At 69.7% G+C, this 57671-nt stretch carries 50 protein-coding genes and 1 pseudogene (1 of these 51 running past the window's edge); 26 read left to right on the top strand and 25 right to left on the bottom strand.

Annotated features, from left to right (window positions below):
• Positions 1-565, top strand: partial view of a hypothetical protein gene (locus tag ACWCQM_RS33930; protein ID WP_450918913.1) — the 3' portion only. The gene continues 443 nt to the left of window position 1, outside the view; only the last 565 of its 1008 coding nucleotides appear in the window; its start codon lies off the left edge, out of view; the stop codon is at positions 563-565.
• A gap of 65 nt (positions 566-630) precedes the next feature.
• The gene (locus ACWCQM_RS33925) at positions 631-2160 is read left to right on the top strand and encodes an amino acid permease (RefSeq protein WP_267078639.1); all 1530 of its coding nucleotides are present in this window, start codon (positions 631-633) and stop codon (positions 2158-2160) included.
• Between the two features lie 83 nt (positions 2161-2243).
• Here the strand turns inward: ACWCQM_RS33925 and ACWCQM_RS33920 are convergent, their stop codons facing one another.
• The gene (locus ACWCQM_RS33920) at positions 2244-3011 is read right to left on the bottom strand and encodes a sulfite exporter TauE/SafE family protein (protein ID WP_450918912.1); all 768 of its coding nucleotides are present in this window, start codon (positions 3009-3011) and stop codon (positions 2244-2246) included.
• 145 nt (positions 3012-3156) lie between these two features.
• Here ACWCQM_RS33920 and ACWCQM_RS33915 point away from each other — a divergent pair, with 145 nt between their 5' ends.
• From ACWCQM_RS33915 to ACWCQM_RS33885, 7 genes are all read left to right on the top strand, one after another.
• Positions 3157-4302 (top strand): substrate-binding domain-containing protein, encoded by a 1146-nt coding sequence (locus tag ACWCQM_RS33915; protein ID WP_450918911.1) that lies wholly within the window; start codon positions 3157-3159, stop codon positions 4300-4302.
• A 101-nt stretch (positions 4303-4403) separates the two neighbouring features.
• Complete coding sequence (locus ACWCQM_RS33910; RefSeq protein ID WP_450918910.1) at positions 4404-5771, top strand: ABC transporter substrate-binding protein; 1368 nt, start codon at positions 4404-4406, stop codon at positions 5769-5771.
• Between the two features lie 46 nt (positions 5772-5817).
• Positions 5818-6819, top strand: coding sequence for a carbohydrate ABC transporter permease (locus ACWCQM_RS33905; protein ID WP_450918909.1), 1002 nt, complete (start codon positions 5818-5820; stop codon positions 6817-6819).
• Positions 6816-7691 (top strand): carbohydrate ABC transporter permease, encoded by an 876-nt coding sequence (locus ACWCQM_RS33900; protein WP_450918908.1) that lies wholly within the window; start codon positions 6816-6818, stop codon positions 7689-7691. Before ACWCQM_RS33905 ends, ACWCQM_RS33900 begins: the two co-directional genes overlap by 4 nt.
• A 37-nt stretch (positions 7692-7728) precedes the next feature.
• Positions 7729-8757, top strand: a complete 1029-nt coding sequence (locus ACWCQM_RS33895) for a hydroxyacid dehydrogenase (RefSeq protein ID WP_450918907.1) — start codon at positions 7729-7731, stop codon at positions 8755-8757.
• Positions 8754-10643 (top strand): DUF2264 domain-containing protein, encoded by a 1890-nt coding sequence (locus ACWCQM_RS33890; protein WP_450918906.1) that lies wholly within the window; start codon positions 8754-8756, stop codon positions 10641-10643. The genes ACWCQM_RS33895 and ACWCQM_RS33890 overlap by 4 nt, the downstream gene beginning before the upstream one ends.
• A 348-nt stretch (positions 10644-10991) precedes the next feature.
• Positions 10992-11645 carry a fascin domain-containing protein gene (locus ACWCQM_RS33885; RefSeq protein ID WP_450918964.1) on the top strand — a complete coding sequence of 218 codons (654 nt, stop codon included), beginning with the start codon at positions 10992-10994 and terminating at the stop codon, positions 11643-11645.
• 90 nt (positions 11646-11735) lie between these two features.
• Here ACWCQM_RS33885 and ACWCQM_RS33880 read toward each other — a convergent pair whose 3' ends face one another.
• The 8 genes from ACWCQM_RS33880 to ACWCQM_RS33845 form a co-directional block, all read right to left on the bottom strand.
• Complete coding sequence (locus tag ACWCQM_RS33880; RefSeq protein ID WP_450918905.1) at positions 11736-12092, bottom strand: hypothetical protein; 357 nt, start codon at positions 12090-12092, stop codon at positions 11736-11738.
• An 87-nt stretch (positions 12093-12179) separates the two neighbouring features.
• Positions 12180-12818 carry a LutC/YkgG family protein gene (locus ACWCQM_RS33875; RefSeq protein WP_450918904.1) on the bottom strand — a complete coding sequence of 213 codons (639 nt, stop codon included), beginning with the start codon at positions 12816-12818 and terminating at the stop codon, positions 12180-12182.
• Positions 12815-14359, bottom strand: coding sequence for a LutB/LldF family L-lactate oxidation iron-sulfur protein (locus ACWCQM_RS33870; protein ID WP_450918903.1), 1545 nt, complete (start codon positions 14357-14359; stop codon positions 12815-12817). Before ACWCQM_RS33870 ends, ACWCQM_RS33875 begins: the two co-directional genes overlap by 4 nt.
• On the bottom strand, positions 14356-15123 hold the full coding sequence (locus tag ACWCQM_RS33865) for a (Fe-S)-binding protein (RefSeq protein WP_450918902.1): 768 nt from the start codon (positions 15121-15123) through the stop codon (positions 14356-14358). The genes ACWCQM_RS33870 and ACWCQM_RS33865 overlap by 4 nt, the downstream gene beginning before the upstream one ends.
• 35 nt (positions 15124-15158) lie before the next feature.
• The gene (locus tag ACWCQM_RS33860; protein WP_450918901.1) at positions 15159-16145 is read right to left on the bottom strand and encodes a DMT family transporter; all 987 of its coding nucleotides are present in this window, start codon (positions 16143-16145) and stop codon (positions 15159-15161) included.
• Positions 16142-16738 (bottom strand): TetR/AcrR family transcriptional regulator, encoded by a 597-nt coding sequence (locus tag ACWCQM_RS33855; protein WP_450918900.1) that lies wholly within the window; start codon positions 16736-16738, stop codon positions 16142-16144. The genes ACWCQM_RS33860 and ACWCQM_RS33855 overlap by 4 nt, the downstream gene beginning before the upstream one ends.
• 137 nt (positions 16739-16875) lie before the next feature.
• The gene (locus tag ACWCQM_RS33850; protein ID WP_450918899.1) at positions 16876-17607 is read right to left on the bottom strand and encodes a FadR/GntR family transcriptional regulator; all 732 of its coding nucleotides are present in this window, start codon (positions 17605-17607) and stop codon (positions 16876-16878) included.
• A 111-nt stretch (positions 17608-17718) separates the two neighbouring features.
• Positions 17719-17985 (bottom strand): hypothetical protein, encoded by a 267-nt coding sequence (locus ACWCQM_RS33845; RefSeq protein ID WP_450918898.1) that lies wholly within the window; start codon positions 17983-17985, stop codon positions 17719-17721.
• 262 nt (positions 17986-18247) lie between these two features.
• Between ACWCQM_RS33845 and ACWCQM_RS33840 the strand changes: the two genes are divergently transcribed.
• Together ACWCQM_RS33840 and ACWCQM_RS33835 are read left to right on the top strand one after the other, a co-directional pair.
• Positions 18248-19201 (top strand): HAMP domain-containing sensor histidine kinase, encoded by a 954-nt coding sequence (locus tag ACWCQM_RS33840; RefSeq protein ID WP_450918897.1) that lies wholly within the window; start codon positions 18248-18250, stop codon positions 19199-19201.
• Between the two features lie 2 nt (positions 19202-19203).
• Positions 19204-19875 (top strand): response regulator, encoded by a 672-nt coding sequence (locus ACWCQM_RS33835; protein ID WP_073749115.1) that lies wholly within the window; start codon positions 19204-19206, stop codon positions 19873-19875.
• 10 nt (positions 19876-19885) lie between these two features.
• On the opposite strand, the gene ACWCQM_RS33830 is transcribed toward ACWCQM_RS33835, so the two are convergent.
• Positions 19886-20641, bottom strand: a complete 756-nt coding sequence (locus ACWCQM_RS33830) for an IclR family transcriptional regulator (protein ID WP_450918896.1) — start codon at positions 20639-20641, stop codon at positions 19886-19888.
• A gap of 87 nt (positions 20642-20728) precedes the next feature.
• On the opposite strand from ACWCQM_RS33830, the gene ACWCQM_RS33825 reads away from it, so the two are divergent.
• The 5 genes from ACWCQM_RS33825 to ACWCQM_RS33805 all read left to right on the top strand — a co-directional run bounded on the left by ACWCQM_RS33825 (position 20729) and on the right by ACWCQM_RS33805 (position 25757).
• Entirely contained in the window at positions 20729-21814 is a 1086-nt protein-coding gene (locus ACWCQM_RS33825; protein ID WP_450918895.1) for a cupin domain-containing protein, read from the top strand.
• Positions 21811-22647 carry a fumarylacetoacetate hydrolase family protein gene (locus tag ACWCQM_RS33820; protein WP_450918894.1) on the top strand — a complete coding sequence of 279 codons (837 nt, stop codon included), beginning with the start codon at positions 21811-21813 and terminating at the stop codon, positions 22645-22647. Before ACWCQM_RS33825 ends, ACWCQM_RS33820 begins: the two co-directional genes overlap by 4 nt.
• A complete protein-coding gene (locus ACWCQM_RS33815) occupies positions 22640-23368 on the top strand; it encodes a maleylpyruvate isomerase family mycothiol-dependent enzyme (RefSeq protein ID WP_450918893.1) in 729 nt (242 codons plus the stop codon). Before ACWCQM_RS33820 ends, ACWCQM_RS33815 begins: the two co-directional genes overlap by 8 nt.
• Positions 23369-23417: 49 nt before the next feature.
• Entirely contained in the window at positions 23418-24632 is a 1215-nt protein-coding gene (locus ACWCQM_RS33810) for an FAD-dependent oxidoreductase (RefSeq protein ID WP_450918892.1), read from the top strand.
• 213 nt (positions 24633-24845) lie between these two features.
• Entirely contained in the window at positions 24846-25757 is a 912-nt protein-coding gene (locus ACWCQM_RS33805; RefSeq protein ID WP_450918963.1) for a DUF2510 domain-containing protein, read from the top strand.
• Between the two features lie 179 nt (positions 25758-25936).
• On the opposite strand, the gene ACWCQM_RS33800 is transcribed toward ACWCQM_RS33805, so the two are convergent.
• A complete protein-coding gene (locus tag ACWCQM_RS33800) occupies positions 25937-26977 on the bottom strand; it encodes an aldo/keto reductase (RefSeq protein WP_450918891.1) in 1041 nt (346 codons plus the stop codon).
• 92 nt (positions 26978-27069) lie between these two features.
• Here ACWCQM_RS33800 and ACWCQM_RS33795 point away from each other — a divergent pair, with 92 nt between their 5' ends.
• Positions 27070-27975 carry a sulfurtransferase gene (locus ACWCQM_RS33795; RefSeq protein ID WP_450918890.1) on the top strand — a complete coding sequence of 302 codons (906 nt, stop codon included), beginning with the start codon at positions 27070-27072 and terminating at the stop codon, positions 27973-27975.
• A 52-nt stretch (positions 27976-28027) separates the two neighbouring features.
• Here the strand turns inward: ACWCQM_RS33795 and ACWCQM_RS33790 are convergent, their stop codons facing one another.
• The 7 genes from ACWCQM_RS33790 to ACWCQM_RS33760 are packed head-to-tail and all read right to left on the bottom strand — an operon-like array spanning position 28028 to position 37003.
• Positions 28028-29041, bottom strand: coding sequence for an aldo/keto reductase (locus tag ACWCQM_RS33790; protein ID WP_450918889.1), 1014 nt, complete (start codon positions 29039-29041; stop codon positions 28028-28030).
• An 8-nt stretch (positions 29042-29049) separates the two neighbouring features.
• Positions 29050-30417 carry an NtaA/DmoA family FMN-dependent monooxygenase gene (locus ACWCQM_RS33785; protein ID WP_450918888.1) on the bottom strand — a complete coding sequence of 456 codons (1368 nt, stop codon included), beginning with the start codon at positions 30415-30417 and terminating at the stop codon, positions 29050-29052.
• Positions 30414-31874, bottom strand: a complete 1461-nt coding sequence (locus tag ACWCQM_RS33780) for an NtaA/DmoA family FMN-dependent monooxygenase (RefSeq protein WP_450918887.1) — start codon at positions 31872-31874, stop codon at positions 30414-30416. Before ACWCQM_RS33780 ends, ACWCQM_RS33785 begins: the two co-directional genes overlap by 4 nt.
• A complete protein-coding gene (locus ACWCQM_RS33775; protein WP_450918886.1) occupies positions 31874-33574 on the bottom strand; it encodes a dipeptide ABC transporter ATP-binding protein in 1701 nt (566 codons plus the stop codon). The genes ACWCQM_RS33780 and ACWCQM_RS33775 overlap by 1 nt, the downstream gene beginning before the upstream one ends.
• Positions 33561-34445: an ABC transporter permease gene (locus ACWCQM_RS33770; RefSeq protein WP_450918885.1), complete on the bottom strand. Its 885-nt coding sequence runs from the start codon at positions 34443-34445 to the stop codon at positions 33561-33563. Before ACWCQM_RS33770 ends, ACWCQM_RS33775 begins: the two co-directional genes overlap by 14 nt.
• Before the next feature lies 1 nt (position 34446).
• A complete protein-coding gene (locus ACWCQM_RS33765; protein ID WP_450918884.1) occupies positions 34447-35376 on the bottom strand; it encodes an ABC transporter permease in 930 nt (309 codons plus the stop codon).
• 4 nt (positions 35377-35380) lie between these two features.
• Entirely contained in the window at positions 35381-37003 is a 1623-nt protein-coding gene (locus ACWCQM_RS33760) for an ABC transporter substrate-binding protein (protein ID WP_450918883.1), read from the bottom strand.
• A 355-nt stretch (positions 37004-37358) separates the two neighbouring features.
• Here ACWCQM_RS33760 and ACWCQM_RS33755 point away from each other — a divergent pair, with 355 nt between their 5' ends.
• From ACWCQM_RS33755 to ACWCQM_RS33745, 3 genes are read left to right on the top strand one after another with little or no spacing between them, the layout of a single operon-like run.
• Complete coding sequence (locus ACWCQM_RS33755; protein WP_450918882.1) at positions 37359-37784, top strand: transposase; 426 nt, start codon at positions 37359-37361, stop codon at positions 37782-37784.
• A 16-nt stretch (positions 37785-37800) separates the two neighbouring features.
• Positions 37801-38235 carry an OsmC family protein gene (locus ACWCQM_RS33750; protein ID WP_450918881.1) on the top strand — a complete coding sequence of 145 codons (435 nt, stop codon included), beginning with the start codon at positions 37801-37803 and terminating at the stop codon, positions 38233-38235.
• Entirely contained in the window at positions 38232-39134 is a 903-nt protein-coding gene (locus ACWCQM_RS33745; protein WP_450918880.1) for a sulfurtransferase, read from the top strand. Before ACWCQM_RS33750 ends, ACWCQM_RS33745 begins: the two co-directional genes overlap by 4 nt.
• Positions 39135-39254: 120 nt before the next feature.
• On the opposite strand, the gene aztD is transcribed toward ACWCQM_RS33745, so the two are convergent.
• The 4 genes from aztD to aztB form a co-directional block, all read right to left on the bottom strand.
• Positions 39255-40457, bottom strand: a complete 1203-nt coding sequence (aztD, locus tag ACWCQM_RS33740) for a zinc metallochaperone AztD (protein WP_450918879.1) — start codon at positions 40455-40457, stop codon at positions 39255-39257.
• 99 nt (positions 40458-40556) lie between these two features.
• On the bottom strand, positions 40557-41516 hold the full coding sequence (aztC, locus tag ACWCQM_RS33735) for a zinc ABC transporter substrate-binding protein AztC (RefSeq protein ID WP_450918878.1): 960 nt from the start codon (positions 41514-41516) through the stop codon (positions 40557-40559).
• Positions 41513-42751 (bottom strand): hypothetical protein, encoded by a 1239-nt coding sequence (locus tag ACWCQM_RS33730; RefSeq protein ID WP_450918877.1) that lies wholly within the window; start codon positions 42749-42751, stop codon positions 41513-41515. Before ACWCQM_RS33730 ends, aztC begins: the two co-directional genes overlap by 4 nt.
• Positions 42752-42761: 10 nt before the next feature.
• Complete coding sequence (gene aztB / locus ACWCQM_RS33725; RefSeq protein WP_450918876.1) at positions 42762-43652, bottom strand: zinc ABC transporter permease AztB; 891 nt, start codon at positions 43650-43652, stop codon at positions 42762-42764.
• A 14-nt stretch (positions 43653-43666) separates the two neighbouring features.
• On the opposite strand from aztB, the gene aztA reads away from it, so the two are divergent.
• The 3 genes and pseudogenes from aztA to ACWCQM_RS33710 form a co-directional block, all read left to right on the top strand.
• Positions 43667-44410 carry a zinc ABC transporter ATP-binding protein AztA gene (gene aztA / locus ACWCQM_RS33720; RefSeq protein ID WP_450918875.1) on the top strand — a complete coding sequence of 248 codons (744 nt, stop codon included), beginning with the start codon at positions 43667-43669 and terminating at the stop codon, positions 44408-44410.
• A 694-nt stretch (positions 44411-45104) separates the two neighbouring features.
• Entirely contained in the window at positions 45105-47216 is a 2112-nt protein-coding gene (locus ACWCQM_RS33715; RefSeq protein ID WP_450918874.1) for a serine/threonine protein kinase, read from the top strand.
• Between the two features lie 273 nt (positions 47217-47489).
• A pseudogene (locus tag ACWCQM_RS33710) lies at positions 47490-48124 on the top strand (transposase); the annotation flags it as partial.
• 56 nt (positions 48125-48180) lie between these two features.
• On the opposite strand, the gene ACWCQM_RS33705 reads toward ACWCQM_RS33710, so the two are convergent.
• Together ACWCQM_RS33705 and ACWCQM_RS33700 are read right to left on the bottom strand one after the other, a co-directional pair.
• A complete protein-coding gene (locus tag ACWCQM_RS33705) occupies positions 48181-49020 on the bottom strand; it encodes a hypothetical protein (protein WP_450918873.1) in 840 nt (279 codons plus the stop codon).
• Positions 49017-53720 (bottom strand): AAA domain-containing protein, encoded by a 4704-nt coding sequence (locus tag ACWCQM_RS33700; protein ID WP_450918872.1) that lies wholly within the window; start codon positions 53718-53720, stop codon positions 49017-49019. The genes ACWCQM_RS33705 and ACWCQM_RS33700 overlap by 4 nt, the downstream gene beginning before the upstream one ends.
• Before the next feature lie 575 nt (positions 53721-54295).
• Between ACWCQM_RS33700 and ACWCQM_RS33695 the strand changes: the two genes are divergently transcribed.
• The 3 genes from ACWCQM_RS33695 to ACWCQM_RS33685 all read left to right on the top strand — a co-directional run bounded on the left by ACWCQM_RS33695 (position 54296) and on the right by ACWCQM_RS33685 (position 56702).
• On the top strand, positions 54296-54475 hold the full coding sequence (locus ACWCQM_RS33695; protein ID WP_450918871.1) for a hypothetical protein: 180 nt from the start codon (positions 54296-54298) through the stop codon (positions 54473-54475).
• A 349-nt stretch (positions 54476-54824) separates the two neighbouring features.
• Positions 54825-55601, top strand: a complete 777-nt coding sequence (locus ACWCQM_RS33690) for a hypothetical protein (RefSeq protein ID WP_450918870.1) — start codon at positions 54825-54827, stop codon at positions 55599-55601.
• A gap of 312 nt (positions 55602-55913) precedes the next feature.
• On the top strand, positions 55914-56702 hold the full coding sequence (locus ACWCQM_RS33685; RefSeq protein WP_450918869.1) for a hypothetical protein: 789 nt from the start codon (positions 55914-55916) through the stop codon (positions 56700-56702).
• Between the two features lie 233 nt (positions 56703-56935).
• On the opposite strand, the gene ACWCQM_RS33680 is transcribed toward ACWCQM_RS33685, so the two are convergent.
• Entirely contained in the window at positions 56936-57259 is a 324-nt protein-coding gene (locus ACWCQM_RS33680) for a transposase family protein (RefSeq protein ID WP_450918868.1), read from the bottom strand.
• Positions 57260-57671: the final 412 nt, after the last annotated feature.

Raw genomic sequence — 57671 nt, 5'->3', positions numbered from 1 at the left:
CGGCCCGATGCTGTTCCCCGGGCCGTGGGGCCTGCTCGCGGAGGCGGACAAGCGCGACCCGTTCAACCGCGAGGCCTACCACCGGATGCTCCAGTTCGTCTACGCGAGGCAGACGGGCGGCACCCTCTCCGAGGCGGTCAACTTCGTCCAGTGGGCTGCCTCTTCGGCGCCGGGCGGCTCACCGCTGCATGTGCTCCCCCTGTACGTGAGGGTGGAGCGCTACCGGCGCGAGCACGGCAACGAGCGTGCGCTCGACCTGCACTGGGTCACCGAGGACGGGGAGCGCGACGCCCGGCGCGCCCTGCACATCTGGTTCGACGTGGCGGACCCGGCCACGCTGTCCCTGCTCGACCTCAACCATCTGGCGCACGCGCTGTGGGGTTCGCTCCGGTTCGCCGACGCGGCACCGGTGTTCCGGGCGATGGGCCCGTACTACACATCGGTCCCCTGGTCCCACCGCACGCGCACCCCGCAGGATCCGGCCGGGGCCGAGGACGTGTTCCTGCGGGCCCGCAGCCGCTGTCTGGGCTCGGAGCGCGAGCCCGGAACGGGCCCGCACGGCTGACCCGCCTGCGCCCGCCCGCCCCGCACTTCCTCCGTCATCCGTCCCCCCACCTGGAGGTCAACTCCGTGTCCATATCCGCCTCGACCCCGTCGAGCACAGAACCCGCGCCGCAGAAGGACGAGGAGCAGCGGCTGCGCGAACTCGGCTATCAGCCGGTGCTGGCCCGCCGCATGGGCGGCTTCGGGAACTTCGCGATCAGCTTCTCCGTCATCTCCATCCTCTCCGGCTGCATGACGCTGTACGGCTTCGGCATGTCGACGGGCGGCCCGTCCGTCATGCTCTGGGGCTGGGCGGGTGTCGGCCTGTTCGTGCTCTGCGTCGGCATGGCCCTGGCGGAGGTCACCAGCGCGTATCCGACGTCGGGCGCGCTGTACTACATGGCCGACCGGCTCGGCGGGCGCAAGTGGGGCTGGTACACCGGGTGGCTGAACCTGCTCGGGCTGCTGGGGGCGATCGCCGGGATCGACTACGGCGCCGCGTTGTTCACGGGCGCGCTGCTCAATCTGCAGTGGGGGTTCGATCCGACGCCCGGCTCCACCATGGTGATCTTCCTCTGCATCCTGCTGCTGCACGCCGTGCTGAACCTGTTCGGGGTGCGTCTGGTCAGTGTGCTCAACTCGATCAGCGTCTGGTGGCATCTGGCCGGTGTGGCCGTCATCGTGACGGTGCTGGCGGTCGTCCCCTCGAACCACCAGTCGCCGTCGTTCGTCTTCACCGAGTTCGTCAACGGCACCGGCTGGGAGAACCCGATCTATGTGGCGGCGATCGGGCTGCTGCTGGCGCAGTACACGTTCTGCGGTTACGACGCCTCCGCCCATCTGTCCGAGGAGACCTCCAACGCCTCGGTGACGGCGGCCAAGGGCATCGTCCGGGCGATCTGGGTCTCCTGGATCGCCGGTTTCGTCCTGCTGGCCGGGCTGACCTTCGCCATCCAGGACTACGCGGGCACCCAGGACAGCCCCACCGGGGTGCCGCCGGCGCAGATCCTGATCGACGCGCTGGGCACGTCGGGCGCCACCGCCATGCTGCTGATCGTCATCGCGGCGCAGCTGTTCTGCGGCAACGCCGAGGTCGCGGCGGCGAGCCGGATGGTCTTCGCGTTCAGCCGTGACAACGCGCTGCCGGGCTCCGCCCTGTGGCGCAGGGTGAGCGCGCGCACCCAGACGCCGGTGCCCGCCGTGTGGCTGTCGGTCTGTGTCGCCGCCCTGCTGGCCGTGCCCTCGCTGTACTCCGCGACCGCGTACGGGGCGGTGACCGCGATCAACGTCATCGGGATCACTCCGGCGTACGCCATTCCGATCTACCTCAAGCTGCGCGCCGGTGACCGCTTCCAGCGCGGCCCCTGGCATCTGGGCCGCTGGTCGAAGCCGATCGGCTGGATCGCGGTGGTGTGGGTCGCGATCGTGACCGTGATCTTCCTGCTCCCCCAGTCCTCCCCGGTGACCATCGACTCGATGAACTACGCGTCGATCGCCCTGGTCGTGGTACTGGCGCTGGCCACGGTCTGGTGGTTCGTCGCACGCCGCACGTACAGCACCCCGGCGGCGTACGGGAACGCCCGCGAGCAGGCCGAGATCGCCGAGGGCATCGTCTGAGGAAAGCCGAGGGCATCGTCTGAGGAAGGCCGAGGCGGAGAGGGGCCCGTCGGACGTGGGCGGGCCCCTCCCCCGGGCGGCCTTCAGATCACCAGCAGTTGGAGGCCGCCCAGCACGGTGGCACCGATCACGATCCGGTCGAAGACCTTCTGGTTGATCCGGCCGACGCAGGCACGGCCGATCCAGGCGCCCGGGACGACGAACAGCACCAGGGCGGCGTCCAGCAGCAGCGACTGCGCGTCGATGAGGCCGAGGCCCACGCTGAAGGGCACCTTCGAGGTGTTGACGATCAGGAAGAACCACGCCGAGGTCCCCAGGAAGCCCAGCTTCCGGAAGCCCGCCGACAGCAGGTAGAGCGACATCACGGGGCCGCCCGCGTTGGCGACCATGGTGGTGAATCCGCCGAGCACCCCGTACGAACGCGCCTTGATCCGCCCCCCGCGCGTGGACGTGTCGGTGCCGTCCTCCTCCGGCGGCGGCTGGGAGCCGGTGCGTCTGCGCCAGACTGTGACGCCCGCCATGAAGAGCAGGATCGCGCCGATCGAGGTGCGTACGGCGTCGTCGCCCGCCCACATCATGAAGAACGTGCCCGCCACCACCCCGGCCGCGACGGCGGGGAAGAGCCGCAGCAGGGTCGGCCAGTGTGCGTGGCGGCGGTAGACCAGCACGGCGAGGATGTCGCCCGCGATCAGGATCGGGAGCAGCACTCCGGTGGATTCGCGGGCCGGGAGGACGGCCGCGAAGACCGCGAGGCTGATCGTATTGGCACCGCTGACCGCCGTCTTGGAGAAGCCGACGAGGGTGGATGCCGCCGCGAGTGCGGCCAGTTGCCAGAGTGTGATGGTGTCCATGCCGGATCAGATGGTAGACACATCTTCCTTTCGGCGAATCATCGTTCCGTACGAGGACCGCCGGAAGGCGTTCCGCTGGCTATGCTGCGATCGCTCATGAAAACGTTCAAACGAACACGGCACAGCGGTAGGCAAGGGGGCCAGCATGCGGGAGCCGGTTGAGCTGAGGCGTAAGCGCATCCTTTCGGTGGTGCACGCGCGCGGCGCCGTGAAGGTGAGCTCGCTCGCCGATGAACTGGACGTGTCGGCGGTCACGCTCCGCCGGGACGTCGAGGAGCTGGCCAGGGCGGGGATGCTGCGGCGCGGCCACGGGGTGGTGCGTCCGATGGGCGGCGTCGAGCGCCCGGCAGCGGTGCCGGCGCCCCGGAGCGGTGGACCGGCCGCGGAGGGCGGGGCGATCGCCCTGGTGGTCCCGGAGCGCCATTCCTATCTGTACGAGACCCTGCACGGCGCCCGGACGGCCCTGGAGGAGGCGGGCGAGCGCATCACGCTGCGCATCGCGCCGCAGATGGCCGGCGCCGAACGGCCGCAGGTGGAACGGGCCCTGGCCGACGGGGTGCGCGGGCTGCTGATCGCACCCCGGTGGCGCAGCGCCGCCGGCGAGGAGGCGGACTACGGCTGGCTCTCCGAGCTGGGGGTGCCGACCGTGCTGATGGAGCGGCGGGCCCGGCGCGGCAGCGCGCTGCACGCCGTGGACTCGGTGTGCTCGGACCACTGGTACGGAATCCATCTGGCCGTGGACCACCTCGTCTCGCTGGGCCACCGGAGGATCGTGCTGGCCGCCAGGAACGACAGCCCGACCGCACGCGCCATCCGGGCGGCGTTCGCCGACATCGCGGCGGCGCGGCCCGAGGTGGAGGACTGGGCGGTGGTGCTCAGCTCGCCGACCGCGGGCCCCGGGGAGCCCGGCAGCCGGGAGGAGGCGCCGGACCTCGCGGCGCTGCTGCGCGAGCGGGGCTTCACGAGCGCGGTGCTGCACGGCGACGAGGACGCCCTGATGCTGGTCCAGAAGCTCGCGGAGAACGGGCTCCGGGTGCCCCGGGACTGCTCGGTGGTGGCCTACGACGACGTCGTCGCCGCCCTGGGCAGCACCTCGCTCACCGCGGTGGCCCCGCCGAGGGGCGAGATCGGCCGGGCGGCGGCCGAACTGCTGCTGCACCGGCTGGCGCATCCGGCGGACGCGACCGGTCCGGTGCGCCGGATCGAACTGCTGCCCGGCCTCGAAGTGCGGGGTTCGACACGCGCGTTGCCCGGCTCGGCGGACTCCGCGGGCGCCCCCTCGGCAATCTGATCGATTGAACACTTCGGTCTTCTTTTGATCGATCTATTGACCGCTATCGATCAGGCGATCAGTATTCCCGTGTCTCGAATCAGGAGCCGCGGGAGGCGCACATGCCTGGTCGACAGAGCCGTCGATCCGTGCTCGCCACGATCGCCGCACTTCCCCTGGCAGGCGCGCTCAGTGCCTGCAACGGAGGTGGCGGAGACACACGATCGGGCGGTACGAGCAGTACCGGCAAGACCGTAAGCAGCAGGACCGGCAGGAAGACGCGGATCACGTTCTGGTCCGCCCTGCGGGGCAGTCAGGAGGTCGTGGACGCGTTCAACCGCGGGCACGACACCCTTCAGGTCGATTTCCAGCAGGTCCCCTCGGGGGCCCAGGGCGGTTACGCCAAGCTCAGCAACGCGGCCCGGGCCGGCAACGCCCCGGACATCGCGACCATCGAATACCCGCAGGTCCCGGGCTTCGCGATCGACGGGGTCTGCCGGGACATCACGGACCTGGTGAGCGAAGGGCTGCGGGCCAAGCTGCTGCCGCAGGCGCTGGGGCTGACCACCTTCGAGAAGCGTGTGTTCAGCGTCCCGCTCGACATAGAGCCGATGGTCCTGCACTACCGCACCGACCTCTTCGAGCGGTACGGCCTCACCGTCCCGCGCACCTGGGAGGAGTTCGAGGAGGCGGCGAAGTCCGTGCACCGCAGGAGCGGTGAGCGCAGGATGGCGCTCTTCCCCACGGACGGCGACACCCATCTCGCCGCGTTCGCGTGGCAGGCGGGCGCGCAGTGGTTCGACACCTCGGGCGGCGCCTGGAACGTCTCGCTCGCCGACGCGCCGACCCGTCGTGTGTCCGCGTACTGGCAGCGGCTCACCGACCAGGACCTGGTCTTCATGAACGCGGTGGAGAGCCGGCACAGCGATGTCCAGATCGGCAACGGACTGGTGCTCAGCAGGCTCAGCGGTGCCTGGGACGCGGGTGCGCAGATGAAGGCACGGCCGGCCCAGAGGGGCCGGTGGGCGCTCGCGCCGCTCCCCCAGTGGGACACGGCAGATCCCGGTGTCGGGACCCACGGCGGCTCGACCTTCGCGGTCACCAAGGACAGCGCGAACCCCGAGGCCGCGATGGAGTTCATCGAGTGGCAGGTCTCGCACCCGGACGCGCTGCGGGCCCGGCTCTCCAGCGGGGCGAGCAGCCAGTACCCGGCCGCGCCCGGCCTGGTCGGGGTGGGCCGCGAGGCGTTCGACCGCGCCTACTACGGCGGGCAGGACATCTACACCCTCTTCGAGCAGGAGGCCCGGAAGATCCGTCCGGGCTGGGTCTGGGGCCCCCGGATGACGGCGACCGGAAAGATCATGAAGGACGGGCTGGCGCGGGCGAGCGGCGGCCAGGGCTCCATCCTCGGAGCCGTCAGAGCGGCCCAGGAGGGCACCATGCCCGACCTCAGGGCGCTCGGTCTCGCCACCACGCAGCGCTCCACATGACCGGCGTCCCGCATCCGTTCCCAGCAGCAGAGAGGCAGGTGACAGCATGACCAGCGCCACCCCCGTGTCCGTCGAGGCGGACGCCCCCGCGCGGCCGGCGACGAAGAGCCCGGCCGCCGCCACGCTCCCGTCCTCGGGCCGCAGATCCGCCCGACGGCGTGAACTGGGCCCCTGCGGCGTCCTGATGACGCCGTTCTTCGTCCTCCTGGTGACCGTCTTCCTGATCCCGGTCGCCACCGCCGTCTATCTGAGCTTCTTCAGCGACGACCAGCCCGGGCTCGGCTTCGGCCCCGAGCGCACGGTCTTCGCGGGAGTCCGCAACTACACCGCCGTACTGGCCGACCCGACCTTCCTCGCAGGTCTCGGGGTCGTCGCCCTGTACTGCCTGGTCTACATCCCGCTCATGGTGATCGGCGCCCTCGTGCTGGCCCTGCTGCTGGACTCCGGCGTGGTGCGCCTGAGGGGCACCGTCCAGCTCGCGCTGTTCCTGCCGCACGCCGTACCGGGCATCATCGCGGCCCTGATCTGGCTGTACCTGTACACCCCCGGCATCAGCCCGGTCATCGACCTGCTCGGCAAGGCCGACCTGACCATCGACTTCCTCGGGGTGCACATGGTGCTCCCGTCCATCGTGAACATCGCCCTGTGGAGCAACCTCGGCTACAACATGGTCGTGTTCTACGCCGCCCTCCAGGCGGTCCCCCGCGAGGTCATCGAGGCCTCGGTCGTCGACGGCGCGGGACCGGTCCGCACGGCGCTCCAGGTCAAGGCCCCGCTGGTCCGCTCGTCGATCGTGATGGTCGCGATGTTCACCCTCATCTTCGCGCTCCAGCTCTTCACCGAACCGATGCTGCTCAGCCAGTCGACCCCCATGATCAACTCGCGTTTCTCGCCCAGCATGTACATCTACGACGCCGCCTTCACCCGCAACAACTACGGTCTCGCGGCAGCCGCCTCGGTCATCCTGCTCATCTGCACGATCGCCCTCTCCTACGGCGTCACCCGCTGGACCAACCGCGCCAACGCTGCCGAGGAGGGCGCCCGATGAGCGCGTCAACCGTATCCCGCACCGCCTCGCCCCTGCGGCCCCGGCTCCTCGGACGCTCGGTCGTCAACCTCGTGGTGTTCGTGTCGGTGCTGTACACCCTGCTGCCGGTGCTGTGGCTGGTGCTCGCGTCGGCCAAGAACAGGGACGCCCTGTTCAGCAGCAACTTCCTGTCCCTGACCGACTTCTCCTTCGTGCAGAACATGAAGGACCTGTTCGCCATGGACGGCGGGCTGTACGGACGCTGGTACGGCAACAGCCTCCTGTACGCGGTCCTCGGCGCGGCACTCGGCGCGCTGGTGAGCATCGCGTGCGGCTACGCCTTCGACAAGTACCGCTTCGCGCACAAGGAGAAGCTGTTCGGCCTGGTGCTGGCCGCCGTGATGGTGCCTCAGACGGTGCTCGCCCTGCCCCTCTATCTGATGGCGTCGGGCGCCGGTCTGGTCAACACCTTCTGGGCGGTCTTCATCCCCGTCCTCTTCAACCCCTTCGGCGTGTACCTCGGCCGGATCTTCAGCCAGGGATACGTGCCCGACGAGGTGCTGGAGGCGGCACGGATGGACGGCGCGGGCGAACTCTCCGCCTACTTCCGGGTGGCGCTGCGGATGCTGGGGCCCGGACTGGTCACCGTCTTCCTCTTCCAGCTCACCGCCATCTGGAACAACTTCTTCCTGCCCATGGTCATGCTGTCCGACCAGGACCTCTACCCCGTCAGCCTCGGCCTCTACTCCTGGAACAGCGCCGCGTCCGTCTCTCCCGAGTACTACCCCGCCGTGATCATGGGCTCACTGCTCGCGGTGCTGCCTCTGATCCTCGCCTTCGCCATGCTCCAGCGATTCTGGCGGTCCGGACTGACGGCGGGCGCCGTCAAGTAGCCGTGCCGCCCCGCCCGGACCACCGCACAGGAGAACCATGCCCAGCACTCCCCCCGCCCACCGTCTGCCGCGCGCCGCGCTCGCCATGGGAGCCGACGCCGCGGCCGCGGTGCTCTCCCCTGACTCCCTGGCAGCGCTGGCCGAGGTGTGCACACTCGCACCGCTGCCTCCCATCGACGACTTCACGACTCCGGCCGCCCGTGCCGCGCTCGCGGACACGGAGATCCTGATCACCGGCTGGGGCTGCCCGCCGATCCACGCGGGTGTCCTGGCCGCCGCGCCCGCGCTGCGGGCCGTCGTGCACACGGCGGGCACCGTACGCGGCCATGTCACCGAGGCCTGCTGGGAGCGGGGCATCGAGGTGTCGTCGGCCGCCGCGGCCAACGCGCTCCCGGTCGCGGAGTACACCGTCGCGATGATCCTTCTGTCCGGCAAGCGGGTCCTGGAGCGGGCCCGCGACTTCCGCGCCACGCGCCTGCGCGACGCCTGGCTCGCCACACCGCCCGACGTGGGCAACTACCGCCGTACGGTGGGCATCCTGTCCGCCTCCCTGATCGGCCGGCGGGTGATCGAGCTGCTGCGCCCGTACGACCTGCGGGTGCTGCTCCACGACCCGTACGTCACGGAGGCCGAGGCCGCCGCGCTCGGGGTCACCCCCGTCACCCTCGCCGGGCTCTTCGCCGACAGCGACGTGGTCAGCGTCCACACACCGCTGCTCCCCGCCACGACGGGGCTGGTCAGCCGGGAACTGCTCACCTCGATGCGGCCCGACGCCGTCCTTCTCAACACCTCCCGGGGCCCGGTCATCGACCAGGACGCCCTCGTCGACGTACTGCGCTCGGAGCGCATCCGGGCGGTGCTCGACGTCACCGACCCCGATCCCCTGCCGGCGGACCACCCGCTCTGGGACTGCCGCAACGCGACCATCACCCCCCACCTCGCGGGGTCCCAGGGCAACGAACTGCGGCGGCTGGCCGATCTGGCCGTCGGCGAGGTCGGCCGCTGGGCCGAGGGCGGCAGCTTCGCCCATCCCGTACGACGCGAAAGGCTGGCATTCCTCGCATGACTTCCATCCCCTTCCGGCTCCCCGCCGACGACCGCGGGTCGAGCCCCTTCACCGGCTACACCCGGGACCACTGGGAAGCCGCGGCCGACGGACTGCTCCACGCCGCGTGGAAGTGGGCCACCCCCGGCCGGGCCCTGCTCGACCTGCCGGGGCGCCCGTCCCGGTCCGGCGTCCGCTCCGACGGTCTGGAGGGATACGCCCGGACCTTCCTCACCGCGGCGTTCCGCGTCGCCGGCGCGGAGGGCAAGGACCCCCACAACTGGCTGGAGCGGTACGCCGACGGGCTCGGCGCGGGAACCCGCTCGGCGGGGCTGGACGACGCCGAGTCCTGGCCGCTGATCCGTGACCACACGGTATTCGGCCAGCCGATGGTGGAGTCCGCCTCGGTGGCGATCGGACTGCGGCTGACCCGCCCCTGGCTGTGGGACCGGCTGGACGCGGGCACCCAGGACCGGGCGGAGGAGTGGCTGCGCGGCGCTCTGCGGCACTCCCCCGCGCCCAACAACTGGTACCTCTTCCCCTTCTCCGTCGCCGGTTTCCTGGAGTCGGTCGGCCGGGGCGACGCCGAGACGGCCCGGGCCAGGCAGCGGGCGCTCGACCTGCTGGAGGTCTGGTACCGCGGCGAGGGCTGGTACGCCGACGGGGACGGGCGCGCCTTCGACCACTACAACGGCTGGGCGCTGCACCTGTATCCCGTGCTCGACGCGTATCTGTCGGGCGACGCGGAGCTGTCCGCGCTCTACGGCGCGCGGCTGCGCGAGCATCTGGAGAGCTTCTCGCTGATGTTCGGGGCGGACGGCGCCCCGATGCACTTCGGGCGCTCCCTGACCTACCGGTTCGCGGCGGGCGCGGCGGTCGGGATGGGCGCGGTGTCCGGTCACACCCCGCTGGCGCCGGGCGTCTCGCGCCGGCTGGTCAGCGGCTCGCTGCGCTACTTCCTGGAGCGCGGTTCGGCCGGTGAGGACGGTCTGCTGAGCCTCGGCTGGCACGGTCCGCACGACGCGACGCTCCAGGTGTACTCCGGGCCGTCGTCGCCGTACTGGGCGTCGAAGGCCTTCGTCGCGCTGCTGGCCCCCGCGGAGCATCCGCTGTGGACGGCGACCGAGGAGCCCGCCCCGAGCGAGGGGCCCGACCGGGCGCTGGCCGTGCCGTCGCCGGGGCTGCTGGTCCAGTCGACCCGGGCGGACGGCATCGTGCGGCTGCACAACCACGGCAGCGACCATGTCCGGCCGCACGAGGGCGAGACGGCGGACGTGTCCGATCCGCTGTACGCGCGCCTCGCGTACTCGACGGCCACCGGCCCGACGGCCGCCGCGAACACCGCGGACAATCATCTCTCGGTACGGGTCGCGGGCTCCCGCAGCAGCCGGGTCCGCATCCACCCGCTGGGTGCGGGGCACGGCGACGGCTGGGGCTGGGCGGCGTCCTGGCACACCCCTGTCTTCCCCGCGGGCCCGCCGACCTGGCCGGGCCTGCGGGTGGAGAGCGTGACGGTCGTACGGGGCCGGTACGAGCTGCGGGTGCACCGCGTCCTGGGCGCCCCCGCCGGTGCCCGGGCCGAGGAGACGGGCTGGGCGACGGAGCCCGGGGGCACGGTGCGTTCCGCGCTGCACGGGCTGCACGGCTGGGCGGAGCAGGAGGAGGTACGGGCTCCGCAGGGCACGGCGTTCACACGGTGGGCGGTGCTGCCCCGGCTGGGCGCGGAGGTGGAGGGTACCGAGGTGCTGGTGGCGCTGGCGTCGCTCACCGGTGAGCCGGGAGCCGGGCCGCTCGCGGATGCCGTGAGCGGGGTGGACGTGGCCGGGGAGACGGTCGCGGTGCGCTGGGCGGACGACGGCTCGACGACCCGCGTCGGTTTCACGCCACTGGAGGTCACCCACGGCTGACGTCCGGCCGCCGTCGCGTCGTGCTCGCGCGTCGGCGGCCCTGCCGGAATTCGAACGGAGAGTATCGCTCGCCTTAACGGAGAACTGCGGAACCAATAATGCGGCACGACCGCCTTCGAATTGATCGGAAAAGCCGTCGAAATCGTCGTCGGAGATCACGAACCGCCGTTAATCTGAGGCTGCTTCGCCACGTGGCGCAGCAGCTCCCGGGGGGTGCACATGGGTCCGGAGACGGCTTCGCCATGCGCGGAGAACGTTCACCGGCGCACGGAGGAATTCCGTCGCGGCCCGGCGTGCCGCCGCCTCCGGAATTCTTCCGACGATTCGTGAGGATGACCCGTGCGACGCATCACGTCCGTATTCCTGTCCCTGAGCGCTCTGCTCGCCACCTCCGCGCTGGCCGCACCCATGGCCGGAGCGGCGCCGGCCGGTCCGGCCGCCGCCCCCAGTGGCTGGGAAGCGGTGGACGGCACCGAACTGGCCCGTATCGCGGGGCAGGACGGGACGCCGAAGGCCACCACGCGTGAGGGCGTCTCGGCCACCGCCGAGGAGCCCGAGCTCCTCGCCGTGCAGTCGGCCCGCAACGGCCGGTTCACCGCGACCGAGGTCAACTACGCGGCGCCGAACACCGGTGCGCTGCGAGCCCGTTCCACCGAGGTCGGCGGCTCCTGGGAGGGCTTCGCCTTCGAGTGGGACGAGGCCTCCGCGACGTACGCCCTGAGATCCCTCGCGAACAACCAGTACGTCGCGGTGGAGAAGAACTACACCGGCAGCGCGCAGAACCTGCTGCGTGCGCGTTCCGCGAGTGTCGGCGGCTGGGAGCGCTTCTACCTGTACTACAACGAGGAGCTGGACCGCTACGCGCTCCAGTCCACGCTGAACGGCCTCTTCGTCGCGATGGAGAACAGCTACACCGGGTCGCTCCAGTACGCACTGCGCGCCCGTTCGACCGCGATCACCGGTTCGTGGGAGGAGTTCACCCTCTACGGCATCGGCACCTGACCGGTTCCCCGGCCCGTCACCAGGCGCGCCGCCGAAGGCCAAGGGCTGTCCCCGTGTTCCCCGCGTCCGCCGGGGACTGCGGGACAGCCCTCAGTTCCGTGCGGCGAGCAGGTGCCGCCAGCGGGGCTGCTCGGCGATCAGGCTGGCCGCGGCCAGCAGCGTCGCGGCGACGGCCGCCCAGGCCGGCCACGCCATCCAGGAGAAGACGACGGCCGCGGCCAGATGCAGCAGCACCAGGCCGATGGTCACGGCTCCCGGGACGGGCACGAGGATCTTCTCCCTCTCCATCCCGTTGTCCCCCGGAGTGACGAAAAGGGTCAGCGCGGCGAGCATCAGGACCACCGACACCACGGCGAGCACCACGGAGTACGGGGCGAGAGCCCAGGGTGTGGCGACCCAGGCGACGAGCATGCTGAGGAAGCGCAGCGGATGCGCCAGACGTATCACGCGCCGACTGTCCCACAACGGACGTCTGTTCGGGGGCGATTCGGCACCAGAAGGTCCTTGATACCGCATGTGCCGCAACAGCGGCCCTCAGACGTCGGTGCGGATCACCACCGCGAGGGTCCGGGGGCCGTGTACGCCCTCCACCCGTTCCAGCTCGATGTCGGACGTGGCCGAGGGGCCGCTGATCAGCGTCGTCGGCCGTTCCGGTACCAGCCGGGCGACCGCTTCCGGGACCCCGGCCACGACCGAGGACAGGTCGACGACGCAGACATGCAGGTCGGGCACGAGGGACAGGGCGCGCCTGCCCTGGTCGGCCGATCCGTCCAGGAAGATCGTGCCGGTCTCGGCGCAGCTGACGGCGGAGGCGGTCACCACGCCGTCCAGGCTGTCGAGGCCGGCCGCGGGGATGTCCGCCGAGTCCCGCTGGACCTCGCCGTCGTAGGAGCCGAGCCACTGTTCGTCCAGCCCGGCGGGCACTCCGATCCGCCGGGCACCGTGCTCGCGCAGCACCTCGGCGACCACCTCGGCGGTGCGGTCCGCCGTGCAGGGGTGGACCTGTGCCTTGTAGTCGACGAGGCGGTCCGTCAGGAGCGTGAGACGTTCGTCGTCCGGGAGGGCGCGGCCGGTGCGGTAGGCGCGGGGGATCCCGGTGCCGGGGGTGGGCGCGAGGGCCAGGGCGTCCCTGATCCGGCCGAGCACCGTGTCGCGTGCGGTGGGGGTGGTCACTGGTCCTCCTCGGGGGCCTCGGGCGCCCGGCGTACGCCTTCGTCGGCCGCCGCTCGCATGATCTCGGCGCCCTCGGCCGATGCCAGCCAGGCGCGGAAGGACTGCTTGGGCGGCGCGGCGGTGTCCCGGCTGTCGCTCCAGCCGCTGAACGGGGCGGGCAGGTGCGAGATGGTGCCGTCGCGTCCGCCGACGACCCTGCCGAGGGACGCGGCCTTCTGCGCGGCGGTGAAGAGCCCGGGCTTCTTCATCACCGAGGCCGCGGCCTTCATGGCCAGCTTCTCGGCGGTGGTTCCGGACTGTTCGGTGTGCTGGTGGCGCAGTTCGACGAGCATCGAGGGGATGTCGATCTTGACGGGGCAGGCGTCGAAACACGCGCCGCAGAGGCTGGAGGCGTACGGCAGCGAGCTGTTGGGGTCGTTCTTCGCCGCGTGCATCCCGGCGAGCTGCGGGGTGAGCACCGCGCCGATCGGCCCGGGGTACGTCGATCCGTAGGCGTGTCCCCCCGCGCGCTCGTACACGGGGCAGACGTTGAGACAGGCCGAGCAGCGGATGCAGTTGAGGGCCTCGCGTCCGATCGTGTCGGCGAGCGCGGCGGTGCGGCCGTTGTCGAGGAGGACCAGGTGGAAGTCCTGGGGCCCGTCGCCGGGGGTGACGCCCGTCCACATCGAGGTGTACGGGTTCATCCGCTCGCCGGTCGAGGAGCGCGGCAGCAGCTGGAGGAAGACCTCGAGGTCCTGGAAGCGCGGCAGGACCTTCTCGATGCCCATGACGGTGATGAGGGTGTCGGGCAGCGTCAGGCACATGCGGCCGTTGCCCTCCGACTCGACCACGGCGAGGGTGCCGGTCTCGGCGATGCCGAAGTTGGCGCCGGAGACCGCCACCTTGGTCGTCATGAACTTCTCGCGCAGATAGGCGCGGGCGGCGGCGGCGAGGTGCGCGGGCACGTTGTCGAGGTCCGGGTCGATGCCGGGGATCTCGTCGAGGAAGATCTGCCGGATCTCGTCGCGGTTGCGGTGGATGGCGGGCACCAGGATGTGCGAGGGCTTGTCGTCGGCGAGCTGCACGATGAGCTCGGCGAGGTCGGTCTCGTACGGGGTGATGCCGGCCGCTTCGAGGTGTTCGTTGAGGCCGATCTCCTGGGTGGCCATCGACTTGACCTTGATGACGTCCCGGCTGCCGGTCGCCCTGATCAGCCGGGTGACGATCTCGTTGGCCTCGACGCCGTCGCGGGCCCAGTGCACGGTGCCACCGCGCTCGGTGACCTTCTGCTCCAGCTGCTCCAGGAGTTCGGGCAGCCGGTTCATGGTGTCGGTCTTGACGGCCGATCCGGCGTCGCGCAGCTGCTCCCAGTCGGGGAGCTCGCCGGTGACGTTGAGGCGCTTGGTGCGGATGGTGCGGGTGGCCCTGCCGAGGTTGCGGCGCAGCTGCTCGTTGCGGAGTTCGTCGTGGGCCGCCTCCGGGAACTTACGGTCGCCGCGCAGGTTTCCCGTGCCGTACGGGGAACGGGGCGGGGCTGCGGGCATGCCGAGGAACGTGCTCATCGGGCGGCCTCCATCGGGGCGTACGGCGCGGTACGGGTGGATCCGAGGATCTGGGCGAGGTGCAGCGTGCGCGTACCGGACCTGATGCGGGAGAGCCCGCCGCCGATGTGCATCAGACAGGAGGAGTCCCCCGCGGTGCACACATCGGCCTTGGTGTCGGCGATGTTGCGCATCTTGTCCTGGAGCATCGCGGTGGAGGTCTCGGCGTTCTTCACGGCGAAGGTGCCTCCGAAGCCGCAGCAGGAGTCGGCCTCGGGGAGCTCGACGAGGTCGATGTCCTCGACGGCGCGCAGCAGCTTCAGCGGCTTGTCGCCGACCCGGAGCATGCGCAGGGAGTGGCAGGTGGGGTGGTAGGTGACGCGATGCGGGAACCACGCGCCGACCCGGGTGACGCCGAGGACGTCGACGAGGAACTCGGAGAGCTCGTACGTCTTGGCCTTGACCGTGGCGACACCGGCGCGCAGCGAGGCGTCCCCGTACCGCTCGGCGACGATCTCGTGCTGGTGGCGGACGGAGCCCGCGCACGATCCGGACGGCATGACGACCGCGTCGATCGAGGAGTCCCCGAACTGCTCGGCGAAGTTCCGCACCAGCGGGACGGGCTCGCGCTGGTAGCCGGTGTTGACGTGCATCTGCCCGCAGCAGGTCTGACCCGGCGGGAACACCACGTCGTGGCCCAGGCGGGAGAGCAGCACCGCCGTGGATTTCACCGCCTCCGGAAAGAGCGTGTCTCCCAGACAGGTGGCGAAGAGTCCGATGCGCATGGGGCCTCCCCGGATCGATTTACGGTCCGACCATACTAGCCTCGGTCCGCTTGGGGAAGCATGTGCTCGTCAACGATTACCGGCGGAGCCGTGGTGGCCGCCCGTGCGGCCGATCGACGGCGCGCCGGCATGGTGAGCACGGCTAGGCAGCCGACGACCAGGACGATCCCGGCCCACCCGAGGAGCGGCAGGCGCTCACCGACGACCAGGACGGCGAGCACGGCCGCGACGGCGGGTTCCAGCAGCGAGAGGGTGGTGGCCGTGCTCGCGGGGACATGGGCCAGGCCCCAGCCGAACAGGACGTAGCCGGTGAACATCGGCACCAGGGCCATGTAGACGCCGACGGCCGCGTTGGACCAGGAGTGCAGGAGCGGCGCCCCGGTGGCCAGCAGCACGGGCAGGAGCAGCAGGCCGCCCAGCCCGAAGACGGCGCCCATGGCCGCGCCGGAGCTGACGCCCCGGCTGATCAGACGGTGCGCGGCCCAGGAGTACAGGGCGTAGGTGAGACCGGCGGCCAGCCCCAGCCCCACTCCCAGCACGGTCGCCCCGGCGCCGGTGTGCGCGTCGGCGGCCTCGGCGGCGCACAGCAGGACCGTCCCGGTCAGACCGAGCGCGGCGCCCGCCGTCCAGCGGGGCGTCAGGCGGCGCCCGTCGACGACGCGCTCGATCACCGCGGAGGCGAGCGGGGCCGAGCCGATCGAGACCACGGTGCCCACCGCGACCCCGGCCAGTCGCATCGAGGAGTAGAACGCCAGCGGATAGGCACCCACCGCCAGCGCGCCGAGCAGCACCACACCGCGCCGCGCGCGCAGCGCGGGCCGCTCCCCTGCGATACGGGGAGCCGCCACGAGGGCCTGGAGCAGTCCGCCCAGGCCCATGGCGGCGGCGCCGATGGCGAGGGGCCCGACGGCAGGGGCGAAGGTCGCGGCCGTACCCGTGGTCCCCCACAGCACCGAGGCCATGAGCACGCACAGCGAGCCCATACCCGCCGGGCCGGCGGCGCGTGCGGCGGGCCGCGTCACAGCCGGTCCAGCAGGCCGGCCGCCATGGTCCGTGCGCGCCGGAGACGCGTGTCGCCGCCCTCCAGTCCGGCGCGCGCCATGGCTCCTTCCAGCAGGAAGGCCAGATGCTCCGCCAGGGCGCGGGCCTCCTCGGGCCGGCCGGGGAGGAGCTCGCCGAGGTGCCCCGCGAGCAGGGACTCGACCTCCTCCTTGTGCCGGCGCACGACGGCCCGACCCTCATGACCGACGGGGAGTTCGGCGGCGGCGTTCAGGAGTCCGCACCCCCGGAATCCGTGCTCATAGGCGAAGCCGGCGTGGTCCTCGTACGCGTCGAAGACGGCCAGCACCCCGCCCCGGCCGTCCCGGGCCGCCGCCACCCGGCGCCGGTACAGATCCAGCCACTCCTCGTGCCGGGCATCGAGGTAGGCCAGCACGAGGTCGGCCTTGGAGTCGAAGTTGTTGTACAGGCTCATCTTCGCCACGCCCGCCTCGGCGGTGATCGCGTCGATCCCTGTCGCCGACACACCGTCCGCATAGAAGCGGCGCGCCGCGGCGGCGAGCAGCCGGGTGCGCGCGGTTCCCCGCCTCCCCGTGGGCGTGGGGGTCTCGGCCATCTGACACTCTCCCTCTACTAGGTAGGTCAGTCTACCTAGTAGAGGGAGCGGAGCTCTCCGGGGCCTGGACGCGCGAAGCGCCCCGCCTCCGGCCCAACAGGGCGGAGGCGGGGCGCTTCGCGGGTACTACCGCGCGGTCACGGCGCTTCCTTGTCGTCGACCAGTGCGCCATGGAGGCCCCTGATGTGCTCCTCGACCAGGTCCGCGGCCTCCGCCCCGCGCCCGTCGCGCACCAGTCGCAGGAGCTGTTCGTGCTGCGCGTTGAGGGCGCCGGATGTCGCCGGCCAGTCGTCCACCTCTTCGAGCGCCCGCAGGATCAGCGGGCGGACGGACTCGCGTACGGCCGAAGTGAGCGTGGAGGTCAGCGCGTTGCCCGAGCTGCCGGCGATCAGCACATGGAAGCGGGTGTCGAGGTCGTTGAACTCGGCCACGTCCACATCCGGCTCGCCCATCCGCCGGACGAGCTCCCCCGCCTCGTCGAGGTCCTCGGGGGACGCGTGCCGGGCCGCCGCCTCCCAGCTCGACCGCTCCAGGACGACACGCGCCTCCAGTACGTCGTGCAGGCTGTAGCTGCCGAGCGCGAAGTGCAGGCGCAGCAGCCGGCCGAGCGCGTCGTCCGGGTTGCGCACGATCCGCGCCCCGGAGTCCGGGCCCCTGCCGGGCTGGGCCACCAGGACCCCGATGGTCTCCAGCACCCGCAGCGCCTCACGCAGCGCGGAACGGCTCACGCCGAGCACCGGCGCGAGCTCCCGCTCGGGCGGGAGGCGGTCGCCCGCCTTGAGCTCTCCGGCGAAGACCTGTTCCTCGATGCTCTGGAGCACGAGCTCATGGGTCCTGGACTGCCGTACGGGTTGCCACTCGACGGGCATCCGCTACTCCCTGGTCCGGGCGATACGCATGGACCGACTATGTCACACAGGAGGTGTGGTCGGACCAAAGCCCGGAGGGGCTCAGCGCGGTGGGGCTCAGCGCGGAGGGGCTCAGCGCGGACGGGGCACCCTGCCGCGCGGCCTGGCGCGCTGCGGGTCGAAGAGCTGCCCGGCCATCCCCGCCACCACGAGGCCGGCGGCGATGAGCAGGCCGTGGCCGATGACGATCCCTGCCACCAGGGCGACGATACCGACGGTGAGCCAGAGCCGGACCAGGCCGCGGCGCGATCCGCGCGGGGCGCCCCGCTCCGGGGTGCCGGGGCGGTCGTGGCCGAGCCGGTCCTCGATGCCGCGCGGCCTCTCGTCGTAGTGGGGCATGGTGACTCCCTCCCGGATTCCGAGCCCGGCGGGCCGGACTCCCTCGCCTGCGGAATCCGTGTCGCCTTCGGAATCCGTCGGGCCGGGCTCCATCGTCGGCGAGGGCGGACCCCGGGGACCATCGGGGATGACACCCATCTTCCGGGGGGTCCGCCATGCAGACGCACCCGCACGGAGCGGGCGGGACCGTGCGTCGCCCCCGACCGGCGATAGTGGAGGCAGTCGCCCGTCCGCGTACCCGTCCGAAGGAGGCCGTGCGGTCTTGTCCCTGTTCTGGCGCATCTTCCTGCTCAACGCCGCCGTCCTCGTGGCGGCCGGGGCCCTGCTGCTGCTCGGCCCGATCACCGTGTCCGCGCCGGTGGTGCTGACCGAGGCCCTGATCCTGGTCGGCGGGATCACGCTGATGCTCGGCGCCAACGCGCTGCTCCTGCGGCTGGGCCTCGCCCCGCTCCAGCGGGTGACCCGGGCGATGACGACCATCGATCTGCTGAGCCCCGGGCCCCGCCCCGAGGTCGCCGGGGAGGGCGAGGTGGCGGCCCTGATCGAGACGTTCAACAGCATGCTCGACCGGCTGGAGGCGGAGCGCGCGACCAGCAGCGCCCGGGCGCTGTGGGCGCAGGAGGCCGAGCGGAAGCGGGTCGCGCAGGAGCTGCACGACGAGGTGGGCCAGACGCTGACGGCGGTGCTGCTCGAACTGAAGCGGGTCACCAACCACGCCCCGGAGCCGCTGCGCGAGGAGCTGGGCCAGGTCCAGGAGATCACCCGGGGCAGCCTGGACGAGATCCGGCGGATCGCCCGGCGGCTGCGCCCCGGGGTGCTGGAGGAGCTGGGGCTGGTCAGCGCGCTGACGGCCCTGACCACCGAGACGCCCACGCCCAAGGGGCTGACGGTCAGGCGGCACATGGAGAAGGACCTTCCCGAACTCGGCGAGGAGGCCGAGCTCGTCGTCTACCGCATCGCCCAGGAGGCCTTCACCAACACGGTCCGGCACTCCCGGGCCACCCTGCTCGAACTCTCCCTGCGCCGCGGCCCCGGCGTGGTCCGGCTGCGCGTCCGCGACGACGGCCGGGGCATCGGGGACGCCCCCGAGGGCGCGGGTCTGCGCGGCATGCGTGAACGCGCCCTGCTCATCGGCGCCGCACTCACCCTCGGCACGGGTGCGGCGGGCGGCACGGACGTCCGACTCGATGTGCCCGTACGGAACGGAAGCGCCTGACCATGTCCCACTCCCCCACCGGTCCCGCGAAGACCCGCATCCTGCTCGCCGACGATCACGCCCTGGTACGCAGGGGCGTACGGCTGATCCTGGACGGCGAGCCCGACCTCCAGGTGGTCGCCGAGGCGGGCGACGGCGCCGAGGCGATCGAGATGGCCCGCGCGGAGCGGCCCGACCTCGCCGTGCTCGACATCGCCATGCCACGCCTGACGGGCCTCCAGGCGGCCAGGGAGCTGTCCCGGGTCATGCCGGAGCTGCGCATCCTGATGCTCACGATGTACGACAACGAGCAGTACTTCTTCGAGGCGCTGAAGGCCGGCGCCTCGGGTTTCGTACTGAAGTCCGTGGCCGACCGGGACCTGGTCGAGGCGTGCAGGGCGGCCATGCGGGACGAGCCCTTCCTCTACCCGGGCGCGGTCACCGCGCTGATCCGGAACTACCTGGACCGGGTGAGGGACGGCGGCGACGTACCGGACCGGGCGATCACCGAGCGCGAGGAGGAGATCCTCAAGCTGGTCGCCGAGGGCCATTCGTCGAAGGAGATCGCGGGGCTGCTGGTCATCAGCGTCAAGACCGTGGAGCGGCACCGGGCGAACCTGCTGCAGAAGCTGGGGCTCCGTGACCGCCTGGAGCTCACCCGGTACGCGATCAGGGCGGGGCTGATCGAACCGTAGGACCGGTGTCCTACAGCGCCTCGCTCATGCTCCGGGTGACCGCCGTGAGCACCTCGGCGGCCGGCTCGACCTGGGACCGCGGCAGCCGGAGCGTCGGCGCGGACACCGTGAGGGCGGCGACGGCCCGCCCGCCCGGTTCGTGCACGGCGGCGCCGATCGCCGTGATCCCGCGCTCGGTGTCCTCGCGGTTGACCGCGTAACCGGCCCTCCGCACCCCCGCCAGGAAGCGGTGCAGGGCGGCGAGGTCCGCGTGCCCCTCGGGCGGGCCGGACGGGTAGACATCGGCGAGCTCCTGCGCGGAGAGGCCCGCCAGGAGCACCTTCCCGCCCGAGGCGAGGTGCGCGGGCAGCGAGGCACCGGCGCGGGTGCTCACGCGCAGCGCGTGGACGCCCTCGACGCTGTGCAGGAAGCGTGCCTGCGTGCCGCTGCGCACCACCAGATGGACGGTCTCGCCGAGCTCCTCGTTGAGCCGGAGCATGTACGGGCGTGCCGTCTCGATCAGCTCGTAGTCGGTGCGCTGGGACATCCCGAGGCGGTAGAGCGCGGGTCCCGGCCGGTACGCCTTGTCCGCGCCCTGGACGGCGAAACCCCGGTTGCGCAGCGTCGTGAGCAGCCGGTGCGCGGTGGAGCGGGCGACGCCCAGGGAGTTCGCGGCGTCGCTGAGCCGCAGCCTGCCCTCCTGGCGCAGGGCGAGCAGCAGGCTGAGCGCGTTGTCGACCGATTCGAGGCTTCCGGGGGCGGGGCTTCCGTGCGCTGAATTCTTCACAGCGGAATTCTAGAACATTGTTGCTTCACTCTGCGGAAACTCAACCGTAACGTCCCCAGCAGCAACGCATCGAGGAGGTGCCGGGAGATGACCGCAGAGATCGATCCTCAACTCGCCCAGCTCTACAAGGACTTCGACGCCTACGGGCTGCTGCCGCTGTGGACCCAGCGCGAGGATCTGATGCCGGCCGTGCCGCAGCCGGCCGCCGTGCCGTACCGCTGGCGCTGGAAGGAGATCCACGACCTGGCCGTGCGCGCCGGGGATCTGGTGCCGGTGGGGCGGGGCGGCGAGCGCCGGGCCATCTCCCTCGCCAACCCGGGCCTGCCGGGCCTGCCGCACGCCACGCCGACCCTCTGGGCCGCCGTGCAGTACCTCGGCCCGAACGAGGTCGCGCCCGTCCACCGGCACGCGCAGAACGCGTTCCGCTTCGTCCTGGAGGGCGACGGCGTCTGGACCGTGGTGAACGGCGACTCGGTCGCCATGCGCCGCGGCGACCTGCTGCTGACACCGGGCTGGGCCTGGCACGGCCACCACAACCCGACCGACCGGCCGATGGCCTGGCTGGACGGCCTGGACATCCCGCTGTCCTCCGCGCTCAACACCGAGTTCTTCCAGTTCGGCCCGGCCACCCTGGACGACCGCTCCACGCCCGAGCGTTCGCGCGCCGAGCGGCTGTGGGGGCAGCCCGGTCTGCGCCCGGTCTCCGCGCTCACGGATCTTCCCAAGTCCCCGCTGGCGGCGTACCGCTGGGAGCACACGGACGCCGCCCTGACCGCCCAGCTGGAGCTGGAGGACGAGGGTCACGAGGGGGTGGCCTCCCCCGGCCACGCCGCGATCCGCTTCACCAACCCGACGACCGGCGACGACGCACTGCCGACGATCCGTACCGAGATGCACCGCATCCGTGCCGGGGCCGTCGTGCCGGAGTCCCGCGAGTCCGCCAGCTCGGTCTGGCAGGTCTTCGAGGGCGACGGTGTGTTCCTGCTGAACGGCGAACGGCTGGAGGTCGGCCGCGGTGACGTGGTCACCGTCCCGTCCTGGACCGAGGTCCGCATCGAGGCACGCGGCGACCTGGACCTGTTCCGCTTCGGCGACCACCCGGTGATGGAACGCCTGCACCTGTATCTGACCGACCGCACCAACCCCGCCACCACCGAAGGACCTCTCCGATGAAGCTCGCCACCATCCGCACCGGTAACGGCACCGCGGCCGTCCGCATCGACGGCGACACCGCCACCGAGACCGGCCACCCGGACCTCGGCGCCCTGCTCGCCGACCCGGCCTGGCGCGAGACGGCGCGGAACGCCTCCGGCGCCACGCACCGCACGGCCGGGCTCGACTACGCGCCGGTCGTCCCCCGGCCCGGCAAGGTGGTCTGCGTGGGCCTCAACTACCGCAACCACATCCTGGAGATGGGCCGCGAGCTCCCCGAGTACCCGACCCTCTTCGCGAAGTACCCCGAGGCGCTGATCGGCGCCAACGACGACATCGTGCTCCCCGCGGCCTCCGACGCGATCGACTGGGAGGCCGAGCTCGCCGTCGTCATCGGCGCCACCGTGCGCCATGCCGACGAGGAGACGGCGAAGGCCGCCGTCGCCGGATACGCCGTGCTCAACGACGTGACCGCGCGCGACTGGCAGTACCGCACCACCCAGTGGCACCAGGGCAAGACCTTCGAGGCCACCACCCCCTTCGGCCCGTTCCTCGTCACCCCCGACGAGGCCGACGCGCTCGCCGGCCTCGACCTGGAGGGCGAGGTGGACGGCGAGAGCGTCCAGAAGGCCTCCACCGCCGACCTGGTCTTCGACCCGGTCGCGCTGATCGCGTACGTCTCCACCATGTTCACGCTGAACCCCGGCGACGTGATCGCCACCGGCACCCCCGGCGGAGTGGGCCACGCCCGCAAGCCTCAGCGCTATCTGACGGACGGCCAGGTGCTCACCACCCGCATCTCCGGTCTCGGCGAGAGCCGCAACGTGGCGCGTGAGGAGGAGTCCGTTGGCTGACGTCGGCTTCGCCCGCACCCTCACCTGGGTGCGGGACGGCTCGGATCTGCTGCACGGGGCGGTCGCCGCCCTGGGCTCGGCGGACGTCCACGGCCCGTCCCCGCTGCCCGGCTGGACCCGCGGCCATGTGCTGACGCACCTGGCGCGCAACGCCGACGCCCTGGTCAACCTGCTCACCTGGGCGCGTACGGGCATCGAGACCCCGATGTACGCGGACCCCTCGACCCGCCTCGACGACATCGAGCGGGGTGCGGAGCGCACCGCCGACGCGATCCTCGGCGATGTCCGGGACGCCGACGCCCGGCTCATGGCGGCGATCGACGCCCTGCCCGCCGGCGCCTGGCACGCCACGGTGCGCAGCGCTCTCGGGCGTACGGTCCCGGCCTCCGAGATCCCCTGGATGCGCACCCGCGAGCTGTGGATCCACACCGTCGACCTCGGCACGGACGCGGTCCCGGACTTCGACCGCTTCCCCGCGGACCTGGTGGACGCCCTGATCGAGGACGCGTCGGCGACCGTAGGCCGCAAGGAGGGATGCCCCTCGGTCCGGCTGGCGCCCGGGGACCGCGACCGCACCTGGTCCTTCGGCCCGCCGGACGGCACGGCGACCGAGGTGAGCGCACCCGCGTCGGCACTGTGCGCGTGGCTCCTGGGCCGCACCACACCCTCCGCACGAGCGGTCACCGCGTCCACCCCGGCCGTGCTTCCCGCCTGGCTCTGAACCACACCGTCCCACCGCGCCCACCCGCGCAGTACAGAGGAGTACGCACATGAGTACGGCCGAGGAGTCCCTTCTGGTCATCGGCGGCGGTATCGGCGGCCTCGCCACCGCACTCGCCGCCGCCCGTTCGGGGCGCACCGTCAGGGTCCTGGAGAAGGCCCCCGCCTTCACCGAGATCGGCGCCGGCCTCCAGATGGCCCCGAACGCCACGCGTCTGCTGGACCGGCTCGGCGTCCTCGACAAGGTCATCGCCGCCGGGGTGCTCCCGGAGCACCTGGTGTTCCGCAACGCGGTCACCGGTGCGGAGCTGACCCGGGTGCGGCTGGACAGCGAGGAGTTCCGCCGCCGGATGGGCGGTCCGTACGTCGTCGTCCACCGCAGCGATCTCCTGGACATCCTGCTGGAGGCCGCCCGCGAGGCCGGCGTCGAGCTGGTGAACAACGCCTGCGCCCAGGAGATCGAGGAACTCCCGTCCTCGGTACGGGTGGTGTGCCAGGACGGCACGGTCCACACCGGCTCCGCCGTCGTCGCCTGCGACGGCCTGCACTCGCGCACCCGGGCGCTGTTCGCGGACGACGAGCCGGTCCAGTCCGGCTATGTCGCCTACCGCGGCACCCTCCCCATCGAGGAGGTCGAGGGCGGCGAGTCGCTGCGCGACGTCGTGGTCTGGATGGGCCCGGGTCTGCACCTGGTGCAGTACCCGCTGCGCTCGGGGCGCCTCTACAACCAGGTGGCGGTCTTCCGCAGCCCCGGCTTCGCCACGGGCGAGGAGGGCTGGGGCGGTCCGCACGAGCTGGACGGCGTCTTCACCGCGGCCTGCGAGCAGGTCCGCCGCGCGCTGCCCGGCCTCGGCCGCGAGCGCTGGTGGCCGATGGCCGACCGCGCGCCGATCGGCACCTGGACGAAGGGCCGGCTCGCGCTGCTCGGCGATGCCGCGCACCCGATGCTCCAGTACCTCGCTCAGGGGGCCTGTCAGGCACTGGAGGACGCGGTGACCCTGGCCGACGCGCTCGACGAGCAGGCTCCGGCCGGTGCGGCCCCGGCCGACTGGGCCGCCGCGCTGGAGACGTACGCCGGACGCCGGACGGAGCGCACGGCCCGTGTGCAGAGCACCGCGCGGGTGTGGGGCGAGATGTGGCACGTCGACGGCGTGGCCGCGATCCTCCGCGACGAGGTGTTCCGCAAGCGCGCCCCGGAGGACCTGAGTCCTGCCGAGTGGCTGTGGGACGGAGCTTCGGAGACACCCTCCGCCTCGGCGCTCTGAGGCTCCCGTCCGTGCCCGTGTCCCCTGACGAGGGGGCACGGGCACATGCCGTTTCCGGGGCGGAGCGGACACGCCCGCGTGCGTCACGACGTGCCGGTGTGCGCGTGCCGGTGTGCGGCGGGTCGGGCACATCCGCCTGGGACGTGACTACGACCACGCTGTGCGTTTCATACGTTTCTCACCCAGTGCGCCTACGGTGCTCCTGTGACCCAGATGACCCCGCCCGGCTGGCATCCAGACCCCGGGCACTCAGGAATCGGCCCCGCCCAGGAACGCTGGTGGGACGGGAGCCACTGGACCGACCAGCTCCGGATATCTCCCGCGACGGTCAGGCGTCGTCGCATACGCGTCGGCGCGGGCATCGCCGCCGGTGTCGTCCTGCTCGCGGCCGTCGGCGGCGGCGCGTACACGCTGGGCGCCAGTTCCGACGACCACCCCGGCACCTCCGCCGACGCCCCCTCCGGCCGTTCCGGCCCCTCCGACGGCCCCCGCCTCCCGGACGGCGGGAACGGTGGACAGGACGGAGACCGGAACGGCGGGCAGGACGGCGGCGGGCAGGGGCAGACCCCCGACCAGCAACTGCCGCAGGCCGAGGACGGTTACGCCACCGACGCGGCCAGCGGGATCAGCATCCCCGTGCCCGACGGCTGGACCGGGCAGTCGCAGCCGATCGGCGCCGGGCTGACGACCGGCGAGTACGCCTGCCCCGGCGACGAGAGCCAGACGTGCGTGCGCGGCGGAGTGTTCTCCGCGCCGGCGCAGGCCCTGGAGATCGAGGCCACCACGGCGAAGGCCGCGGCCGAGGCCGACATCAAGACCAACGCCGAGGATTCGTACGGCGAGAAGGTCTACGGCGGGATCACCTCGCACGAGGAGCTGAAGTCCGAGGCGGTCACCGTGGCCGGCCAGAAGGGCTACCGGGTGCGCTGGAAAGTGGTGACGAAGAACGGCGACGACGGGTACGTCGAGTCGCTCGCCTTCCCCTCCCCCCGCTCCAAGGACATGCTGGTCGTCATCCGCTCCGGTTTCGACGTCAACGACAAGGCGCCGAAGCTGTCGGTGCTGGACGACATCACCAAGGGCATCAAGAAGGCATCGGTGGACGGCTCGGGCCGCACCGCCTGAGTCCCCCGGCCGCTGTACCGGACCGGGCACGGTCCGGTACAGCGGCCGGGCGGCGGCGTCGCGGGGCTCCGCATCGCCCGACGGCGTGATCGCCCGGCCGCGCGGTCAGTTGTGACGTGCGCCGCGCCGAACCCGGCAGGCCCGGCCCCGCGGGGCCGGGCTGCCCTCGTCCTGAGCGCTCAGAGCCGCAGCGCGGTTCCGTGGACTCCGTGCTCGTCCATCAGCGCGAGTTCCGTCTCCGTGAGCGGCGGGTAGTCCAGTGCCCGCAGATTGTGGTCCAGTTGCCAGGTCGAGCTCGCACCGATCAGGGCGCTGGTGACCTGCGGCAGCCGCAGGACCCACTGCAGGGCGAGCTGGGCCAGTGACTGGCCGCGCTCCCTGGCCAGTTCGTCGAGCGCCGCCGCCCGCTCCCGGTAGGTGTCGTCGATGACGTCCGGCGACAGGAAAGCGCTGTTGCGGGCCCGCGCCCTCTCGGGGACGGCCCCGGTGAGGTACTTGTCGGTGAGCAGGCCCTGGGCCAGGGGGCTGTAGACGACGAGGCCGAAGCCGTCCTGGGCCGCCAGCTCGATCAGCCCGTCGTGTTCCGGGCGCCGGTCGAAGAGGGAGTAGCGCGGCTGGTGGACGAGCAGGGGCACTCCGGCCTCGCGCAACAGGACGGCTGCCTCGTGGGCGCGTTCCACGGGGTAGTTGGAGATCCCCGCGTACAGCGCCTTCCCCGAGGTGACCGCGTCGGCCAGCGCGCCGACCGTCTCCTGCAGGGGGGTGGAGGGGTCGGGGCTGTGGCTGTAGAAGATGTCGACGTAATCGGTGCCGAGGTCACGCAGGCTGTGGTCGAGCGAGGTCAGCAGCGACTTGCGGGAGCCGCCGCGCTGGTAGGGGCCGGGGCCGATCGGGTTGCCCGCCTTGGTCGACAGGATCAGCTCGTCCCGGTGGGGGGCGAGATCCCTGCGCAGGACCCGTCCGAAGAACTTCTCGGCGGCGCGGTGCGGCGGCCCGTAGCGGTTGGCGTTGTCGAAGTGCGTGATCCCCAGGTCGAAGGCGTGCAGCACGATGTCGCGCTGCGTGTCGTAGGGGTAGTCGGTACCGAACTTCTGCCACAGGCCGAAGGAGAAGGCGGGAAGGACGAGGCCGGAGGTCCCGGCGCGCCGGTAGGCCGGTGCGTTGTCGTACCGGTCGGCTGCTGCCCGGTACGCGCCTTCCGGTGTGGCAATGGCTGACATATGGCTTTCCATTCCTGGTCGTGAACACTGGAGCAAGGTCGAGCGAATTCGTCTGGGTGTAATAAAAGTTATGTAGCGGCGCGAGTTCCGCGATGTATCTTCATGAGGTGCTCCAGGAAAGGGGAGAAATAATGTGCCCAGCTTCTGCCGGGAACGTCGCAATTTCAGCGGGTGAGCTCGGTACCGTGCTGCGTGAAGGTGTGCCGGTCATTGTCCTGGAGGTGGGCAGAGAGACGGCGGAAGGTCGTGATCCCCGGCTTTCCTACGGAGAAGGACACATACCCGGCGCTCATTACGTGGCGTTCGAAACGGATCTCGTCGGGCGGCCCACCGGAACCAGCGGCAACGGGCCGCTCCCCGAGGTGAGCGGCCTTCAGGAACGGCTGCGTGCCTGGGGTGTGGACGACGGCAGCACCGTCGTCGTCCACACCCGGCAGAACCCGGCCGTGGCCGCTCGCGCCTGGTGGGTCCTGCGCTGGGCCGGTGTGGCGGACGTGCGCTTCCTGGACGGCGGCTTCGCGGCCTGGCAGGCGCTCGGCGGGCCGCTCGACGCCGACGTCCCCCCACCCGCCGCGGGGAGGGCCGTCGTGCGGCCCGGCTCGCTTCCCGTCCTGACCGCCGAGGACGCCGGAAGGCTGGCGGCCTCGGGACACCTGATCGACGCGCGTGGCCGGCAGGCGTACGCCGGTGATCCACAGCGGACGGGGACGGGCCACATCCCGGGCGCGCACAGCGTTCCCGGGTCGGACAACTTCTCGGACGGGGAACTGCGCGATGCCACGGAGTTGAGGGCTCTTTACGCCCCCCATCTGCACGGACGCACGCTCGGCGTGTACTGCGGCGGCGGGGTGTCGGCGACGGCGACCGTGCTGGCCCTTGCCTCCCTGGGCGTGGAGGCGGCTCTGTACCCAGGCTCCTGGTCGGCGTGGATCACCGATCCCGCACGGCCGGCGGTGACCGGAAGCCTGCCGGGCGTGCATCCGGCCACGGCGCGCTGACGCCGGGGGCCGGGGGAAGGCAGCACCTCCGGCCCCCGGCACACCCAGCTCCTCACCCCCGGTCGACCACACCGGGGCCGCCCGAGAGGTCACCGGTGAACAGGCCGCGCAGTTCGGCCTCCTCACCGGCCGACGGGATCCACCGGGAGGCCCGGACGTTCTCGTCGAGCTGGTCCGGCACGGTGACGCCCGCGATCACGCTGGCGACCGTCGGCTGGGCGAGCAGCCAGCCGAGTGCAGCCGCACTCGGGGTGATGTCCCGGTCCCGTGCGAACTGCTCGAACTTCGCCAGGGCCTCCCAGGGTGCCGAATGCAGGAGATAGCGTTTCAGATTGGTTATCTTGGCGTTTTCCGGAGCACGGTCCGCCGCATACTTTCCGGTGAGCAGTCCGTTCTGCAGAGGGAAGTACGGGATGAACCCGAGACCGTGGTGGCCGAGTGCCGGAATGAGTTCCTCCTCCGGCCTGCGCCACAGAAGACTGTATTCGTCGGTCGAAGAAACGAATGGCGTGAGTCCCTGGGCGCGGGCCGTGTGGTGCGCATCGGTGATCTGCCATGCCTTGAAATTGGATGCGCCGATGTAGCGCACTTTCCCGGATTTCACGAGCGTGTCGAGCGCCGACAGGGTTTCCTCGACCGGGGTGAAGGGGTCCGGGAAGTGGATCTGGTAGAGGTCGATGTAGTCGGTGCGCAGCCGGCGCAGCGACCCCTCGACCGCGGCGAGGATGTACTTGCGCGATCCGGGCCGGCTGTAGGCGGCGCCGCGCTCCCGACTGAGGTTCAGGCCGAACTTGGTGCCGATGACGACCTGTTCACGGCGTATGCCGAGTGCGGTGGCGAACAGTTCCTCGCTCTGCCCGGGCCGGTCGCCGTAGCCCTCGGCGAGGTCGAAGTAGGTGACGCCGAGTTCGAGCGCGCGGTCGACGATCGCGGTGACCGCCTCCTGGCCGGCCGCGCGCATGCCCGACCGGCCGAAGGTGCTGGCGCCGATGCCGATCTCCGACAGGACCAGGCCGGACGAGCCGAGCCGCCGGTGTCCTTCGGGGAGTTGTGTTGCAGGGGGCACGGTTGTCCTCAGTAGGTGTCGTCGGTGTCCAGCAGGCCCTGGAGCGTCGGGGCCTCGTACTCGGTCCGGAAGATCCCGCGGCGCTGGAGTTCGGGGACGACGAGGTCGACGAAGAGATCGGCCGGTCCGCGGTGGTACGGAGGGAAGAGCTGGACGCCGTCGAGCACCTCCTCCTCCAGGTTCTCCTCCAGCCAGTCGGCGATGGCCTTGGCATCGCCGACGACGGCCGGCTGCTGGGCGTGCCGGGCGCGCTGGACGTAGTGGTACAGCTCGCGCAGGGTGGCGTCCTCGCCGATCTGGGTGCCGAGTATGCGGCGCAGCAGTTCCCGGTCGTCGGCGGTGTCGAGTACGCGGTCGCTGAGCAGCGGTGAGAGCGCGTCGTCGGGGAGCTTGTCGATGTCGACGACGGAGAGGACGCGCTCACTGTCGCGGACCCTCGACAGATCGATGCCGAGAGCCCGGGAGAAGGCGGCGGGCAGCGCCTGGGTCAGCTGCAGGGCGTTGATCTCGTTGAACTTCGCGCGGGCTTCCCGGGCGGTGCCGCCCAGGTGGAAGGTGATGCCGGGGATGATCTTGAACTTCTCCGGGTCGCGCCCGCCCGCCGCCACGCGTTCCTTGAGCCTGCGGTACTCCTCCTTGCCGCGGCTGATGCCGAAGTACGGGGAGAAGCGGAGCTGTGCGAGATCGGCGCCGTACCGCAGTGACTCCTCGGAGAGGCCCACCTGGACGATCGGGATGTGGGACTGCACCGGCGGCGGGACGTTCAGCGGTCCACGGACCTCGAAGTGCTCGCCGCTGAAGTCGGTCTGGTGCCAGGAGCCCGGTCGTACGAGCGTGCCGCCCGCCTTGTCGTCGAGCAGGAAGTCATGGTCCCAGCTGTCGTACAGCAGCCGGTTGACGACGTCGGTGAACTCCCGGGCCCGCGCGTACTTCGTCTCTTCGGTCGGCACCGGGTTCCTGCCGAAGTTGCCGACGGGGTCACCGTCGCGGTCGATGCCGAAGACGACGTTCAGGGCGGTGCGGCCCTGGTTGAAGTTGTCGAGCGTGGCCAGCTGCCGGGCGACGGAGTAGGGGTGCTCGAAGGAGGAGTTGACCGACATCACGAACCCGAGGTTCTTCGTGATCGCCGCGGCGTGTCCGGCGTACACGAAGTTGTCCCACCGGTGGATCCGGTTGAGGCGGTCGGGCTCGCTGCCGAGCGCGCTGCCCGCGAAGACGTAGTCCAGCTTGCCTCGTTCGGCGGTCCGGGCGATGTCGAGGATGACGCTGGGGTCGCGCAGGCCGGCGTTGGTGGCCTCCGGCAGCCGCCAGGCGTCCAGGTCCCAGCCGGTCCCGTAGGCGGCCAGGCCCAGGCGGAGTGTGCGGCGGGTGCTCATGCGGATCGTTCCTCCGGGTCGGTCGTCGCGGCGAAGCTGTTGGCGGGTATGTCGAGGCCGAAGTGGCCGCGGAAGGTGTCCGCCGTGTACTCGGAGCGGTACACACCGCGTTCCTGGAGGATGGGGACCACTTCGTTCGCGAAGCGCTCCAGCGGCTCCCACAGGTAGGGCACGCTGACGTTGAACCCTTCGGCGGCGCCGCGGTCGAACCAGTCGATCAGGGTGTCGGCGACCTCCGCGGCCGTGCCGATCACCAGAGGGAAGTTCCCCGCGATCGACGCGCCCAGCACGTCCTTGACCCGTACACCGCCGTTGTCCACAGTGCGGCCCGTGCGCTGTGCCAGTGCCGTCAGCAGGGTGCGGCCGTAGTCGTTGAACCGTTCGGCGATGTCCGGCTTGACCGTGCCGTCGATGCCCAGCGGGCGCAGATCGGCCCCGACCCGCTCCGACAGCGCCCGCACGCTGCGGACCCCCTTCGGAAGCGGGAACCGGGAGCCGCTGATCCGGGCCCAGTCCGGCCCCGTCCAGTAGGACTCCTCCTGGTCGCCCTCGACGATGTCGTCGTCGAACGGCAGCAGGTCGTTCAACTCCTCGTACAGCTCGACCGCTTCCGCCCTGGTGTCCGCCACCAGGGGGGTGATGCCCGGCAGGAAGAAGATCGGGTCCACCCGTCCGCGCAGCCGCTCGGCGCGCCGGCGTACATCGGTGTTGAACGCGATCGACTCCTCCGGCGTGGCGGGACCCGTGAAGTTCACGTCGGCCCACTTCGCGGTCAGCTCACGGGAGAGCTCGGAGGCTCCGGCGTACAGCAGGGGCACATGGCCCTGCGGAGGCCGCTCCAGCGGCAGTGTGCCGGCGACCTGGAAGTGCCTGCCCTGCCAGTCGAGCCGGTGCACCTTGGTCTCGTCGATGTAGCGCCCGGCCTTCTTGTCCTGGAGGTAGGCGCCGTCCTCGATACTGTCCCACAGTCTCCGCACGACGTGGATGAACTCGTCGGCGCGCTCGTAGCGGCCGGCTCCGCCCAGGTCGGGGAGACTGAAGTTCCGGGCGGCCAGGTCGGAGGCGCCCAGCACGACGTTCCACGCCAGTCGTCCGCCGCTGAGGTGGTCGAGGGAAGCGGTCAGTCTCGCCAGGATGTACGGCTCGTAGAACGTCGGGTGCGCGGTGACGACGAGCCCGATCCTCGAGGAGTTCAGGGCGAGCTGGGAGCCTAGAGTGAACGGTTCGAGGCGTCCGGTGTTGTGGGTCGTGATCCACTGCTCCCCCACGATGTCACCGGGGAGGGTGTCCCCGAGAAAGAAGAAGTCGAACTTCGCGTCCTCGACGATCTTCAGTGCCTTGGTCGCGTACTCCAGCTCGAAGGCCTCGGCGGTGGGCGCGTCCGGATGGCGCCAGCCGCCCCAGTGCGTGCCGTTGAGCCAGTGCATGTATCCCAGATGGAGTTGTCGCTCGGGCATCATGTGTTCCTTTCTTCTGCGGATCCGCCGGGCCCCACGAGGACGGCCGGGCCGGACTCGGCCGCGCCGGGGATCGAGCTCAGCAGCTCCTTGACATAAGCGGTCCGCGGGTTCGTGAGCACGACCAGGGCGGGCCCGCGCTCGACCATGTGTCCGTGGTGCAGGACGACGATCTCGTCGGACACCTCCGCGATGACGCCCAGGTCGTGCGAGATGAACACGTAGGTCAGCCCCAGCTCGCGCTGGAGCGAGTCGAGCAGGGCCAGGATCTGGCGCTGCACGGTCACGTCGAGGGCGGAGACCGGTTCGTCCAGGACGACGACGTCCGGCCTCGGGGCCAGCGCGCGGGCGATGGCCACCCTCTGCCGCTGGCCGCCCGAGAGCTCGGCGGTGTACCGATCGGCGAGCGAGGCGTCCAGGCCGGTGAGCTCCAGCAGTTCGCTGATCCTGGCGGCCCGCTCCCGCGCCGGTCCGTAGCCGTGGCCCCGCAGCGGTTCGTCGAGGATCGCGCGCACCGTCGAGCGCGGGTTCAGCGACGCGAAGGGGTCCTGGTAGACCATCTGCACCTTGCGGTAGAGACCGGCCTGCCCGGCGCCCCGGCGGTGGTGGACGACCGGTTCGCCGTCGATCTCGACCGATCCGGTGTCCGGCGGGGTCAGCCCTGCGAGAATGCGCACGAGGGTGGTCTTGCCCGATCCGGATTCGCCGACGATTCCCAGCGTGGTCCCCCTGCGCACCCGGAACGAGGCATCGGCGACCGCGGTGACGGTGTCCGAACCCCGGTGCGAGGCGAAGGACTTGGAGACGCCCCGGGCCTCGACGACCACCGGGGAGTCCGCCGGCACGGTCCGGAAGTACTCCAGCCGGGCGGTCGCGGCCCGCCTCCCCGAGAAGCCGAGGGAGGAGGAGCGCAGCAGCTCTTCCGTGTACGGGTCGCCCGGGTCGGCGACGACCTCGCCGGTCCGCCCACTGCGTACGATCCGTCCGTCCTTCACCACCGCGATTTCGTCGGCCCGTTCCGCGGCGACCCCCAGGTCGTGGGTGATGAGCAGGATGCCGAGGTCCTCGCTCTCCACCAGGCTCGTCAGGAGGTCGAGAATGGTCTTCTGCACCGTGACGTCGAGGGCGGTGGTCGGCTCGTCGGCGATCAGGAGACGGGGCCGGGTGCTCATCGCGGCGGCGATCAGCACCCGCTGGCACATTCCCCCGGACAGTTCGTGCGGATAGCGGCCGAACAGCCGGGCGGGATCGCGCAGGCCGACCTTCGCGAACAGTTCGAGGACCCGTTCGCGGCGCTCCGCGCGGGAGCCGAGGCCGTGCGCGCGCAGCGGTTCCGCGGCCTGGACGCCCACCGGGAGAAGGGGGTTGAGGCCCAGGAGCGCGTCCTGCGGGATGTATCCGATCTCCTTGCCCCGCACGGCTCTGTACTGCCGCTCGGTCAGCCCCGTGAGCGTTCGCCCGCCCAGGACGACCTCGCCCCCGGTGATGCGCCCGTTCTCGGCGAGGGTGCCGGTGATCACCCGGCCGAGGGTGGACTTGCCCGAACCGGACTCGCCGACGACGGCCCGCACCGAGCCGGCCGCGACCTCCAGACTCACTCCGTCGAGCACGGGGACAGCGGGGCGGCCGGGGACGGTGAACTCGGCGCTCACGTCCCGCAGGCGCAACAACGGTGTGTTCTGCCGCTCAGGCGACGACACGGGTCCTCCCTCGGTTGAACGACCTGCCGATGCGGTAGACCGCGAGCACGGTCAGCACGATGACCAGGCCGGGCAGCAGGCTCAGCCACCACTGGACGCCGATGAAGGTGCGTCCCTCCGCCACCAGGAGGCCCCACTCGGGCGTCGGCGGGGGTGCGCCGAGACCCAGGAAGCTCAGTGCGGCGACGGTCAGGATCGCCGTACCGATGTCCATGGTCGCCGCGGCCAGCACCGACCGGGACGCGTTGGGCACGACGTGCTTGAACAGGCGGCGGACGTAACCGTGGCCCGCGAAGACCGAGGCCTCGACGTACTTGGCATTGCTCACCTTCAGCACCTCGGAGCGCATCAGACGGGCGAAGCCGGCCGTGCTGTTGATGCCGATGGCGACGGCGATGTTGAGCGTCCCGCGTCCCAGCGCGGAGATGATCGCGAGGGAGACGATGAGGCTCGGCACCGCGAGCATGATGTCGATGATCCGCATCAGGACGCTGTCGGTCCTGCCGCGCAGCGCGCCCGCTACGAGACCGATGAGCGAGCCGCTGACCAGGCCGATCACCACCGCGACGACCGCTGCCTGGAGGGACAGCCGGGTGCCCCGCACCGCACGGGTGAACTGGTCGCGCCCGAAGTCGTCGGTGCCGAAGAGATGGTCGAGGCCCGGGGCCTGCAGCATCTGCGACGCGTCCTGCCGCAGCGGGTCGCCCGAGGTGAACAGGCCGGGATGGATCGCGGCGGCGAGGATCACGGCGATCCACAGGTACGCCGCGAGGAGTCCGGGCGAGCGCAGCAGCGCGGCCAGGCGCCCGCTCCGCTCCCGCAGCCGCCCGGACGGCGGCGTGGCCGCCGCCGTCGCTTCGAGAGTCGTCATGTCACCCCTCCCATCGGATGCGGTTGTCGAGCAGCGGGTAGACGGCGTCGACGGCCAGGTTCACCACGACGAAGATCACCGCGCTGATCGTGACCGCGACCAGGACGACCGGCATGTCACGGCCGTTGACGGCGTCGACCACCAGCCGCCCCACACCGAGCCTGGAGAACACCGTCTCGGTCAGGACGGTTCCGCCGACCATCACGCCGACGGTGGTTCCCAGCGAGGTGATGACCGGCAGCGCCGCGTTCCTCAGGGCGTGCCGGACGACGACGTCGAACCGGCTCAGTCCCCAGTTGCGTACCGTCTCGACGTACGGCGACGTCAGGGCGCCGCGCAGGTTGGCCGTCAGGAGCTGGGAGATGCTGCCGCCGCCGGCGACCGCGAGGGCGGCCGAGGCGATGAGCAGCCCGAGGAACCCCTGGTCGCTGACCGCCTTGATCCAGTGCAGCTGGAAGGCGAACACCTGGAGGAGTACGAGGCCGACCAGGAAGGGCGGCAGCGACACCGCGACGGGCGGCAGCGAGATGAGCAGCTCGCGTGCCCACCTCCAGTCGGTCAGCTCGATGACCACCGACAGCGTCACGCCGAGCACGACAGCGAGGAGCAGCCCGAGGAACGCCAGCTCGAGCGTCTCGGGGAAGGACTCGAAGTACACCTCCACCGCCGGCCGGCGCTGGTAGATGCTCTGGCCGAAGTCGCCCTGGAGGGCTCCTGTCAGCGCGTCCCAGTACTGCACCAGCACGGGGCGGTCGAGGCCCAGCAGCTCTCGCTGCTCGGCGAGGAGTTGTTTGACATCCGCGCCGTCGGCGCCGGCCGTCAGGCCACCCGCGGCGTCACCGGGGACGATGTACAGCAGGAAGAACGCCCCGGTGAAGGCGCCCCAGACCACGATCACGCCGTACAGGAGCCGAAGACCGTATCGTTTCATCGGTCTACTTCTTCGCCAGCCAGGCTTTGATCAGGTACTGGTCGAGCCCGACGGGCGTGATGTCGTGCAGCCGGGGCGAGTGGGCCCAGATGTCGACGTCGTTGGAGACCGGTATCTCGTAGGCCTGTCCGACGAGTATGCGGGACGCCTGGTCGACCAGTTCCTGACGCTTGTCCTTGTCGATGGTCTGGTTCTGCTCCTGGAGGAGCTTGTCGAGCTCCTTGCCCGTCTCGTCGTCGTCCGCGACGAAGCTCCGGTCGGAGCCGTCCGTCGTGCCGTAGTTGGCACGCAGCACGTCGGGGTCGGGCGAGGAGGCGTACCAGTAGGCGACGTCGTACTCACCGCTGAGCAGCTTCTCGTTCGCCTCGGCGTCCAGCGGCGGGTCGAGGACGAGCTCGATGCCGAGCTTCTTCCACTGGTCCTGGAGGACCTGGAGGGCCGCGTCGTCCCGCGGGGCGCGCAGCGACAGCCGCTGACCGTCGGCGTTGCGGCGGATGCCGTCGGAGCCGAACTTGGTCCAGCCCGCCTGCTCCAGGAGCGACTTCGCCTTCTTCGCGTCGTACTTCAGCAGCGCGCTCTGGTCGGAGTAGAAGGGATTGTCCTTGCTCAGCGGACCGGTCGCGGGCTGGTCCACGCCGCCCGAGGCGATCTTGACGAACTGCTCCCGGTCCACCCCCACCTGGAGCGCCTGGCGGACCCGTACGTCCTTGAGGAACTTGGAGGAGGTGTTCAGCGGCAGTTCGAGCCCGGTCGCGGGGTTGAGCGTCTTGGAGATCGTCAGCCCGGAACCCTTCAGCTGCGAGACGTACTTGGCGTTCACCCAGTAGATGAACTGGAGCTCGTCGTCACCGATGACCGCGCCGTTGCGGACCGAGTCCTCCGGGATGATCTTGTAGACCACCTCGTCGAGGTAGGCCGCCCCGCTGTGCTTGAAGTACTTCGGCGCCCAGTCGTAGTCCTTGCGCTTCTTCAGCACGATGCGCTGGTTCGGGACGTACTCCTCCAGATAGAAGGGGCCGGAGCCGTCCAGCCACTTCTGCCGCTCCTCGACCGGGAGTTCCGCCGTCTTCTGCGAGACGATGCCGACGTACGCACGGGACAGGGACGTCAGGAAGGCGGCGTTGGGCTCGGCGAACTCGACGGTGACCTTGTGCTCCGTCGGCGTCGTGATACTGCTGATGCCCTGCACGATGGTCTTGGCGCTGGAGTGGATGCCGGGCCTGTCGAGGCTCTCCAGGTTGGCCTTGACCACCGCCGCGGTGAGCTTGGTGCCGTCGTGGAAGGTCACGTCGTCACGCAGCTCGAACGCATACGTCCGCGCGTCCTCGCTGACCGTCCAGCTGGTCGCGAGCCACGGCTCGACCTTCTTGGTCTCGGGGTTGTAGAACACCAGGGAGTCGGCCAGCGACCGGGCCACGGTGCGCCAGACCTGGTTGACGACGGCGGCGTCGACGCCTCCGGGATCTGCACTGAGGCCGATGTTGAGCGTGCCTCCGTAGCGGTCCTTCCTGGCCACGTCGGCGGCTGCCCCACTCTGCCCGTCGCTCCCCGAGCAGGCGGCGGTTGCGAGAAGCGCCGACGCGACCCCCACTGTGGCGAGCCGGCGCCACGGACGTGAACTGAACACGGCTTGGTTTCCTCTCGATCGGCTCAGGAGCGAGCGGTAGCAGCCGCACGGTCGTCGACCGGCAGCGCTACGAAGTTGTACGTACATAGGGTGCATATGCGGCAGTGATACATAGAATCTTCGGCATCACGGCCCGCGTCTCACACCCCTTGCGATACGCATGACTGCGCATCACCACCCCTAATTCTGAATGTCTTTGCAGTTCAGACAGTTGTGGGGCGCCACCCGGACGGGTGGAGCAGGGATGTCACGTGGTAGCGGCTGGATACGGCTACCTCGTAGCCGATATGTTTACACGGGCACGCAGTAAGTATCGTGACGACAATGTTGCAGTCTCCTGAACGGGGAAACCGGCGTGGTGTTCGACAAGAAGTACAGCGACGAGGTCCGGCAGAGCGCGGTCGAGCGCGTCCGGCAGAGGCGGCTCACCGAGCCGGAGAACCGCTCGATCGTCCGTGAGGTCGCCGAGGAGTTCGAGGTCGGCCCGCAGTCCTTGCGCAAATGGCTCGCCCGTTACGACGACGGCAGCTACGACTACGACTCCGCCGATGGCCACGGGGACGGCCGGGACCCCGGCACGGCGCCGGCCGACCGCCCGGACCGCAGAGCGGGCCAGAGCGACCTGCACTCCAGGATCGCGGAACTGGAGCACCACATCGCCGTACTGGAGGAGGACAACCGGTCCCTGACCCGCGTCGTCTCCCTGCTGGCCGACCAGCTGCGGGACGCCACCACCAGGGGTGTCCAGATCCCGGACGCCACGGTCCGCCACGCCCCCTGAACCTAGACTTCCCGGGGTGAACGACAGAGTGACCGTGGTCAGCAACCTGCACGGGCGGACCACCGACGTCCGCGGCCGTTACGCCATCGCCGGGCCGGGGTTCGAGATCGCGTCGGACGGATCGGTGCGCAGCGGCGGCCCGGGCGAGGAGGCGAGCTCGCTCGACCTGCTGGTCGCCTCCCTCGTCTCCTGTGCGCTCAACGCGTTCCGGCACGACTTCCTCGAGGGCGGCCAGCCGGAGCGCCAGGTCGAGATCTTCGCCCGTATCGAGCGCAGGATCGAGGGCGACTATCTCGGCACCCTCATCATGGAGTGCTTCATCGACGGGGTCGACCACGTCACCGCCGACGAACTCGTCGCCGAGTACAAGAAGCGGTGCCGTATCTACAACGCCCTCAAGGAGAGCCTCCCGGTGGTGTTCGTCCCGCACACCTCGGGAGACCCGGGGTGACGGCGGCCGAGTCCTCGCACCTCGTGAGCGCCCGGACGGCTTGCGCCCGACGGGCGCGCCCGGTGTTCGTCGAGGTCGCTCCCTGGCGGGTGATGGCACCGGGACCGGATCCGATCGCGGGAAGCATCCCCGGTGCCGTCCTGACCTCGGTCAGGTCCGACTTCGCCGGCCGTCCGACGGCGAACAGCGGCCACCTCCCCCTGCCGGAGCGCGGTGCCGTGCACGCGGGCATGCGGGCCCACGGCGTCGGGCCCGCCGACGACCTCGTTCTCTACACGCGCCGCATCGAGGAGCTGTCGTCCGCCGCGCGCGCCTGGTTCGTCCTCACCTGGGCGGGCTTCCGTTCGGTGCGTGTCCTGGACGGAGGTCTGCCCGCCTGGACGCGTGCCGGCGGCCCGACGGGCCCCTCGCGTGGCACGCCGTCGGCCGCCCCGGCGGAAGGCGGCTCGCCGGCCGTGCCTCCCCTCCTACCGGCGGACGGCGGCCGACGCGTGCTCCGGGCGGCGGAGGTCCTCGACGTCGCGGACTTCGGCACCCTCCTGGACTCGCGCCCCGCCGGCGCGTACAACGGGGTGTCGGACGATCCGAGGACCGGCCACGTGCCCCACGCGGTCCACGCCAACTCGGCCGAGCTCGTGGCTCCCGACGGACTGCTCAGGTCGCCGACGGAGTTGCGCAAGTGGTTCCTGTCCCGTCGGGCCATAGGCGGCCACGAGGTCGGCGCCTACTGCGGCGGTGGTGTGTCCAGTGCGCTGCTGGTGTTCGCCGGAGCCCTGCTCGGACAGCAGGTGGGCCTGTTCGTCGACTCATGGTCGGCCTGGGCACGCGACGAGTCCCTGCCCGTCGAGCGCGGCACGGCGCTGACCCGTTCGGCGGCCGTCGACACCGACTGCGCGTAGGGGGATTTGGAGGTCGTGCCGCCACCTCGGAGCTCGGGTGGCCGTTCGACCCGGGCAGCACGGAACGCCCGTCGGCACGGCTCCGACAGGCGTTCCATCAGGTGGGCTCAACGCGGCTGGTCAGTGACCGGCCACGGTCCCGGACAGCTCATTGGTTCCCTTGGGCAGCGTCACGGACGACACCTTCGCCCCCGACTCGAGGTCGTAGGCGTGCAGTTGGCGCTCGGCCGGGTCGGAGACGTACGCCGTGTGGTCGCGGACGAACAGGGTGGGACGGGCCTGCTGCCAGTCCAGGGGCTCCGTCCAGTCGCCCACCGCGTCGATCTTCCTGTCCACCTTCCCGGTCTCCGGGTCGATGACGTGCAGAACACCGTTGGTACCGAGAACGAGGGCCTCTCCGTGCGGGCCTCGGGCGAGCGAGCGGAAGGAGTAGCTGGTGCCGAGGTCGACCAGCTTCATCTCCGCCGTGCGGGTGTCGATCAGCGATATACGGGTGGGCCGTTCCAGTTCCGCGTCGGGATCGGTCTTGTAGTCGCCCAGAAGGACCGGGGAGACATCACTGCCCGCCTGGTTGCCGATGCGGGCGTAGTCGCCCGGGGCGTCGACCTTGGTGAACTCTCCGTCCTTGTAGAGCAGTACGCCGTCCTCGCAACCGAGAGCGACGACCTCGCCCTTGGCGGCGGCTTCTCCGTGGACGCCCGGGCAGTTCTCGGCGCGTGCGATCTCCTTGTCGTCCTTGTCCAGGACGAGGGCGCCGGTGCGCTTCTCCTCGGTGCCCAGGGTGGTGACGAGCCGCCCGTCGGCGAGCTCGATCGCGACCCCGTGGTGGGGTTCGGCGGAAGTGTAGCTCCGGCCTTCCGGCTTCCGGCCGCCCGCCAGATCCGCGGGGTCGAAGACGTTCACCTCCCCCGTACCGTCCGTGAAGAGGATCGTTTTGCCACCGTGCCGCACGACGTGACCGGGCTTCGGACCCTTGTATTCGGCGTCCGTGAAGGTCTGCCGGGTCGCGTCGAACGTGCGGAAGCCGGTGTCGGTGGAGATGACGACGTGGTCCTGGTCGCCCGCGGGGTTGACCCGGTTGAAGCCGGGCAGCTCGACGGTCTTCACCAGCTTCAGCGTTTCGCCGTCGAGGACGTACAGCCCGCCGTCGTAGGAGGCGACCAGCGGGTCCTTGACGGTGCCGGCTTCGCTGTTCTTCGCCTGCTGCGTCGGTTCGGCGCCGGACGAGGCGTCATTCGTTCCGCCACAGGCGGTCAGCGCCATCGAGGCCGCCAGAGCGAGTGCCGTGCCAGCGAGCATTCTGGCGCGCGTCGGCTTGTTCATTGAGGTTGTTTCCTTTCGTGCCCCGTGTGGGGCGGTTTCCCGGTGGGGACCTCGTCGGCCGTCGGCCCTCGGTGGGCCTGGGCGGCGGAGGACGGTCGTTCAGGCCCTGGTGAGCCCCTGGGCTATGGCCGAGGTGTTGGCGCGCATCATTTCCAGGTAGGTGCCGGCGCCCTTGCCTCTTTCGGTCAGCGACTCGGAGTACAGCGGGACGATCTGGACGTCACCGCCCATCTCCTGGCGCAGGACCTCGGCGAGCCGGGTGGGCTGGGAGGAGTCGGCGAAGACGGTCCGCACCTGGGCCTTCTCCATGGCCTGGGTGAGGGAGCGCAGGTCGGAGGAGCTGGGCGAGGCGAGTGTCGTGCCGCTGGGAACGACCGCGCCGATCACACGGAAGCCGAAACGGTCGGCCAGATATCCGAAGACGTGGTGGTTGGTCACCAGGGCGCGGCGCCCGTCGGGGATGTCCGCGAAGGACTTCTCCATCCACGTGGTGAGCCCGGCGAGTTGCTCGTCGTAGTGTGCGGCGTTGCCCCGGACGGTCTTCTCGTTCACACCGTCGACGTGTTCCACGACCTGATCGGCTATGAGTCCGGCCACCTTGCGCACCTGGTCGGGGTCGGTCCAGAAGTGCGGATCCGGCTCGCCGGACTCGTCGTCGGAGCCGCCCTCCTCGCCGGCGCGGAAGGTGAGAGGGTCGGCCGCCTCACCGGCGGCGAAGGTGGCCACACCCGATCCGTGGGCTGCCTCGACGTGCCGTAGTACGTTCTCCTCCAGGCCCAGGCCGTTGTGGACGACCAGGTCGGCGTTCTCCAGCTCGGCGGCCTGTACGGCCGACAGTCCGAAGGAGTGCGGGTCGGCGTTGGGTTTCATCAGAACGCTGACGTCCGCCTCGTCCCCGACGATCTCCCGGGTGATGTCGCCGAGGATGTTGGTCGTCACCACGACCCGGGCCCGCTCGTCACCGGGCGCGCAGGCCGTGGCCGTGGTGGCGACGACGCAGAAGGTGACCAGGGTCAGCAGCAGGGCACGGACCCGGGCGGCTCCCACACGTACGCTCATCGGCCCGTCTCCACCATCAGGGACGGCTGGATGTCCAGGTCGAACGTGCGGGCGACACGGAGACCGTCGTTGTAGTCGACCTCGTACACCCGCTTGCCCGATGGGTCGTTGAGGTAGGCCCGGCTCCGGTCGACCTCGATCACCGGTTCCGAGGCCTTGCCGGTGGCGCCCGCCGGGACGTCCTTCAGCAGACGTCCGGTGACCGCGGTCTCCTTGCCGGTGGTTGTGTCGTAGCCGTGCAGGGCTCCGTCCGCCTCCAGGACGACCAACGGGCTGCCTTCACCGGCGGTGTTGGCGGCGACCACGGGGCCCGTCGCGACCCGGGTCCAGGCACGCTCGGTGACGTCCAGGATCCAGACGGCCTCCTTCCCCGCCCGTGCCGTGAGCGTGGCACTGCCCGGCCGCTGCCGGAATTCCGTGGCCCGTTCCGCCTTCGGCACGGCCTCGCCGTACGGGATCTTCTCGGCGGTGAACGTGCCGTCGTCCTCACGGACGAGCAGGGCGCCGTCGGCACAGCCGAAGACGACCCCCCGCCGGGTGACCGCGTCCCCCGCCGGGTCCTCGCACGCGGACTCCGGGGTGGCGACGCTCCTTCCCGACCGGTCGAGCACGGCGACACCGGCGGGGCCGTCGCCGTCGCGCGTGAGAGTGATCAGGTGTTCCGCGTAGGGCACGACGGCTCCGGCGTGGACGCCCGGGAGTTGGCGGGGGATGCCGAGCTCGCCCTTCTCCAGATCCTCACGGGGGTACACGTCCGCTCTTCCGCCCGTCGCCGTGGCCACGGTCACGCCCGCGTCGCTGCGGACGCTCGTGCCGGCGCCGCCCGGCAGTTCGCCGATCTCCTGGATCTTCGCGCGGTAGTAGTGCACATGGTCTCCGTGGTCGACCGTCCACGCTCCGCTGTCGAGGACGTGGGTGCCGGCCGCGCCGTGGAAGTAGCCGAAGCGCCCGTCCGTCGTGAGGCCGGTGACTCCTTCTCTGCGTTCCGTCTCGTGGGCCTCGCCGGTGGTCAGGTCCAGCACCCGTGTGTCACCGGTGCCGAGGTCACCGAGAACAAGCCTGGACTGCTGCTCGGCCGCCTCGCTGGCACCCTCGACGTAGCCATGGGGTACGACGGGAGAAGTCGGGTCCCCAGAGCCGGACTTGGGGTCGGTGCGGCCCGCGCAGCCCGCTGTGAGCAGGGTCGCTGCCACCAGTGCCGCGGCCAGGGATGTGATGTCTTTTCGGACGAGCAAGGAGATCGCCTCAGATTTCGTTCGGTCGGGTCGTGGGGGCGTCCGGGGTGGCGGTGCGGGCGGGGAGAGCGTCGCGGTGCGCACGGCGGCGGTAGCGGAAGCCCGATGCCAGGTGGGACAGGAAGAAGAGGCTGACCGCCAGGGCCGCGACGGTCGCGCCGGCCGCGGTGCTCAGGTGCCAGGAGAGCAACAGCCCGCCGAAGGTGGCCACCGCGCCGAGCACCGCAGCCAGGGTCATGACACCGCTCACGCCACGCGCCCAGGGCAGGGCCGCCGCCGGCGGGGCGATGAGCAGACCGAGAACCAGCAGCGTTCCCACGATGTGGAACGAGGCGACGATGGCGAGCGCCAGGAGGCCCAGCAGTACGGCATGCGCCAGCCGCGGACGCAAGCCGAGCGTCCGGGCCTTGCGATCATCGAACGCCAGGGCGAGAAAGGCGCGGTGACCGAGCGCCGAGACGAGCAGGGCCAGCAGCAGCGCGACAGCGAGGAGCATCAAGTCGCTCTCGCGCACGGCCAGGACGTCTCCGAAGAGGAAACCGGTGAGGTCCACGGCGAAGGACTGCGAGCGCGACACGATGATGACGCCGAGGGACAGCATCCCCACGAACAGCAGGCCGATGCCGGTGTCCTGGGAGAGCCGGCGGGTGCGGCCGAGGACGGTGACACCGGCTGTCATGACCGCCGCGCTCACCAACGCCCCCACCAGCAGGTTGCCCCCGAGCAGCGCGGCGACCGCGACGCCCGGCAGCAGACCGTGGGACATGGCGTCACCGAGGAACGCCATTCCCCGGAGCACCACCCACGTGCCCGCGAGGGCGCATATCGCCGATACGAGAATCCCGGCCCACAGGGCCCGCTGCACAAAAGCGACCTCGAAGGGGGCCGTCAACCACTCCATGCGAGGACACTACAATGAAAATCATGTTCATAAACAACCCCCTCGCCTCGCCCGCCGACGAACCCAGGAACGATCGCGTCCGGTTCAGCGACCTGGACGCGGGCTACCCCGGCCGCCCGGTACTCCGTCAACTCAGCGCGCACATAACGGCCTTGGCCATGACAGCGCTCGTCGGTCCGAACGGCAGCGGGAAGTCAACCCTGCTCGGAGTCCTCGCCGGCGTGATCGAGGCCACATCAGGGCAGCTCCGATACGCGGAAGGACGCCCTCCGGCCTTCGTCCCGCAGCGCGGCGCCGTCGGCGACGCGCTCCCCCTCACGGCACGGCAGACGGTGGAGATGGGGCGCTGGGGCGAGCGAGGGCCGTGGCGGTGGCTGACCCGCGGGGACCGGGCCGTGGTCGACTCCGCCATGGAACGACTGGGCGTCGCCGGCCTGTCCGCCCGCCAGCTCGGTGAGTTGTCCGGTGGGCAGCGTCAGCGCGTCCTGATAGCCCAGGGCCTGGCCCAGCAGTCCGACCTCCTGCTCCTGGACGAGCCGACCACCGGACTCGACCCCGAGGCCCGCCGGCGGATCACGGCCCTGCTGACCGAACTTGTCGCCGACGGCACGACCGTCGTCCAGGCCACGCACGATCTCGATGCCGCCCGCTCGGCGGACGCCTGCCTGCTCCTCAGTGACGGACGGCTGGCCGGACAGGGCCCACCGGATCAAGTACTCACCACCGCGGCCCTGTCACGGATCTGGCAGCCGGCCTGAACCGCCCGCCCTTACGCCGTCAGCCAGCCCCGCGGCGCCGCCTGCACCCCGGCCTGGAATCTGGTCTCCGCGTTCAGGGCCTGCGTTGAACATGCCCTTCAGCACGTCGCGGAACGCGCCCTGCGCCTCGGCCACCGCGGCGCGTGCGTCCGTCTCGCTGAGGCTGCGCCCCTCGGCGGCGGCGAGCAGACGGGCGGTCCGGGCCGGCGGTGTCCGCAGTTACACGATGACGTCGACCGGGTCTGCGGACTTCAGCACCTGGTCCGTCGGCCTGCTCCGCGCATCACGCTCCTGCCGGGCCGGGTCGTCATGACCCGCTGACGCCGGTCGAGGAGGCCGGCGCCGAGAACGAGTCAGGGCCTGTCCCGGATTTCTCCGAAACAGGCCCTGACCTGCGACTCTCTCAAGTCGGGACGACAGGATTTGAACCTGCGACCCCTTGACCCCCAGGAGTAGGGGCCGGGGGTGTTTTCTGGATATAGCAGACTTAATACGGGTGAGCTTCGTGCACGTGATGGCCCGTCGTGCACCATCGAGCATGCCGTGTGGTCCCCAAATGGTCCCCAACTCAAGTCCGGACCCAGCCTCATGCCCTTCGGCGATCCTTGCGAGAGGGACAACGATGCAGCAAACTGCCCCACCCATTGGGGCAGTCTGCCGATACCATCTCGTTTCTGGGCTGGGGACTCCATTCATGGGTGTGTGTCAGCCTCATGGCGCTCCATGGCAGAAGAGGAACGAACACCCTGTGAGCATCGCTCGCGTAGACGGGCGGGTACAGCCTGCCCGCTCCGGTGACCCGAAGCAGGTCGGCCCCTACCGGATCATCGGCCGTCTCGGCTCGGGTGGCATGGGCACCGTTCACGCCGGTCTCGATCCAGCGGGGCTCCGAGTCGCTGTGAAGGTGATCCACCCCGCGCAAGCCGAAGACCCTGAGTTCCGGGCCCGCTTTCGCCGAGAAGTCCAGCTCTCGTCGCGTGTGCACGGTCCGTGCCTCATTCCTCTCCTCGCAGCAGACCCGGATGCCGAGACCCCCTGGCTGGCCACCGCCTACGCGCCCGGGCTCACCCTCGACCAGCATCTCGCCTCCCATGGAGCACTCACCGGCGCCACCCTGTACGCGTTCGCCACCGGCACCGCCCAGGCCCTCGCCGCGATCCACGCCTCCGGCGTCGTCCACCGCGACGTGAAGCCGCAGAACGTCATCCTCACCCCGGCCGGCCCCCGAGTCCTGGACTTCGGCATCGCGCATGCCGCCGACGGCACCTCTGTAACCCGGACCGGCGTCATGACCGGTACTCCCGGTTGGATCAGCCCCGAGCACTACCGCACAGGTACCGCTGGCCCCGAGGGCGATGTGTTCGCCTGGGGCACTCTCGTCGCCTATGCCGCCACGGGGCGCCTGCCCTTCGGGACCGGAGCTCCCGACGTGGTCGCCTACCGCGTCATGTCCGAGGAACCCGATCTCGACGGGCTCCCTGAAGAGCTGCGTGAGCCCCTGGCGAAGGCGCTCGCGAAGAACCCTGCCGAGCGAATCAGCGCCGAAGAGGCAGCGCAGCTATGCGCGCTGCTCCTGACCCATCAGGGGACCCAGGTCCTCGGCAGAGCAGCCGAGCCTCAGCCGGCGCAGATCATTGACTGCCTCACCACTGCGTGGAATCTCCCCAGCCTGGAAGACCCTGCTTGGAGCCTTCCCGCGCCCTCGAAACGCAGGCGCGCGCTTGTCGCCGCCACTGTCACCGCAGTCGCCATCACAGCCGCCTCGGGTGGAATCGTCGTCTACAACAGTGACGACCGGGCGGACGTGAGCCTCACGTCCGTCCCCGCCGCCCCTTCGACACCCTCCACCGAGATATCCGCCCCGATCAGCGCTCCTGGAGCCACAGCTGCCGGCACACCTGCGGTAACCGCGTCCACTCCTGTGGTCGATCCGCGGACCACCAGGATCCCCAAGGACCCACTCGCCGGGGTGGCCAACCCCGCCTACACGCGATCCGGCGACGAAACGCAACCGCTTGCCGGCGAGTGGAGTGCGAGCACCATCGCTGGCAGCCCCGAAGAGCGTGACGCCGAGAAGGTGATTCGGGACCGAATGACGTCCATGCTGGCTACCAAGGACATGGACTTCATGAAGCCCACAATCACGTTCAACCAGCGGGCACAGACCGTGATGGTGACCGGGGGGCCGGTCCCGCAGCTGCCCGATAACTACCTAGAGGAGTTCCGCAGAGTCGGCGAGATGGCGGCCTGCTCCGCACTCGCTCACCGCCTCAAGAACAACCCGGCCACCTGGCCGTACGGCCGCTTCGCCATCTACTGGAAGACGTCCGATGACGATCTCGATGCGGCAGCCATCGGCTATGGCGAGGCCACTGACGGCTGCATCTCAGAAACAGCCGGCCAGTGGCACGGAGACGAGTCCGGCATGGCCACGGCCGAGATACCCAGCAGCGACAAAGCGGAGATCCGCGTCGCCGACGCCACGGTCAAGGCCATCGTCGCAACCTGGAACACCAACACCACCGAGACGAACGACAACCCCATCGCGCTCAACGACGGCATCAGCCTCGGCTTCGACCCCGTCGAAAAAGCCGCCTACATCTGGACCGACGACCCCAATAACCACTTCACCAGCCGCGCCTCCCAGTCCAACCTCACAGGAGCCGTCGAGGAGGCTGTCTGCCGCAAGCTCACGCTCGAGTCCCACAGCAACAAGAGCTGGGAATACACTCGCTGGGCAGTCGCCGTCTACGATGCATACGCTGACACGCGCCAGTTCATCGGGTCAGGTACCTGCCCTTCGTGAGTGCCGTCAACCACCTGGGCGGCGGCACTGACCAAGGACAAGGGCACGCCCCGCAAGAGGGTCCGTTGTTGCTGCAGTGGCTGTACGCCCTGCCGGAATCGGCGTGTAACAAGCCCCCCCAGGGGCATATCGCCCGTGACGATCGGCTGACCGTTATTCGATACGCCAAAATCTGAGCCTTGAGCACACCGGGAGGACGCGACGGGCGGCACGGCACTTCGAGGTGGCGCTCCAATGAGAGATGGCAGCGACGAGACGTACGTCGTGGGGCTGTGCAACCCGGCCGATCGGGTCCTGCTGGTGGCCGTCTAATACCGGACCAACCTCACGATGCGTCAGCTTGCCACCCTCTTCGGGATCTCCCCAGCCACCGTCTGCCGGGTCATCCATCGCCTGCGGCCCTTCTCGCACTGGAGCCGGCGCCGCGGCCCGTCGCGGACGTCGAACGGTTGTGGATCGTGGACGGAACCCTCGTCCCGGTCCGCGACCGCAAGGTCGCCGCGTCCTCCCGTAACTATCGGTTCTCGGCGAACGTGCAGGTCATCATCGATGCGGACAGCCGCCTGGTGATCGCCTCGGCCCACCCCGTCCCCGGGAACAAGGCCGACGCCCACGCCTGGCGAGAATCGGACCTGCCCGCCATCGCGGCCGGGACAACGGTCATCGCGGACGGCGCCTACCCGGGAACTGGCCTGATCGTCCCGCACCGCAGAAGAGCCGGACGCCCACTCCTGCGCGGCCAGGAGGAGGACAACGCCGAACACCGACGCGTCCGCGCCCGCGTCGAGCACACCTTCGCCCGCATGAAGAACTGGAAAATCCTCCGCGACTGCCGCCAGAAAGGAGACGGGCTCCACCATGCCGTCCAAGCAGTCGCCACCATGCACAACCTCGCCATGACAGGCTGAACCAGCAGGTCAAATGCCAACCCGGCCTGCCCACACCCACCCCTCTGCAACAACTTTCAGTGGGGGTGGCTGGCCGCAAGGTCGTTGAGGGCACCGTTGACAACCCACCAGGAGACGTTGAGTGTATCGCGGTCGGGCTTGTGCTCTTCACGAAATTCACGGTGCGGATGTACGAAGTTGCGGTAGTCCCGCAGGGTGTGGCTGTAGCTGGTGGCGTCCGCGTCGATCCATCGTGCACGCGAGCAGATATCGATCAGCTCCCCGAGGCTGACACGCTTGAGGTCCCGTCCCCGCAGTAGTGACGGGTCGCGTTCCTGGATGACCGTGAGAAGAACGCCTTCGAGTAGAGAGCCAAGCATGATCACTGCGGCGATGTGGGCTCCGTTAGCGAAGCACGTGCGGGCTTCGTCGAGGCGGTGTTGCAAGAGTTGCGCCATACGCTCATCGGCGATGATTCCAGCCATGGTGGCCTGCAGCTCGGTGGGGGCCTGCTCTCCGGGATGTCCGAGTGAGGGATCGCAGGTCACCAGGCGGGGGCGTCCTCCGGGGTTCTCGAGGCGCAGTCCTTCGTGGACGAGGAAGGCGTTGACCGCTCGGAGGACCTTGGTTAGCTGATGGGGTTCCTCGTAGTACTCGCGGGCATCCGCCAAACGCAGCAAAACCTGTTCAACGGCTGCGCCGTCGGTACGGCGCTCCGTGAGACGGTCCAAGGTCCATTCGCTGCGGGATTCACCGTCGAAGTCGAGGACGTTGAGCCAGCCGGCATTCTCAAAGAAGCGGGTCAGGTCGCGAGTACCGCGGTAGTAGAGGTTATCGTCACCGCAGATGATGCGTGCCAGCTCCTTGATGGTGTTGGTGTCCAGGGTGCGGATGCCGTTCTCCAGTGCTTGGGTCATGCGCTCTGCTCCAGTTCTTCTGAGTCGTCGTCCCCGTCGTATACGCAGAAGTTGCCCAGTTCGGTGGGGGCGCTGGATTGGGCCTTCCGGGAGGGGGCACCGCCGAAATCGGCTGCCGACTCCCCGGTGTCGGCGTCATACGGTTCGTCGCCGTAGCCTGCCAAGTCGGCCTCGGCCTCGGCCGGATCAGTTAGGACGAGAGGGCTCCACTCGGTCGATGCCTCGCGCGTTGCTGGTGAGTGTGCGAAGTCGGCAGGGTGGATGTCCAGGCGGTTCAGTTCAGACCACAGTCCGGTGAGTGCCTCGTCCGCGTCGAAGCGGTACTCGCTCTCAGGGATTCGGTAGAACTCCCAGCCGACCCTGCGTAGTTCTCGGTCGCGCTGGTGATCCCGTTCGATCTGTTCGCGTGTGGTGTCATGGAAGTAGGCACCGTCGCACTCCACGGCCAGGCGTCCGCGTGCGCCAACGACGACGAGATCGATCTTCTTGGTGCCGGCCGGATACTGCGGCAGCACGTGGTATCCCCGGCCCTTGAGTAGTAGATAGACCTCTTGCTCAAACATCGACTGGAAGGGTGCCTGCATGACCTTGGGTGATACGAAGCCGATGTCGTGCAGGGCGGACAGAGCAGTCGGCGGGTTGTGCATGTAGGTGATCAAGTTCAGGCGCATGTCGTTGGGCTTGAGGCGGTCTACCGGTACTGAATGGAACAGCCACATTTGGTCCTGGGCGCGGCTGGCGGCCACGTTGTACGCCTGCTGTTCGTAGCGGGCACCGCCTGCGATCTTTGGTGGGTCGGTTACCACCATGGACAGCAGGATGACGTGGCGCTCATCGCCCTGGAACGAGGCGGCGTTGCCCACCTGGATGCGATGGCGTTGGCGGACGGCGGGGTCGATGCGCTGCTTAATCAGGGCTTCGATGTACTTGGTCTGGCCGTGGCCTTGCAGAACGATCACACCGATCGTCTTGTCACGGTAGGCCGCATCTTCGGTCATGCGCTCGAGGGCATCGACGATGGCCTCGGCTTCCTTCGGGTTGTGGATGCGAATCTCACGACCGATCGTTGCCGCGTCCTCGACGTAGGTGACACGCAGGGGATCCAGTCGCTCGCCTCCGTACTGGCGTAGCGGCAGCAAAGACTCGTCGTAGAAGTTCGCCGACGACCAGTTGATGATCTCCGGGACGCAGCGGAAGTGTTCATCCAAGCGGATGACTTCGGGGAAGAACGAGCTGAGCAAGCCATAGAGGTTGGTGTGGGGCATGTACAACTCCCGCACGCCGGAGGGCATGTCGTGGAGGTAGGCGGCGAGTTTGTCGCGGATGGCCTGGTGTCGGCCAAAGCCTGTGGATGGTGGTGAACATTGCTTGTCGTCACCGACGACAATGACGCGCGGCGCGAGCCACAGGAGAAAGAGGGCGTCCATGCTTGCTTGACTTGCTTCATCGACGATGACGACATCGAAGCTGTTACGCCCGGTCTGTACCATTTCGGCGACGTCCGCAATGGGCATGACCCAGGCTGGTACGGCGCCTTGGGCTACCCGCATGCGTTCCTTCGCGGCGGCGCGGAGCCTGTCGGCGCTGCGGCCCGTACCACGGCCGAGGCTGGACATGTGGGTTTGGTACATCTGCAGGGCCGACCTCTGTTCAGAGGTCATGTTTCTCAAGCAGTGCAGCCGGCCCCAGGTCGCGGCAAGTTCGCCAGTGATCTCCTCGAGCAGGGCTTCCTGTTGGCCGAGCTCGGTGTCCAGCCTCTGTTCCAAGCCGAGTTCGCGACGATCGGCGACGAACCGTGCAGCTGCACCCCATGCCCAGGCGCGCTCGATCTGAGCCAGTCGTTCGTCCCACTGCGGATCAGGCGCTTCTTCCAGCAGGCGGGCAGAGAGCATGGGGTGGACGGAGCGAATCCGGTCGAGCAGGTGTCGGCAACGACTCCTGCGCGCATCACGTTCGTGCGCAGCGTGGAGGTCATCGACGGCTTTGCTGTAAGCGGCGGAGTCCTGTTCACGGAGCGCGGCTGACAGGGCACGTGCCTCTGGAGCTGGCTGTTGTCCGTCCTTGGTAGCGCTCAGGTACTGGTCCCAGGAGGTGAGCTGGGCAAGTGCTTCGTCAGCGGCACGCCTGTGAGCCAGTGCGCCTGCCGCGCGGGTAAGGACCTGCCAGGCGGTTGGCGTGGTCAAGGCGAATCTGACGCCCTGGCCGACGAGGATCCGGTCAATACTCTCCCTCGCTTCCACAAAGGCGGCGATGTGCTCCAGCTGCTTGTGGCGTTGGTCTAGTTCCGCGAGGAGGACCTCAAGGTCTCCTTCGGGTAGAGGTGCTTTCACCTGCTTCCAGCGCGCCGCAACGACGTCCAGAGCGATGTGGGCCCGCAGATATGCCAGGACATGCTCCAGGTCATCAACGGTGCGCGGGCTCTGCCCGTCGACGGTGCACAGTGTCAGCAGGTCATGGGCGTTCCTCTGCTCACGTGAAGCGAGCGACATGAACCGTTCCCGCACACGCGGCTGGCCCTTGGTCTGCAGATGTTTGAGAAGGTCCTGCCCGGAAGCAGCCATGCGTCCGGCCCCGTGCACATCAAGGCTTTCGGGCAGGTGCACGCTTCGCACTCCGACGGAGTCGAGTGCGTTGCGCGCTTGGATGATGTACTCAGAGGTGTCTTCGACTCGTTTCCAGAGCAGCGTCTGTGGGTGTGCCAGGCGCTCGACGAGTGCCTGGCACACCCACCACGTTTCCACCCAGTGGGACGGGTCTGCGGGAAGACCGAGATAGTGCAGCGCAGTCGCGGCATCCTCCAGATGCCCTGCGATTTCATCGGTCGGGGAGAGGTCCAAGCCGGCGAGGACATCACGCAACTGCAAGGTCTGTTCGTCTAGGCCCTGCGATGTCAGGCGGCTCGCGGCGAAGGTCGCGTCAACCAAGTCAGAGGCTGGCAGCGTCTCGCTGGAGGGCAGGACACCGCCGACACGGGGTTCGCCCATGCCCTCTCGCAGCAGCACCAGCAGTTCCTGGGCCTGCTGAGCGGACAGTGGCGCATCCTCGGGCGTGCTGTCGGCCAGGGCGCCGATCCAGCTCAGCGACGGCTGGTGGTCCCGGACTCGCTGCACGATCTCGGCCAGTGTGCCAACGTAGCCAGGTGCTACTCCTTGGTGGCGGTACTCCTGCTCTCGTACAGACAACAACTGGTCGGTGAGAGTGCCGATGCGGCCCTGAATGTTCAGGCGCCGTTTGGTCAAGCGGTTGATCTCTCCCTGCAGGGTCTCTGCATCGGTGCTCGCCACCTGTTTGGTCAGCGCTGTAACAGTCCGCTCCAGTTCGCTGGTGCCGTTGTTGCTGCGGGTGGAACTCAGCAGCAACACGCACAGGTCTCTGACGGGCTTGGGGAGTTTGTCGCGCAGGACGGCGAGCGGCTGGTCACGGGCACTGGTGACCAGGACCCGCTGGCCCTCTGCGAGCAGAGCGGACACTAGATTTGCGATCGTATGCGTCTTGCCCGTGCCTGGCGGGCCCTGCACGACGACACCGGTGTCCTTCTGCAGCCGACGCAGTACCCTGCGCTGCTGCTCATTCGTCTTGCCTGGAAAGAGTGGATCCCCCTGAAAGAGTGGGGCCTGAGCGAGGCCATGGCCGTCCCAGGCTGCCCGCTCTTCGGCGCTGAGACAGTCCAAGACCATCTGCGCCAGGCCGAGGGGTGCATACTCCTCAGCTGCGATGGTCTCCGCGATCTTCCCGTACAAACGCAGCAGGGCGTTCTGGTTTCGCGGCCGTACCAGCAAGGCAGGGGCGTACGTCACTCGCGACACTGCCTCGGGCGACTCTGGCGGCTGCCATCGGGCGCTGAAGGCGATCCTGTGCTGGTACGCGCGGTCTTGCCACTTGGAAAGCAGCTCGAGCGTGTCCGGGTCCAGAGGGTGTACGGCGCTGGCGGCGATGTCGTCGCCCAGGGCCGCGGACTGCTCTCGGATCCAGCCGTCCCCGGAGTCCAAGAAGTCCTGGTCCTCCAGGCGCATCGCCGCTTCCGCAGACAATCGCACTGTGATCTCGGCGGAACCGCGGTGCACTGACGTCTCCGCTCGCTGAACGAGCAAATGCCGGTGTACCGCGTCCTGCCCAGGCTTGTCCCAGGTCAACAATCCAACGGCCAAGATCAGTTCGATTCGGTCATCCTCCAGCGTAAGCCTCTGATGCCACGCATAGACCGTGTCATACAGCGCACGCAGCGGCTGTTGGCGGCGCTCCTTCTGCGCCCAGATTCGCCACCGGTTCAGCCACGGCTCGTACGCGCGCAGCACCTCTTCAGCATCGCCCTGGGCAATGACGGCCGGCTCATCCCCTTGAAGCGTGCCGGCTGGCACAGGCAGCCTGCTGTGCACCGGCCCTTCGTCAGCCAGTGGTGGATCACCGGCATCAGGGTCCAGGCACGCCAAAGGGTCGACCCAGCCTTCCAGAAGTTCCGGAAGATCTGGCGGCGGTTCCTGCGGAATGTGCTTGAGCTGCAGGAGCACGCCGTCATCACGGGCGCCAGGCTTACGGATTTGAGGGGGCAAGTCTGAGAGCCACAGCCGCTCCCTCCCGCGGCCTCGGTCATCTCGCTGGCGCTGGTGGCTACTGCGCACCATCTCCTGCAAGAAGTTCACCAGCCCTGTGGTCCTGGCCAGGACATCCGGATCTGCAGCGTGATGACGCAAGGCGCTCATCGCTTCCCCTCCATGTGGTGACGAACGCTCCAGGATGAGGTAACAACCCCTTGCAGGGTCGCGCTTCACAGAGGATGGCTGGTTTCCGGCGGCGCATCGAAGTTGTCCAGCGTCTGAAAGTCACCGATCCTCTTGGTTGCCGACCGAGTACCGGCGACATCCAGAGCTGCACGCAGGCACGGGTCTACCGCGTATGCGACGGACGGCTCTGCGTCCGCAAGTGGGGCGCGACAGGGCCTCGACCATCCGCCCAAGAGCCTGCGCGTGACGTGAACTCACTCATTCGAGAGGGGTAGCGCGGAGAAGATCAGGCCACAAGAGCAGTGCCATTCTGGGAGTGGCCCAGATGGGGCCTGTGGGAGCGGTTCGCCTGCCGGAGCTTATCGACAGCGCGAGCGGAGGTGAGTCGTCGTTGCCGACCTGAGGAGTACTGAAGTGGATGTGCTCTCCGCGCCCGCCGAGCGGCGTTGCTCGAATATCGACGCCGCCTCGCTGATCTGGCTTACGAGGAGTTCACCGCTCGCGCAGACGGGTACGCGAACACAGACGAACGAGAACGCGAGCATGACCGGCGGATGGCCAAGGAGCTGACCCACCTCCTCGGGCAGCTCGGTGTCGGAGAGCTCATGCCCTACGAGGACAGCGGCTGGACACTGACGCGGTCCGGGGTGCGGCTGTGGAGCGAGCGCGAGGGCGTGGCCAAGGTCCCGTACAAGCTGCGTCCGCGCATAGGTTCGCAGCGAGACAGACACTGAAGCCGGCCGGAGCATGGCGACGCACTCAACTACGAGGACACGCAGCGCGGGTGATGCGGCACATGGATGGGCTGGTTGCCGTTGGCCGCGGATGGTCTGTTGTCGTCACATTGGCTGTGCGCGCTGTCGGATTCGTCGTGTCGCGAGCGCCGAGCTACGCCCCTGGGAGTGTACTGCCGTTACCGAGCGGCTGAGCGTTGCTCGCTACGCGATAGTCGGAGTCATCAGCTAAGCCGTAGGTGATGGGCCGCACGGCACTTCGAGATCGCGCTCTGCGATCCGACGTTTCCGAGGCGTAGTTTGCTGGGCCGGTGCCGTCGGTCCGTGGGTGGTGGCAGGATGCCTCCTCATGGCAACGAGAGATGGCAGCGACGAGACGTACGTCGTGGGGCTGTGCAACCGGATTCTCGGGGAGAGCGCTCTGACGCAGCATAGGTTCGACTGGCTGCTGGGAGATCCCGGAGCGGGCGGCCGACGAGTCAAACTGCCGGTCGACGCCTACTGGCCCGGGCATCAGCTGGTAGTCGAGTACCGCGAACTGCAACATGACCAGCCGACGCCTCATTTCGACAAGCCGGACCGTCTCACCGTCAGCGGTGTCCACCGTGGCGAGCAGCGAGCCCTGTACGACGCCCGGCGCGATACGGACATTCCCGCGCACGGGCTGCGCCTGGTCATCATCCGCCCCTCCGATCTGGATGCGGACAACCGCGGACGACTGCGCCGCAGCGAAGAGTCCGACCTCGCAGCACTGCAGAAGATCCTGGCTCGCGACAGTGACGAGGACCGGGTCACCGACACCTTCCGCATCTGGCTCCTGGCCGGCGGCTGGACACCCGTCGCTCCCACGGACCGGTGGAGCGACCTGGAAGCCGTACGCGGCGAGGAACGGCTGATCTGCGAGGCCAAGGGCCGCACCAGCGAGAAGGGCATCGACGCCGACATCGCCTACGGCCAACTACTACGCCGCATGACGAGCCAGGACCCACACACTCGCTACGCCCTCGTCGTACCGTCCTCCTCCGCCAAGGCCGCCACACGCGTCCCGGCCCACGTCCTCTGGCTCCTGCGCATCGACGTGTACGAGGTGACAGACGACAACCGGGTACGCCAGCTGACCCACTGATCTGTACCGGATTACGTCAGTATCCGCTGCACCGTCTACGCGGCTTTCTGGCTCCGCGCCCTTCACGTCGCCGCCTCGTCACACGATTCGACCACCGGGCTCGTGACGCAGAGTTGCCGTCCCGGACGGTCGATCATCCGAGACCCGTCGGCGTGCTGGAGATCGCATGCCGCGTGACACGACCAAATGCGAGAATGCGGCTCCTGGCCGGGGCGTGCCACGGCTCGAAGCCGGGGCTCCGGCACCGATGAAGCGGGGGTAGCCATGGCCTTGGCCATGTGTCCATTGTGCAGTGACGACGAGGACATCGAGGTGGTCCGTACACTCGACGGCGGGGGGCGGCTCGTGAAGCACCGGTGCGGGTTCTCGTGGGAGCACAAGGCGCCCGTGGTGTCCGAGCCGAACCCGGCCCGTTCCCTCGGGGACCTCAAGTCCCGTTTCCCGAAGGCCGAGGACGTCGATCCCGAGCAGCTGGAGCGCGTGGCCCGGCTGAAGGAGCGGTACCTCGCCGACAAGCCGGAGCTGGACCCCGGCGTCGCGGCCTACTGGGCGAAGTACCAGCGGATCTTCTCGGCGGACGGGCTGTGGACGTGCGACCCCCGCGTTCTCAAGGACTTCGCCAACTCCGAGATCGGCGCCCGCCCCGGCAACCAGGCCACCTTCAACTCCGCGTGGAACGACATGGGCGACGCGGCGGCCGCGGAGGCGACGCGTCAGACGATCGAGCACCTCCTGCGCGGGCCCGAGGGCGTGCCGCTCGAAGACCGCCTCGAGCAGCTGCTGTCCGGCGCCAAGCCCTTCGCCATGACCGGATTCAAGGAGGCCCTGCTCACGAAGGTCCTCTGCGTGATGGACCCCGACCGCTTCCTGACGATCCTGAAGTACACGACCGAGGCGGGCGGCAAACGCGAGATCGCGCGAATGGTCTACGGCCTTGAGCTGCCGGCGCCCGAGTCGGTGAACTGGACCCTCGGCCGGCTCATCCTGTGGAGCAACGACCTCCTGCTCGACCTCGCCGGTGACGGCTTCGCCAACCAGCAGCACGCCGCCGCGTTCTTGTGGTGGGCCAAGGATCAGCTCGGAGGACGACCGGCAGCATAGAACGACCGGACAATTTGACGCCCGGCTCGGGGGTAATTGCTGGACGGGCACAGTCCCACATGGTCGTGGAGATGGCAGTGCCGGCACCTCCCTCTTCCCTGCTCCAACCTCGACCGACTACAGGAGCCCTCCGAGAAGCCGGCACCAGAACCACGGCCTGCGTCACCTCGCCGCGACGACCTGGCGCGTCGTTCACATACTCGCTGGGATGCAGTGAGGCCCGTCGCACGCTCTCACGCAGGTGCGTCAGGCTCTCCCTCTGGTGACGTGTGCGGGAACAGCGGGTCGACGCGGATGCCGAGTCGTTCGAGCACAGCGGGAGGTGCGTCGGCCGCCCACTCCCCGACGGCCAGAAGCGATCTGGCCCCGGCCAGGACCGCACACGCGGTGAGCGCCAGCACAGTGCCGATGGCGTGCCGCACGCCGCGGGGATCGCGGGGGTCAGGGACCTCGGCCAGGCGTTCCAGCAGGCCGGGTATCTCGCCGCCGACAGCTTCGGGATGCGGGCTGAGCTGGTCAAAGGCGGGCGAGATCAGCGAGGATGCAGCGGCAGGCACGGGCTTCCCAAGGTCACAGAGTGTAGAGAACTCCATGATCACGGACGTCCGTGCCTGCTTCGTGCCGGACCCCACCCAGCGTGACGAGACGTCAAAATCCGGACGTCATCCGACTACGCCGAAGCCCTGCCCTTGACCCCCAGCGCCAACTTCACGGCGGCCGTTGCCGCGATCAAGCTGGCAACCACGGATCGCGATCCCGATTACCTTCGCGACGCATCGCCAGAAGCACCTTCCGGCGATCCCTATCGTGCTCCCGCCGTCCTGCCCTCAAGCCGTACTATTGCCCCTTCAGCTGATCCCAGTTCTCAACCAGGCTGAGCTTGTTCCGCTTTGACGGACACCTTTGGTGTGGTGGTCAGGCTGCGAGTGCGGTCTCGTACTCGGCGGGGCTGAGGTAGCCGAGGCTGCT

Source organism: Streptomyces sp. NPDC002125, from assembly GCF_053593715.1.
Note: the sequence above shows the minus strand (reverse complement) of the source record. Positions and strands in the feature narration are given on the sequence as shown.

Excerpts from the sequence above, each read along its gene's own strand:
- ACWCQM_RS33905 (WP_450918909.1), top strand. The coding sequence starts at position 5,818 with ATGACCAGCGCCACCCCCGTGTCCGTCGAGGCGGACGCCCCCGCGCGG.
- ACWCQM_RS33785 (WP_450918888.1), bottom strand. The coding sequence starts at position 30,417 with ATGAGCACCCGCCGCACACTCCGCCTGGGCCTGGCCGCCTACGGGACC.
- ACWCQM_RS33910 (WP_450918910.1), top strand. The coding sequence starts at position 4,404 with ATGCCTGGTCGACAGAGCCGTCGATCCGTGCTCGCCACGATCGCCGCA.
- ACWCQM_RS33865 (WP_450918902.1), bottom strand. The coding sequence starts at position 15,123 with ATGCGCATCGGACTCTTCGCCACCTGTCTGGGAGACACGCTCTTTCCG.
- ACWCQM_RS33850 (WP_450918899.1), bottom strand. The coding sequence starts at position 17,607 with ATGCCCGTCGAGTGGCAACCCGTACGGCAGTCCAGGACCCATGAGCTC.
- ACWCQM_RS33690 (WP_450918870.1), top strand. The coding sequence starts at position 54,825 with ATGGCAACGAGAGATGGCAGCGACGAGACGTACGTCGTGGGGCTGTGC.
- ACWCQM_RS33695 (WP_450918871.1), top strand. The coding sequence starts at position 54,296 with ATGGCCAAGGAGCTGACCCACCTCCTCGGGCAGCTCGGTGTCGGAGAG.
- ACWCQM_RS33820 (WP_450918894.1), top strand. The coding sequence starts at position 21,811 with ATGAAGCTCGCCACCATCCGCACCGGTAACGGCACCGCGGCCGTCCGC.
- ACWCQM_RS33890 (WP_450918906.1), top strand. The coding sequence starts at position 8,754 with ATGACTTCCATCCCCTTCCGGCTCCCCGCCGACGACCGCGGGTCGAGC.
- ACWCQM_RS33900 (WP_450918908.1), top strand. The coding sequence starts at position 6,816 with ATGAGCGCGTCAACCGTATCCCGCACCGCCTCGCCCCTGCGGCCCCGG.
- aztB (WP_450918876.1), bottom strand. The coding sequence starts at position 43,652 with ATGGAGTGGTTGACGGCCCCCTTCGAGGTCGCTTTTGTGCAGCGGGCC.
- ACWCQM_RS33770 (WP_450918885.1), bottom strand. The coding sequence starts at position 34,445 with ATGACGACTCTCGAAGCGACGGCGGCGGCCACGCCGCCGTCCGGGCGG.
- aztD (WP_450918879.1), bottom strand. The coding sequence starts at position 40,457 with ATGAACAAGCCGACGCGCGCCAGAATGCTCGCTGGCACGGCACTCGCT.
- ACWCQM_RS33800 (WP_450918891.1), bottom strand. The coding sequence starts at position 26,977 with ATGTCAGCCATTGCCACACCGGAAGGCGCGTACCGGGCAGCAGCCGAC.
- ACWCQM_RS33825 (WP_450918895.1), top strand. The coding sequence starts at position 20,729 with ATGACCGCAGAGATCGATCCTCAACTCGCCCAGCTCTACAAGGACTTC.
- ACWCQM_RS33715 (WP_450918874.1), top strand. The coding sequence starts at position 45,105 with ATGGGTGTGTGTCAGCCTCATGGCGCTCCATGGCAGAAGAGGAACGAA.
- aztC (WP_450918878.1), bottom strand. The coding sequence starts at position 41,516 with ATGAGCGTACGTGTGGGAGCCGCCCGGGTCCGTGCCCTGCTGCTGACC.
- ACWCQM_RS33835 (WP_073749115.1), top strand. The coding sequence starts at position 19,204 with ATGTCCCACTCCCCCACCGGTCCCGCGAAGACCCGCATCCTGCTCGCC.
- ACWCQM_RS33845 (WP_450918898.1), bottom strand. The coding sequence starts at position 17,985 with ATGCCCCACTACGACGAGAGGCCGCGCGGCATCGAGGACCGGCTCGGC.
- ACWCQM_RS33795 (WP_450918890.1), top strand. The coding sequence starts at position 27,070 with ATGTATCTTCATGAGGTGCTCCAGGAAAGGGGAGAAATAATGTGCCCA.
- ACWCQM_RS33915 (WP_450918911.1), top strand. The coding sequence starts at position 3,157 with ATGCGGGAGCCGGTTGAGCTGAGGCGTAAGCGCATCCTTTCGGTGGTG.
- ACWCQM_RS33895 (WP_450918907.1), top strand. The coding sequence starts at position 7,729 with ATGCCCAGCACTCCCCCCGCCCACCGTCTGCCGCGCGCCGCGCTCGCC.
- ACWCQM_RS33765 (WP_450918884.1), bottom strand. The coding sequence starts at position 35,376 with ATGAAACGATACGGTCTTCGGCTCCTGTACGGCGTGATCGTGGTCTGG.
- ACWCQM_RS33780 (WP_450918887.1), bottom strand. The coding sequence starts at position 31,874 with ATGCCCGAGCGACAACTCCATCTGGGATACATGCACTGGCTCAACGGC.
- ACWCQM_RS33855 (WP_450918900.1), bottom strand. The coding sequence starts at position 16,738 with ATGGCCGAGACCCCCACGCCCACGGGGAGGCGGGGAACCGCGCGCACC.
- ACWCQM_RS33870 (WP_450918903.1), bottom strand. The coding sequence starts at position 14,359 with ATGAGCACGTTCCTCGGCATGCCCGCAGCCCCGCCCCGTTCCCCGTAC.
- ACWCQM_RS33920 (WP_450918912.1), bottom strand. The coding sequence starts at position 3,011 with ATGGACACCATCACACTCTGGCAACTGGCCGCACTCGCGGCGGCATCC.
- ACWCQM_RS33805 (WP_450918963.1), top strand. The coding sequence starts at position 24,846 with ATGACCCCGCCCGGCTGGCATCCAGACCCCGGGCACTCAGGAATCGGC.
- ACWCQM_RS33810 (WP_450918892.1), top strand. The coding sequence starts at position 23,418 with ATGAGTACGGCCGAGGAGTCCCTTCTGGTCATCGGCGGCGGTATCGGC.
- aztA (WP_450918875.1), top strand. The coding sequence starts at position 43,667 with ATGAAAATCATGTTCATAAACAACCCCCTCGCCTCGCCCGCCGACGAA.
- ACWCQM_RS33705 (WP_450918873.1), bottom strand. The coding sequence starts at position 49,020 with ATGACCCAAGCACTGGAGAACGGCATCCGCACCCTGGACACCAACACC.
- ACWCQM_RS33700 (WP_450918872.1), bottom strand. The coding sequence starts at position 53,720 with ATGAGCGCCTTGCGTCATCACGCTGCAGATCCGGATGTCCTGGCCAGG.